The sequence below is a fragment of the Mesorhizobium sp. WSM4871 genome (assembly GCF_055811295.1).
Map to the genome: position 1 here is coordinate 237,151 of NZ_JBVVPU010000003.1, position 56,152 is coordinate 293,302.

The 56,152-nt window shown below is 63.1% G+C and carries 54 protein-coding genes; 26 read left to right on the forward strand and 28 right to left on the reverse strand.

From position 1 onward, the window contains the following. A partial coding sequence (locus AC0L2H_RS07795) for a hypothetical protein (protein WP_473589921.1) occupies positions 1–198 on the reverse strand: 198 nt, incomplete at its 3' end. On the opposite strand from AC0L2H_RS07795, the gene cobU reads away from it, so the two are divergent. Both cobU and cobO read left to right on the forward strand, forming a co-directional pair. Beyond that, positions 112–555, forward strand: coding sequence for a bifunctional adenosylcobinamide kinase/adenosylcobinamide-phosphate guanylyltransferase (gene cobU / locus AC0L2H_RS07800; RefSeq protein ID WP_473589680.1), 444 nt, complete (start codon positions 112–114; stop codon positions 553–555). The genes AC0L2H_RS07795 and cobU overlap by 87 nt on opposite strands. 1 nt (position 556) lies before the next feature. Then, positions 557–1,186: a cob(I)yrinic acid a,c-diamide adenosyltransferase gene (gene cobO, locus AC0L2H_RS07805; protein ID WP_473589681.1), complete on the forward strand. Its 630-nt coding sequence runs from the start codon at positions 557–559 to the stop codon at positions 1,184–1,186. Positions 1,187–1,208: 22 nt separating this feature from the next. Here the strand turns inward: cobO and cbiB are convergent, their stop codons facing one another. After that, a complete protein-coding gene (cbiB, locus tag AC0L2H_RS07810; RefSeq protein ID WP_473589682.1) occupies positions 1,209–2,180 on the reverse strand; it encodes an adenosylcobinamide-phosphate synthase CbiB in 972 nt (323 codons plus the stop codon). Between cbiB and cobD the strand changes: the two genes are divergently transcribed. Further along, on the forward strand, positions 2,179–3,234 hold the full coding sequence (gene cobD, locus AC0L2H_RS07815) for a threonine-phosphate decarboxylase CobD (protein ID WP_473589683.1): 1,056 nt from the start codon (positions 2,179–2,181) through the stop codon (positions 3,232–3,234). The genes cbiB and cobD overlap by 2 nt on opposite strands. Beyond that, the gene (locus AC0L2H_RS07820; protein ID WP_473589684.1) at positions 3,231–3,740 is read left to right on the forward strand and encodes a tyrosine phosphatase family protein; all 510 of its coding nucleotides are present in this window, start codon (positions 3,231–3,233) and stop codon (positions 3,738–3,740) included. The genes cobD and AC0L2H_RS07820 overlap by 4 nt, the downstream gene beginning before the upstream one ends. 18 nt (positions 3,741–3,758) lie before the next feature. Here AC0L2H_RS07820 and AC0L2H_RS07825 read toward each other — a convergent pair whose 3' ends face one another. Together AC0L2H_RS07825 and AC0L2H_RS07830 are read right to left on the reverse strand one after the other, a co-directional pair. Next, positions 3,759–4,562, reverse strand: a complete 804-nt coding sequence (locus AC0L2H_RS07825; protein WP_473589685.1) for a creatininase family protein — start codon at positions 4,560–4,562, stop codon at positions 3,759–3,761. A gap of 91 nt (positions 4,563–4,653) precedes the next feature. After that, positions 4,654–5,037, reverse strand: coding sequence for a RidA family protein (locus tag AC0L2H_RS07830; RefSeq protein WP_473589686.1), 384 nt, complete (start codon positions 5,035–5,037; stop codon positions 4,654–4,656). A 357-nt stretch (positions 5,038–5,394) separates the two neighbouring features. Between AC0L2H_RS07830 and AC0L2H_RS07835 the strand changes: the two genes are divergently transcribed. From AC0L2H_RS07835 to AC0L2H_RS07865, 7 genes are all read left to right on the forward strand, one after another. Further along, positions 5,395–6,399: an ABC transporter substrate-binding protein gene (locus tag AC0L2H_RS07835; RefSeq protein WP_473589687.1), complete on the forward strand. Its 1,005-nt coding sequence runs from the start codon at positions 5,395–5,397 to the stop codon at positions 6,397–6,399. A gap of 2 nt (positions 6,400–6,401) precedes the next feature. Further along, positions 6,402–7,232 (forward strand): ABC transporter ATP-binding protein, encoded by an 831-nt coding sequence (locus AC0L2H_RS07840; protein WP_473589688.1) that lies wholly within the window; start codon positions 6,402–6,404, stop codon positions 7,230–7,232. Then, a complete protein-coding gene (locus AC0L2H_RS07845) occupies positions 7,219–8,070 on the forward strand; it encodes an ABC transporter permease (protein ID WP_473589689.1) in 852 nt (283 codons plus the stop codon). The genes AC0L2H_RS07840 and AC0L2H_RS07845 overlap by 14 nt, the downstream gene beginning before the upstream one ends. Positions 8,071–8,520: 450 nt before the next feature. Continuing rightward, the gene (locus tag AC0L2H_RS07850; RefSeq protein WP_473589690.1) at positions 8,521–9,819 is read left to right on the forward strand and encodes a cytosine deaminase; all 1,299 of its coding nucleotides are present in this window, start codon (positions 8,521–8,523) and stop codon (positions 9,817–9,819) included. Then, on the forward strand, positions 9,819–11,216 hold the full coding sequence (locus AC0L2H_RS07855; protein ID WP_473589691.1) for an FAD-binding oxidoreductase: 1,398 nt from the start codon (positions 9,819–9,821) through the stop codon (positions 11,214–11,216). Before AC0L2H_RS07850 ends, AC0L2H_RS07855 begins: the two co-directional genes overlap by 1 nt. Positions 11,217–11,224: 8 nt before the next feature. Further along, complete coding sequence (locus AC0L2H_RS07860) at positions 11,225–11,806, forward strand: NAD(P)H-dependent oxidoreductase (RefSeq protein WP_473589692.1); 582 nt, start codon at positions 11,225–11,227, stop codon at positions 11,804–11,806. Further along, complete coding sequence (locus tag AC0L2H_RS07865; RefSeq protein ID WP_473589693.1) at positions 11,806–12,393, forward strand: NAD(P)H-dependent oxidoreductase; 588 nt, start codon at positions 11,806–11,808, stop codon at positions 12,391–12,393. Before AC0L2H_RS07860 ends, AC0L2H_RS07865 begins: the two co-directional genes overlap by 1 nt. Positions 12,394–12,442: 49 nt before the next feature. Here the strand turns inward: AC0L2H_RS07865 and AC0L2H_RS07870 are convergent, their stop codons facing one another. From AC0L2H_RS07870 to AC0L2H_RS07890, 5 genes are read right to left on the reverse strand one after another with little or no spacing between them, the layout of a single operon-like run. After that, complete coding sequence (locus AC0L2H_RS07870; RefSeq protein ID WP_473589694.1) at positions 12,443–14,893, reverse strand: GcvT family protein; 2,451 nt, start codon at positions 14,891–14,893, stop codon at positions 12,443–12,445. Further along, positions 14,890–16,071 carry a pyridoxal phosphate-dependent aminotransferase gene (locus tag AC0L2H_RS07875; RefSeq protein WP_473589695.1) on the reverse strand — a complete coding sequence of 394 codons (1,182 nt, stop codon included), beginning with the start codon at positions 16,069–16,071 and terminating at the stop codon, positions 14,890–14,892. Before AC0L2H_RS07875 ends, AC0L2H_RS07870 begins: the two co-directional genes overlap by 4 nt. Next, positions 16,071–16,970 carry a homocysteine S-methyltransferase family protein gene (locus AC0L2H_RS07880; RefSeq protein ID WP_473589696.1) on the reverse strand — a complete coding sequence of 300 codons (900 nt, stop codon included), beginning with the start codon at positions 16,968–16,970 and terminating at the stop codon, positions 16,071–16,073. Before AC0L2H_RS07880 ends, AC0L2H_RS07875 begins: the two co-directional genes overlap by 1 nt. Beyond that, positions 16,967–19,420, reverse strand: a complete 2,454-nt coding sequence (locus AC0L2H_RS07885; protein ID WP_473589697.1) for a GcvT family protein — start codon at positions 19,418–19,420, stop codon at positions 16,967–16,969. The genes AC0L2H_RS07880 and AC0L2H_RS07885 overlap by 4 nt, the downstream gene beginning before the upstream one ends. 15 nt (positions 19,421–19,435) lie before the next feature. Beyond that, on the reverse strand, positions 19,436–20,023 hold the full coding sequence (locus AC0L2H_RS07890) for a helix-turn-helix domain-containing protein (RefSeq protein ID WP_473589698.1): 588 nt from the start codon (positions 20,021–20,023) through the stop codon (positions 19,436–19,438). A gap of 277 nt (positions 20,024–20,300) precedes the next feature. Here AC0L2H_RS07890 and AC0L2H_RS07895 point away from each other — a divergent pair, with 277 nt between their 5' ends. Continuing rightward, complete coding sequence (locus tag AC0L2H_RS07895) at positions 20,301–20,999, forward strand: nitroreductase (protein WP_473589699.1); 699 nt, start codon at positions 20,301–20,303, stop codon at positions 20,997–20,999. A gap of 24 nt (positions 21,000–21,023) precedes the next feature. Here the strand turns inward: AC0L2H_RS07895 and AC0L2H_RS07900 are convergent, their stop codons facing one another. The 5 genes from AC0L2H_RS07900 to AC0L2H_RS07920 all read right to left on the reverse strand — a co-directional run bounded on the left by AC0L2H_RS07900 (position 21,024) and on the right by AC0L2H_RS07920 (position 27,737). Then, positions 21,024–22,466, reverse strand: coding sequence for an MFS transporter (locus tag AC0L2H_RS07900; protein ID WP_473589700.1), 1,443 nt, complete (start codon positions 22,464–22,466; stop codon positions 21,024–21,026). Between the two features lie 135 nt (positions 22,467–22,601). Continuing rightward, a complete protein-coding gene (locus AC0L2H_RS07905; protein ID WP_473589701.1) occupies positions 22,602–23,189 on the reverse strand; it encodes a sarcosine oxidase subunit gamma in 588 nt (195 codons plus the stop codon). Beyond that, positions 23,182–26,175, reverse strand: coding sequence for a sarcosine oxidase subunit alpha (locus tag AC0L2H_RS07910; protein ID WP_473589702.1), 2,994 nt, complete (start codon positions 26,173–26,175; stop codon positions 23,182–23,184). Before AC0L2H_RS07910 ends, AC0L2H_RS07905 begins: the two co-directional genes overlap by 8 nt. After that, positions 26,172–26,468 (reverse strand): sarcosine oxidase subunit delta, encoded by a 297-nt coding sequence (locus tag AC0L2H_RS07915; RefSeq protein WP_473589703.1) that lies wholly within the window; start codon positions 26,466–26,468, stop codon positions 26,172–26,174. Before AC0L2H_RS07915 ends, AC0L2H_RS07910 begins: the two co-directional genes overlap by 4 nt. Before the next feature lie 9 nt (positions 26,469–26,477). Further along, the gene (locus AC0L2H_RS07920; protein ID WP_473589704.1) at positions 26,478–27,737 is read right to left on the reverse strand and encodes a sarcosine oxidase subunit beta; all 1,260 of its coding nucleotides are present in this window, start codon (positions 27,735–27,737) and stop codon (positions 26,478–26,480) included. Positions 27,738–27,934: 197 nt separating this feature from the next. On the opposite strand from AC0L2H_RS07920, the gene AC0L2H_RS07925 reads away from it, so the two are divergent. The 12 genes from AC0L2H_RS07925 to AC0L2H_RS07980 all read left to right on the forward strand — a co-directional run bounded on the left by AC0L2H_RS07925 (position 27,935) and on the right by AC0L2H_RS07980 (position 43,539). Next, positions 27,935–30,427 carry a mechanosensitive ion channel family protein gene (locus AC0L2H_RS07925; RefSeq protein ID WP_473589705.1) on the forward strand — a complete coding sequence of 831 codons (2,493 nt, stop codon included), beginning with the start codon at positions 27,935–27,937 and terminating at the stop codon, positions 30,425–30,427. A gap of 163 nt (positions 30,428–30,590) precedes the next feature. Continuing rightward, positions 30,591–30,854: a hypothetical protein gene (locus tag AC0L2H_RS07930; RefSeq protein ID WP_006335571.1), complete on the forward strand. Its 264-nt coding sequence runs from the start codon at positions 30,591–30,593 to the stop codon at positions 30,852–30,854. A 202-nt stretch (positions 30,855–31,056) separates the two neighbouring features. After that, positions 31,057–32,490, forward strand: a complete 1,434-nt coding sequence (locus AC0L2H_RS07935; protein WP_473589706.1) for a UbiA family prenyltransferase — start codon at positions 31,057–31,059, stop codon at positions 32,488–32,490. Positions 32,491–32,492: 2 nt separating this feature from the next. After that, a complete protein-coding gene (locus AC0L2H_RS07940; protein ID WP_473589707.1) occupies positions 32,493–33,842 on the forward strand; it encodes an FAD-binding oxidoreductase in 1,350 nt (449 codons plus the stop codon). Positions 33,843–33,967: 125 nt separating this feature from the next. Beyond that, a complete protein-coding gene (locus AC0L2H_RS07945) occupies positions 33,968–34,402 on the forward strand; it encodes an EamA family transporter (protein ID WP_473589708.1) in 435 nt (144 codons plus the stop codon). After that, positions 34,399–35,406: an NAD-dependent epimerase/dehydratase family protein gene (locus AC0L2H_RS07950; protein ID WP_473589709.1), complete on the forward strand. Its 1,008-nt coding sequence runs from the start codon at positions 34,399–34,401 to the stop codon at positions 35,404–35,406. The genes AC0L2H_RS07945 and AC0L2H_RS07950 overlap by 4 nt, the downstream gene beginning before the upstream one ends. A 30-nt stretch (positions 35,407–35,436) precedes the next feature. Then, positions 35,437–36,909 (forward strand): aspartate aminotransferase family protein, encoded by a 1,473-nt coding sequence (locus tag AC0L2H_RS07955; RefSeq protein ID WP_473589710.1) that lies wholly within the window; start codon positions 35,437–35,439, stop codon positions 36,907–36,909. A 23-nt stretch (positions 36,910–36,932) separates the two neighbouring features. Continuing rightward, positions 36,933–38,168, forward strand: coding sequence for a hypothetical protein (locus AC0L2H_RS07960; protein WP_473589711.1), 1,236 nt, complete (start codon positions 36,933–36,935; stop codon positions 38,166–38,168). Beyond that, positions 38,165–38,923, forward strand: coding sequence for an FkbM family methyltransferase (locus AC0L2H_RS07965; protein WP_473589712.1), 759 nt, complete (start codon positions 38,165–38,167; stop codon positions 38,921–38,923). Before AC0L2H_RS07960 ends, AC0L2H_RS07965 begins: the two co-directional genes overlap by 4 nt. A gap of 160 nt (positions 38,924–39,083) precedes the next feature. Next, positions 39,084–41,645 carry a GcvT family protein gene (locus tag AC0L2H_RS07970; protein ID WP_473589713.1) on the forward strand — a complete coding sequence of 854 codons (2,562 nt, stop codon included), beginning with the start codon at positions 39,084–39,086 and terminating at the stop codon, positions 41,643–41,645. A 140-nt stretch (positions 41,646–41,785) separates the two neighbouring features. Next, positions 41,786–42,610: a site-2 protease family protein gene (locus tag AC0L2H_RS07975; protein WP_473589714.1), complete on the forward strand. Its 825-nt coding sequence runs from the start codon at positions 41,786–41,788 to the stop codon at positions 42,608–42,610. Positions 42,611–42,690: 80 nt separating this feature from the next. Further along, positions 42,691–43,539, forward strand: coding sequence for a DUF1194 domain-containing protein (locus tag AC0L2H_RS07980; RefSeq protein WP_473589715.1), 849 nt, complete (start codon positions 42,691–42,693; stop codon positions 43,537–43,539). 3 nt (positions 43,540–43,542) lie between these two features. On the opposite strand, the gene AC0L2H_RS07985 is transcribed toward AC0L2H_RS07980, so the two are convergent. The 3 genes from AC0L2H_RS07985 to AC0L2H_RS07995 form a co-directional block, all read right to left on the reverse strand. Beyond that, positions 43,543–44,481 (reverse strand): GlxA family transcriptional regulator, encoded by a 939-nt coding sequence (locus AC0L2H_RS07985; protein WP_425351098.1) that lies wholly within the window; start codon positions 44,479–44,481, stop codon positions 43,543–43,545. A 340-nt stretch (positions 44,482–44,821) separates the two neighbouring features. After that, positions 44,822–44,956, reverse strand: a complete 135-nt coding sequence (locus tag AC0L2H_RS07990) for a hypothetical protein (RefSeq protein ID WP_013531161.1) — start codon at positions 44,954–44,956, stop codon at positions 44,822–44,824. Positions 44,957–45,294: 338 nt separating this feature from the next. Then, positions 45,295–45,480: a hypothetical protein gene (locus AC0L2H_RS07995; RefSeq protein WP_473589716.1), complete on the reverse strand. Its 186-nt coding sequence runs from the start codon at positions 45,478–45,480 to the stop codon at positions 45,295–45,297. 226 nt (positions 45,481–45,706) lie between these two features. On the opposite strand from AC0L2H_RS07995, the gene AC0L2H_RS08000 reads away from it, so the two are divergent. Next, a complete protein-coding gene (locus AC0L2H_RS08000; protein WP_473589717.1) occupies positions 45,707–46,606 on the forward strand; it encodes a LysR substrate-binding domain-containing protein in 900 nt (299 codons plus the stop codon). A 25-nt stretch (positions 46,607–46,631) separates the two neighbouring features. Then, positions 46,632–46,955: a hypothetical protein gene (locus AC0L2H_RS08005; RefSeq protein WP_473589718.1), complete on the forward strand. Its 324-nt coding sequence runs from the start codon at positions 46,632–46,634 to the stop codon at positions 46,953–46,955. Here AC0L2H_RS08005 and AC0L2H_RS08010 read toward each other — a convergent pair. The 11 genes from AC0L2H_RS08010 to AC0L2H_RS08060 all read right to left on the reverse strand — a co-directional run bounded on the left by AC0L2H_RS08010 (position 46,874) and on the right by AC0L2H_RS08060 (position 56,071). Then, entirely contained in the window at positions 46,874–47,854 is a 981-nt protein-coding gene (locus AC0L2H_RS08010) for an alpha/beta hydrolase (protein ID WP_473589719.1), read from the reverse strand. The genes AC0L2H_RS08005 and AC0L2H_RS08010 overlap by 82 nt on opposite strands. 253 nt (positions 47,855–48,107) lie before the next feature. Further along, on the reverse strand, positions 48,108–48,293 hold the full coding sequence (locus AC0L2H_RS08015; protein ID WP_473589720.1) for a hypothetical protein: 186 nt from the start codon (positions 48,291–48,293) through the stop codon (positions 48,108–48,110). Between the two features lie 184 nt (positions 48,294–48,477). After that, positions 48,478–50,607, reverse strand: a complete 2,130-nt coding sequence (locus tag AC0L2H_RS08020; RefSeq protein ID WP_473589721.1) for an ASKHA domain-containing protein — start codon at positions 50,605–50,607, stop codon at positions 48,478–48,480. Continuing rightward, positions 50,558–51,529 (reverse strand): methyltetrahydrofolate cobalamin methyltransferase, encoded by a 972-nt coding sequence (locus AC0L2H_RS08025; RefSeq protein WP_107650287.1) that lies wholly within the window; start codon positions 51,527–51,529, stop codon positions 50,558–50,560. Before AC0L2H_RS08025 ends, AC0L2H_RS08020 begins: the two co-directional genes overlap by 50 nt. A gap of 79 nt (positions 51,530–51,608) precedes the next feature. Beyond that, positions 51,609–52,700, reverse strand: coding sequence for a methylenetetrahydrofolate reductase (locus tag AC0L2H_RS08030; protein ID WP_473589722.1), 1,092 nt, complete (start codon positions 52,698–52,700; stop codon positions 51,609–51,611). Next, a complete protein-coding gene (locus AC0L2H_RS08035; protein ID WP_473589723.1) occupies positions 52,697–53,293 on the reverse strand; it encodes a methylenetetrahydrofolate reductase C-terminal domain-containing protein in 597 nt (198 codons plus the stop codon). The genes AC0L2H_RS08030 and AC0L2H_RS08035 overlap by 4 nt, the downstream gene beginning before the upstream one ends. Beyond that, a complete protein-coding gene (locus tag AC0L2H_RS08040) occupies positions 53,286–53,588 on the reverse strand; it encodes a virulence factor (RefSeq protein WP_473589724.1) in 303 nt (100 codons plus the stop codon). The genes AC0L2H_RS08035 and AC0L2H_RS08040 overlap by 8 nt, the downstream gene beginning before the upstream one ends. Before the next feature lie 226 nt (positions 53,589–53,814). Next, positions 53,815–54,327, reverse strand: coding sequence for a GNAT family N-acetyltransferase (locus AC0L2H_RS08045; protein WP_473589725.1), 513 nt, complete (start codon positions 54,325–54,327; stop codon positions 53,815–53,817). Further along, positions 54,315–54,572, reverse strand: coding sequence for a type II toxin-antitoxin system TacA family antitoxin (locus AC0L2H_RS08050; protein WP_473589726.1), 258 nt, complete (start codon positions 54,570–54,572; stop codon positions 54,315–54,317). Before AC0L2H_RS08050 ends, AC0L2H_RS08045 begins: the two co-directional genes overlap by 13 nt. Positions 54,573–54,640: 68 nt before the next feature. After that, positions 54,641–55,423 carry a formyl transferase gene (locus AC0L2H_RS08055; RefSeq protein ID WP_473589727.1) on the reverse strand — a complete coding sequence of 261 codons (783 nt, stop codon included), beginning with the start codon at positions 55,421–55,423 and terminating at the stop codon, positions 54,641–54,643. 75 nt (positions 55,424–55,498) lie between these two features. Further along, positions 55,499–56,071, reverse strand: coding sequence for a DUF4893 domain-containing protein (locus tag AC0L2H_RS08060; protein ID WP_473589728.1), 573 nt, complete (start codon positions 56,069–56,071; stop codon positions 55,499–55,501). Positions 56,072–56,152: the final 81 nt, after the last annotated feature.

A 56,152-nucleotide genomic window follows, 5' to 3' on the forward strand; every position in this document is an offset into this window, starting at 1 on the left:
CCCGCCCTCACCGCCCCCCACCACCCCCCCCCCCCCCCCCTCCCCACCCCCCCCCCCCCCCGCCCCCCGCCCCCCCCCCCCCCCCCCCCCCCCCCCCCCCACGCCGAAACCTTGGTGACAGCCTGCCCGGCGCCGTGGGCCTATATCGCCACGGCGCAAGCCTTTGACGACGAGATGCGCGAACGCATCGCGCTGCACCGCTCGCGGCGTGGTGAAGGCTGGACGACCGTGGATGCGCCGCTCGATCTTGCCGGCGCGCTGGCCGCATTGCCTGACGGCCGGCCGGTGCTGATCGACTGCCTGACGCTGTGGCTGACCAATCATATGCTGGCCGAGCACGATTTTGAGGCCGAAAGCCGGCGGCTGGTCGATGTGCTTTCGCGGCCGCGCGGGCCGTGGTTCGTGGTTTCCAACGAAGTCGGCCAGGGCATCGTGCCCGACAATGCGCTGGCAAGGCGCTTTCGCGACGCCGCCGGCCGGCTCAACCAGCAGGTCGCCGCAGTCGCCGATACGGTGCTTTTGATGGTGGCGGGCCTGCCGCTCAAGGTGAAGTAAGATGACCGATATCGACAGCAAGACCATCAAGGATCGGGACGAGGAACGCCACCGCGCCAAGATGGCCAAGCGCAAGGCGATGCAGGATGCCGAGGTGGCGGCAAAGACGATCGAGAAGGGCCTGCTGATCGTCAACACCGGACCGGGCAAGGGCAAGACCACCGCCGCCTTCGGGCTGGCGCTGCGCATGCTCGGCTATGGCAAGCGCGTCGGCGTCGTCCAGTTCATCAAGGGCAAATGGCACACCGGCGAGAAGGACGCCTTCGCCGCCTTCGGCGACAAGGTCGTATGGCACACGATGGGCGAGGGTTTTACCTGGGAGACGCAGGATCTGAAGCGCGACATCGCCGCAGCCGAAGCCGCCTGGGCCAAGGCGCTCGAACTGATGGCCGATCCGTCAATCAATCTTGTGGTGCTCGACGAATTGAACATCGCGCTACGCTACGACTATCTCGACCTGGAAAAGGTGGTGGCGGCGCTGAAAGAGCGGCGCGAAGGCCTGCATGTCGTCATCACCGGCCGCAACGCCAAACCGGCGCTGGTCGAGGCGGCCGATCTGGTCACCGAGATGGGCGTGACCAAGCACCATTTTTCCGCCGGCGTGAAGGCGCAGCAAGGGATAGAGTTCTGAGCGCGCCTGACCCTTGTCGTGGTCACGAAACGAGGACGATCGCCGCGACGATGCCAAACAGCGCGATCAACAGAAAATCGGCCGTCCGATAGAGTTTCAGCGCCTGCCTGATGTCGATGCTCTCCGCATCGCGCCGGCCGCCGTCGCCCATGAAGGCATCCTCGACCACGAGGCCGCCATAGCTGCGCGGCCCGGCAAGGGCGAGGCCCAGCGCTCCGGCCATCGCCGCTTCGGGCCAGCCGGCGTTGGGCGAGCGATGTTTCTTCGCGTCGCGCCGCACGGCGCGCCAGGCATTTTTCGCATCGGCGCCGCTGACGAAAAGAGCCGCCAGCACGATCAGCAACGCGGTCAGCCGCGACGCCGGCAGGTTGATCAGATCGTCGAAACGGGCCGCCGCCGAACCGAAGGCTTCATGGCGTGGCGTGCGGTGGCCGATCATCGAATCGGCGGTGTTGGCGGCCTTGTAGGCGACGCCGCCGGGCAGTCCGCCGACACCGATCCAGAAGGCGGGCGCGACAATGCCGTCGGAAAAATTCTCGGCCAGGCTTTCGATCGCGGCGCGGCAGACGCCGGCTCTGTCGAGCGTTTCGGGATCGCGGCCGACGATGTGCGAGACCGCGACACGACCGACGGCCAGCCCGCCATTGTCGAGTGCGTCGGCCACGCCCTCGACATGCTCGGCCAGGCTCTTCTGCGACAAGAGCGAGGTCGCGAGAATTGCCACGATGAGCAGACCGGAAGGAAGGATCTGCCACAGCAGGATTTCCAGCACCAAAGCGATGATCGCCGGCACCAGCACGATGACCAACAGCGCATGAATACCGCGCCGGCGACGCAGCGCGTCGGAATCAGTATCGCGGTTGAGCCGGCGATCCAGAAAGGATATCAGCCTGCCGAACCAGGTGACGGGATGGCCGATGCGACGGAACAGCCAATCCGGATAACCGAGCGCGAATTCAATAACCAGTGACAGGAAGGCGATCAGGAACGACATGAAGCTTCTTGATGGAGCGGTGGCAGCAGTGGATCACGGCGGAAGCCTTGGTCGGGCGAGGGCGCTCTTTCCCCAGGCGCCGCAGCCTTTTGTCGACCTCTCGACCGGTATCAATCCGCACTCCTATCCGCTTTTCGAGCTGCCCGCCACCGCCCTGTCACGGTTGCCGGAGGCCGCGCGCCTGCGCGAACTCGCCGATGTCGCGGCGAGCGCCTATGGCGCACCATCGGCGGCGCATGTGGCGGCGGCGCCCGGGACGCAGATTCTGTTGCCGCGCGTCGCTTCGCTGGTAAGACCCGGCAAGGCGCTGGTGCTTGGCCCGACCTATGCCGAACACAGTCGAGCGGCGGCGATCGCCGGCCATGCGGCGACAGAGGTCAATGATTTCGAGGCGCTGGCCGCGGCCGACCTTGCCATTGTCGTCAATCCCAACAATCCGGACGGGCGTGTCGTCGAGCGCGAAGACCTGCTTCGGCTTGCCGGGAAATTACGCGCCAAGGGCGGGTTGCTGGTCGTCGATGAGGCGTTCATGGATGTCGGCCCGCTTGGCGAAAGCCTTGCCGGCGATGTCGGGCAAGGCGGTGTCGTCGTGCTGCGCTCTTTCGGCAAGTTCTTTGGTCTCGCAGGCCTGCGGCTTGGCTTTGCGTTGACCGATACGCTGACGGTCGAGCGGCTGGAAGCGCAATTCGGGCCGTGGGCGGTCGCCGGCCCGGCGCTCGAATATGGCATCCGCGCGCTGGCCGACACGGATTGGCAGGTGGAGATGCGGCGGCGGCTGGCCGAGGATGCCGCACGGCTCGATGCGCTGTTTGACCGCTTCGGCGTTCCTGTCGCTGGCGGCACCATGCTGTTCCGCTATGTCAGCCTGCCGGATGCAGCCGGCCTGTTTTCGGCGCTCGGCGAACGCGGCGTCTTGCTTCGGCATTTTCCTAACCGGCCGCTTGTGTTGCGCGCCGGATTACCGGGCTCCGATGAGGAATGGCGGCGGCTCGAATCGGCTCTTGCGGACTGGACTTCGCGGCGCGACGATGCCGTCAGGGAGATCGAGCAATGATCCATGTCTGTTCGCTGTCTAAGGTCGAGGAAACGGTGGCCATGACCGGCGCCGAGCGGCTGCTTTCGCTGCTGGCCGCCGGTACGTTGATGGCCCGGCCGGCGTCGATTACCCGGGAAAACCATCTCCACCTCGTCATGCATGACATTGCCGTTGCGCAGGACGGCATGACCATGCCGGGCGAAGAACACGTCCGCAACCTGCTCGACTTCGCTCGCCGATGGGATCGTGTAAGGCCCCTGGTGGTTCATTGCTATGCCGGCATCAGCCGTTCGACCGCCTCGGCCTATATTATTGCGGCCGCACTGGCGCCCAAGCGTTGCGAGGCCGAATTGGCCCGCACCTTGCGCGCGCTGTCGCCGACGGCGACGCCCAATCCACGGTTGATAGCGGTTGCCGACGCGCTGCTTGATCGCGACGGCCGGATGGTCGAAGCGATCCAGGCGATCGGGCGCGGCGCCGATGCCTTCGAAGGCACGCCCTTTGCACTGAATATCGACGGCTGAATCCGGCTCGCGGGATCGCTACGCCAGCCAGTCGGCGAGCTTCGCCTTGCGCACATCCCTCAAAAGACTGATGAACCCGTCGGCCTGATGCTCGGCGGTCAGCCGCCCCTTCTCGGCTGTCGCAATGCTGGCGTCGCCGACCACGCCATTCGGATTGAGGTCGGTGGCAATCCAGGCAAAGGCATGCGTTCCGGTGTGGCGCAGCAGCGAGAATTCCTTCTCGGCGCGGCCGACATTGCTGGCGAAATTGTCGGCCTTGGCCATGTCGACGAGATCCGGCCGGAAATGCAGCATCAGCGAGGTCTCGACATCACCGCCATGGATGCCGTGACGGTCCTCAAGCTCGGTGAACATGCCGGCCGGCCGGCCAAAGCGCTGCCAACTGGTCTTCACCGCCAGCATCTTTGCGCGCACGCGCAGCTCGCGCGTGATGATGCCCATGATCTCCTCATTGCCGCCATGCGAGTTGACGACGATCAGCTTCCTGACACCGGCGCGGGAGACCGACAGGCCAAGCTCGGTCCAGGCATCGACCAGGGTCGTTGCCGGCAGGGTTAGCGTGCCCGGCGCATGCAGATGCTCGTTCGATTTGCCCACCGCCTGGACCGGCAGGATGCGGATGTCGAGATCGCCGGGCAGGCGAGCGATCACGGTTTCCAGCATGCCGTTCATGATCGAGGTATCGGTCGAAACCGGCAGATGCGGGCCGTGCTGCTCGATCGCCGCCACCGGAAGAATGGCGATCGTCGCCTCCGGATCGATCGTGGCGTATTCGGTGGTCCGGTAGTCGCCCCACCACACGCGTTTTTTTGTTCCGTCCATTTTTGACTCTCTAGGAAGCTGGCAGCGCCAACGTGGTTTCGTTTAACTGGAGATCAACGGCCTGTCGATTCCAGCCGCCGGCCGGCGCTTCTCACCCCGCGGCGATGACCTCGATCTCGACCTTGAATTCAGGCCGGGCGAAACCGGAGACGATCATAAGCGTCGAGGCCGGCGCCGGGCTCGAAAACAGCCGGTCGCGAACGTCCATGTAGGGTCGGAGGAAGACGCGGTCGGTGACATAGGCATTGATGCGCACGATGTCTTGAAGTCCAAGCCCGGCCTCGCCGAGGATCGCCGCTATGTTCTGGAAACAGAGTTCGGCCTGGGCGCCGGCATCCTCCGGGATTTGGTCGTCCATTGTGATGGCGACCTGGCCCGAGCACAGCACCAGCCGCTTCCCCGCGGGCACCTCGACGCCATGGCTGTAGCGGGCGAAAGGCGGCTTGATCGACTTCGGCGTAAGAAATCTGAACATGGCAATCTCCTGTTTGCGCCAGCCTATCGCATCGGCCCGAAAATCGGTTCGGTTTTCGGAAAGCACGATGCGAAGATTCAAAAAGTCTTAGAGCGTACTTTGCGCGTCCAAGTGGACGCACGTCGCTCTAAAGCCGGACCAGTGAGGTCTTCAAGATGTGGTGCATGCCATCGGTGCAATTGTGGACAGGCGTTCAAAAAATAGGCACGATGCATCCCGTACAGCATGATCAGTCCGGCCTTCGCGCACGACTGTTGCGCAGGCGGGCGGTCCCGGTGATGGCATGTGTCTTGCTTCTTGAATCGATGGTGTCGAGCTCGGCGTGTGACGCGCTCGAGGCAACAAAGGGTGGTGTGGATGGACGGAAAACTTAAGATTTCGGCTGGCGCGATCGTGCTGCTTGTCGCAAGCACGCTGAGCGCGGCAGCGAACGAGAAAGTCACTTTCGGCACCAACTGGCTCGCCCAGGCCGAGCACGGCGGCTACTATCAGGCCGTGGCGGACGGCACGTATGCGGCGTGCGGGCTCGATGTGACGATCATGCAAGGTGGCCCGCAGGTCAGCGGTCGGCCGCTGTTGCTCGCCGGCAAGATCGACTTCTACATGGGCGGCAACATGCTGCAGGCCTTCGACGCCGTTCAGCAGGAGATTCCGCTGCGCGTGGTGGCCGCCTCCTTCCAGAAAGAGCCGCAGGTGATCATGGCCCATCCAGGTCAAGGGCTCGATAAATGGGAGGATTTGAAGAACGCGGACCAGTACATCATCGGCGACGAAGGCGCACAGAGCTTCTTCCAATGGATGGTCACGGAATTCGGCTTTGATCCGGCCAAGCGTGTGCCCTACACCTTCAACCCCGCACCTTTCATCGCCAACAAGAAGTCGATCCAGCAAGGCTACGTGACCTCGGAGCCCCATGCGGTCGCCAAGGAAGGCGGTTTCCAGCCCAATTTGTTCCTGCTCGCCGACTACGGCTTCGACACTTATGCGACGACGATCGAGACCATGCAGGCTACGATCGACAAGCGTCCGGAGGTGGTCCAATGCTTCGTCGATGGCTCGGCCAAGGGCTGGTACAGCTATCTCTACGGCGACAACGCTGCCGCCAATGCGGCGATCAAGAAGGATAATCCAGACATCAGCGACGAGCAGATCGCGTTTTCGATTGAGCAGATGAAGAAGTTCGGCATCGTCGATTCCGGCGACACGGAAAAACTCGGCATCGGCGCGATGACCGAGGAGCGCATCCAGAGCTTCTACGACAAGATGGTCAAGGCCAAGGTCGTGCCGGCCGATATCGACATCAAGAAGTCCTACACGCTGGCCTTCATCAACAAGGGCGTCGGGCTGGATTTGAAGAAATAGTCGTGAAGCTGGAGAAAGTGGCGCAAGCGCCTATGGCGGCATCGGGCGATGGCCCGATGCTCCTGGCGCTTCGCGATGTCGGCAAGGTCTTCTCCAACGGCGTGACAGCGCTCAGCGATGTCAACCTGACGATCCGGGAGGGCGATTTCCTCAGCCTGCTCGGGCCGTCAGGCTGCGGCAAGTCGACGGCGCTCAGGCTGATTGCTGGCCTGTCGACGCCGACCTCGGGCGTGCTCGACTGGCGCGGCAGCGGCTCCTTCGACCGCTCTGACATCGGCTTCGTCTTCCAGGAGCCGACGCTGCTGCCCTGGGCCGATGTCTTCGACAATGTCTGGCTGCCGCTCAGGCTGAAAGGCCTGTCGCGGGCCAAGGCGGCGCCTTCTGTCATGGAGATGCTGGCGCGGGTCCACCTGACCGGTTTCGAAAACGCCGTGCCGCGCGAGCTTTCCGGCGGCATGAAGATGCGCGTCTCGATCGCCCGCGCCATGGTCACCAGACCGCGCGTGCTTTTGATGGATGAGCCGTTTGGAGCGCTGGACGAGATCACCCGCTTCAAGCTCAACAACGATCTTCTGGAGCTGTGGCAAGGCGAACGTTTCACCGTCGTCTTCGTCACCCACAGCGTCTTCGAAAGCGTGTTCCTGTCCAACCGCGTCGTCGTCATGGCGGCGCGGCCGGGTAGGGTGTTCAGGGAATTCGCGGTCGATGCGCCCTATCCACGCGACGAGGCGTTCCGCACCTCGCCGGACTATGCCGCGCTCTGCCGCCAGGCGTCCGACGTGCTGGTTGGCGCCATCAACTCAACCGCCGGATCGCATCATGAGCGCCATTGAAGAACACATGCTGACGCTCGATCCCGAGGAGGCGCGCCGTCTGCGCCAGGAGCGGCTCGAACGGATCGGCAGATGGCTGCTGCCGCTGGCGATCATGATCCTGGCGATCTGGCTGTGGGACCGTGTCTGCGTCTGGAACGATATTCCGAAATACATATTGCCGCGCCCCGGCGTGGTGCTGCAAACGCTCCATGACGATGCCGGGCTGTTGTTCTCCTCGCTGCTGGTGACGCTCAAGATCACCTTTCTCAGCTTGGCTTTGGCCGTCGTCGGCGGGGTCGGACTGGCGGTGCTGTTCGCGCAATCGAAATGGGTGGAGATGTCGTTCTTCCCCTTCGCCATCGTGCTGCAGGTGACGCCGATCGTGGCGATCTTTCCGCTGATCAACATCTATGTCGACAACCAGACGACGAAGCTGCTGCTCTGCGCCTGGATCGTCGCCTTCTTTCCGATCCTGTCCAACACCACGCTTGGACTCAATTCCGTCGACCGCAATCTGCGCGATCTGTTCAAGCTCAATGGCGCAACGCGCTGGCAGCAATTGCGTTATCTCAGGTTACCGGCGGCGATGCCCTATTTCCTCGGCGGTCTGAAGATCGCCGGCGGCCTGTCACTGATCGGCGCGGTCGTGGCGGAATTCGTCGCCGGAGCCACCGGGCAGTCATCGGGTCTCGCCTCGCGCATTATCGAGGCGGGCTATCGGCTCAATGCGCCGCGGCTGTTTGCGGCGCTGATCCTGATCTCGCTGACCGGCATTTTGATCTTCCTGGTGCTGTCGCTAATTTCGCATCTCATCCTGCGGCGCTGGCACGAGAGCGCGCTGAAGCAGGAGCGATAGGATGCGTGACGCGGTTGAGAACGGTGAGGGGCTGCTTGGGCCAGAGATACGGCGAACCGCTGTGCGGAGACATCGTGAACAGTTTTGCGCCGCCGCTAAGCTCGAAGGGAACGGCATGGATCCTAGGGTCTGCGCGTCCGCTTCGCTCCCGCTCCGCCCTAGGATGACGAAGGGAAAGGATGCCGCCACCAATCGCAAACGTTGGAGATACCGGGGTTCCCGCCAATCCCCAGCATTGGCGATTTGCATATGCCTCCCCGTCTTTCGTCATCCACGGGCGGAGCGGGAGCGAAGCGGACGCGCAGACCCGAGGATCCATGCCGTTACGGTCACCGAAGAATACGGCGGTGCAAAACTGTTCGCGATGTCTCCGTCCGCCTGTTCGCGGTGTCTCCGATCCAAACGGCCCCTTGAGGGAACGGTGTTGCATAGGTCAGAGGGGGGAAAGTCTTGATACCAGCCTCTGGTTCTTACCGTCTCAGCAACGTCCGCCTTCACCGGTCGCTGACACCCGGTCTTGCCGCTGCTTTCGACTCTGACGGCTTCGCGCTCGCCGACGTGTCCGTCGCCGACGGCAAGATCGTGAGCATCAGCGCGCATGGAAAGTTGCCAAAGGCCGAGGCGACCGACCTCAATGGCCGCATCGTCATGCCGTGTTTCGTCGACTGCCATACGCATATCGACAAGGGCCATATCTGGCCGCGAAAACCCAATCCCGACGGCACTTTCATGGGCGCATTGAATGCCACCGGCGCCGATCGTGCCGCGCGCTGGAGCGCCGAGGACGTCGCCCGGCGCATGGATTTTTCCCTGCGCTGTGCCTACGCGCATGGCACCAGGGCGTTGCGCACCCATCTCGACAGCGTGGCGCCGCAGGAGGAGATCTCCTGGCCGGTGTTCGAGACGATGCGGGAGACGTGGCGCGGCCGTATCGAATTGCAGGCCGCTTGCCTGCTCGGCATCGAAGGCGTGCGCGACAGGAAATGGTTCGAACGACTGGCAAGACGCGTGGCCGCGGCCAAGGGCGTGCTTGGCGTCGTCACCTATATGGTGCCGGACCTCGAGGAACTTCTCGACCAGGTGTTCGCCGAGGCGATCAAGCACGGGCTCGACCTTGATTTCCATGCCGACGAGACCGACGATGTCGCCGCGATTTCGCTGAAGAAGATCGCCGAGGCGGCCCTGTGGAACGGTTTCGAGGGCAACATCCTCGTCGGCCATTGCTGTTCGCTGGCGCGCCAGCCAGACCTCGACGTGCACGACACGCTGGACAAGGTGGCGAAGGCGGGTCTCGCCGTGGTGTCGTTGCCGATGTGCAATCTCTATTTGCAGGACCGGCGCGGCGACCAAACCACGCCGCGCTGGCGCGGCGTGACGCTGCTGCACGAGATGAAGGCGCGCGGCATTCCTGTTGCCGTCGCCTCCGACAATACGCGTGACCCGTTCTATGCCTATGGCGATCTCGACATGCTGGAGGTCTACCGCATGGCGACGCGCATCCTGCATTTCGATCATCCGGTCGGCGACTGGCCGATGGCCGTAACAAAGACGCCGGCCGATGTGATGCGGCTCGACGGTGTTGGTACGCTCGCCGCCGGCGGTGCGGCCGATTTTGTCGTCTTCAGGGGGCGGAGCTGGACGGAATTGCTGTCGCGACCGGAATCGGATCGCATCGTGGTGCGCGACGGTCGCGCCATCGAGCGCCAATTGCCCGACTATGCCGAACTCGACGAACTGATGGTGAAATAATGGACATCGCGGCGCTCAAGCACGACCTCGACGGGCTGAAGATCGACGACCATCCAGCGATCGTCCAGCAGAAGAGCCGCGACTTCTACTGGTACAGTCCGGTGCTGAAGCAGCAGCTCGACCATGTCACCGGCGACCTGATCGTGACGCCGAAATCGGAAGAAGAGGTGATCCGCGTGCTGGCGGCCTGCCACCGGCACGGCGTTCCGGTAACACCGCGCGGCAGCGGCACCGGCAATTACGGGCAGGCGATGCCGCTATCCGGCGGCGTGGTGCTCAATCTGGCCGAGATGAACGCGGTCAAGGCGATAGCGCCCGGCCGCGTCGTCACCGGGCCGGGCGCGGTTCTGGCCGAGATCGACAGAGCGACGCGGGCGCATTCGGGCCAGGAGCTCAGGATGTCGCCATCGACCTACAACACGGCATCGATCGGCGGCTTCGTCGCCGGTGGCTCCGGCGGCGTCGGTTCGATCCGCTGGGGCGGGTTGCGCGACCTCGGCAATGTCATCAGGCTGAGGACGGTGACGATGGAGGCCGAGCCGCGCGTCATGGAATTGACCGGCGAGGACGTGCTGAAGGTGATGCATGCCTATGGCACCAACGGCATCATCACCGAGGTCGAGATGCCGCTGACATCAGCTTACGACTGGGTCGATGTCATCGTCGGCTTCGACGATTTCATGGATGCGGCCGGCTTCGGCGACGATCTCGCCGCCCAGGATGGCATATTGGCGAAGCTGATCACGCCGATCGCCGCCCCCATCCCGTACGATTATTTCAAGCGCCATCAGAAATTCTTCCGGCGCGAGCAGAGCATTGTCGTCCTGATGATCGCGCCGCATGCGATGGACGCCTTCCTCGCTTTCACGGCGCGCAGCAAGGGCGAGATCGTCTTCCGCGCCGACAAGGAGGCCGATTTGAAGGGCCTGCCGCCGGCCTATGAACTGACCTGGAACCACACAACATTGCGCGCCATCAGGGTCGATCCGACGATCACCTATCTGCAGGCCCGCTATCCCTCGCCGGATCATCTCGGCCACGTCAAGGCGATGATCGACCGCTTCGGCGACGAAGTGCCGTCCCATCTCGAATTCATCCGCTTCGACGGCGCGATCGGCGTTGCCGGCCTGCCGCTGGTCCGTTTCACCACGGCGGAGCGGCTCGACGAGATCATCCGCATCCATGAGGACAATGGCTGCTGGATATTCAACCCGCATCGCTACACTCTGGAAGAGGGCGGCATGAAGCAGACCGACGAGGTGCAGCTTGCCTTCAAGCGCGAGACCGACCCGCAAGGGCTGCTCAACCCCGGCAAGATGATCGCTTGGGAGAACCCGGATTACGACTACCGTTCGGGCAAGTCGTTCTTGTTCAAGGGCTTGCAGAAGGCGGGCTGAGAGCGCGCATGAACATCCTCGTCCTCTACGCTCATCCGGTCGAAACCAGCTTCAATGCCGGCCTGCACCAGGTGATCGTCGAGCGGCTGACGGCGGCCGGGCACGCCGTCGACGACTGCGATCTTTATGCCGAGGGTTTCGATCCCCGGCTGACGCGGGCAGAACGGCTGGGCTATCACGACCAGCGCGGGCCGGGCGATGCGGTAGCCAGCTATATCGAGCGCTTGCAAAGGGCCGAAGCGCTGGTGCTGTCATTCCCGGTCTGGAATTACGGCTATCCGGCGATCCTGAAAGGCTTTTTCGACCGCGTCTTCCTGCCCGGCGTGTCGTTCAAACTGGTCGACGGCAAGGTGCAGCCGACGCTGCACAACATCCGCAAGCTGGCTGCGGTCACCACCTATGGCGGCAGCCGGTTCCGCGCCATGCTGATGGGCGATCCGCCGCGCAAGGTGGTCAGCCGCATGCTGCGCGCCACCATCAAGCCCGGCGCATCCGTCTCCTATCTCGCGCATTATTCGATGAACCTGTCGACCGACGGGACGCGCAAGTCGTTCATGGCGAAGGTCGCGGCCAGGATGGGTGCGTTCTGATGCGGGCCCTGGTGGTCTATTGCCATCCGGTGCCGGAGAGCTTTTGCGCGGCGATCCGGGACTGTGCCATCGAAGTGCTGAAGGCGAGGGGCTGGGAAATACGACTGCTCGACCTCTACGCGGACAAATTCGATCCGGTGATGGGCTGCGACGAGCGGCGCTCCTACAATGACGGTGCGCCGCGGGACCCGGCACTCAAGCCGTATATCGATGATCTGAACTGGGCTGAAGCGATCCTCTTCATCTATCCGACATGGTGGTACGGGTTGCCGGCGATGCTCAAGGGCTGGCTCGACCGGGTATGGGCAACCGACGTCGCTTTCGCCCTGCCGGCTGGCAAGGGGCGGATCAAGTCGCTGATGACGCATGTGACGAAGGTCGGCGTGATCACGACCTGCGGCGCACCGACCTGGTGGAGCGTCGTCGTCGGCCAGCCCGGCCGCAAGACCATCCTGCGCGGTATGCGGGCGCTGTGCGCCACACGCTGCAGGACGTTCTTCCTGGCGCACTATCTCATGGATGCCTCGACACCGAAGACGAGGGCGGCGTTTCTGGAGAAGGTGCGGGCGAAGCTGGAGCGGTTTTGAGCCAGCGGAAATTGCCTTCTTCCACAAGGTGATAAGGAAAGGCGCTACGCTACATCCGCACCCGTTCCGCCTTCGGATCATACATCGGCTTCAGCGACGCTTCGGCGGCGAAGCGCTCGCCGGCGATCTCGATCTCGTAGGATGAGGCCAATACATCCGCTTCGCTTTCGCCTTCGCACGGTACATAACCGAGCCCAATCGCGCCGCCGAGATGATGGCCGTAATTGCCTGAGGTTATCGGGCCGACGATCTTGCCGTCGCGCAGGATCGCCTCATTGTGGAAGAGCAGGGGCTGCGGGTCCCTCAGCCGGAACTGGACCAGCCGGCGTGACAGGCCGGCATCCTTTTTCCTCAATACCGCATCGCGGCCGATGAAGTCGCCCTTGGCTGTTTTGACCGCAAAACCGAGCCCGGCTTCCAGCACATTGTCCTCGTCCGTGATGTCGTGGCCGAAATGCCGGAAGGCCTTTTCGATGCGGCAGGAATCCAGCGTGTGCAGGCCGCAAAGTTTCAGGCCGACTTCCGCGCCGGCCTCGGCGATCGCCTCGAAGACATGGGCTGCCTGGTCGGTCGAGACATAGAGCTCCCAGCCGAGTTCGCCGACATAGGTGACGCGGTGGGCGCGGGCCAAGCCCATGCCGATCTCGATCTCCTGAAACGTGCCGAACGGATTGGTTTCGTTGGAGAAATCGTTTGGGCTCACCTTTTGAATCAGCTTCCGTGCCTTCGGACCCATCAGGCAGAGCACGGCTTCGGCCGCCGTCACATCCGATATGACGACGAATTCGTCGGCAAGATGCTTGCGCAGCCAGGCCAGATCGCGCTGCAGCGTGGCGCCCGGTACGACGAGGAAATAGGCCGTTTCCGAAAGCCGCGAGACGGTGAGGTCGCTCTCGATGCCGCCGCGCCGGTTGAGCATCTGGGTGTAGACGATCTTGCCCGGCGCCACGTCCACGTCGTTGGCGCACAGCCCTTGCAGGAAAGCACAGGCATCGCGCCCCTCGACGCGGATCTTGCCGAAGGAAGTCATGTCGAACAGGCCGACGCCGTTGCGGATCGCCAGATGCTCCTCGCGCTGGTTGTCGAACCAGTTCTGCCGCTTCCAGGAATAGCGGTATTCGCGCTCCTGGCCTTCGCGGGCGAACCAGTTGGCGCGCTCCCAGCCGGCGACCTCGCCGAACACCGCGCCGCGCGCCTTCAGATGTTCGTGCAGCGGCGAGCGGCGGACACCACGTGACGTCGCAAACTGCCGGTAGGGAAAATGGTCGGCATAGAGCAGGCCGAGCGTTTCGGAGACGCGCTCCTTGAGATAGCGGCGGTTCTTCTGGAACGGCTGGGCGCGGCGTATGTCGACCTCCCAGAGGTCGAAGGGCGCTTCGCCATCGTTGATCCATTGCGCCAGAGCCATGCCGGCGCCGCCCGAAGAGACGATGCCGATCGAGTTGTAGCCGGTCGCCATCCAATAGCCGGACAGTTCCGGCGCCTGGCCGAGATAGTAGCGATCATCAGGCGTGAAGCTTTCGGGGCCGTTGAAGAAGGTATGGATGCCGGCGGTCGCCAGCATCGGCATGCGGTTGACGCCCATTTCGAGGATCGGCTCGAAATGGTCCATGTCCTCGGGCAATTGGTCGAAGCAGAAGTCCTCGCGGATGCCCTCCATGCCCCAGGGCTTTGCCACCGGCTCGAAGGCGCCGAGCATCATCTTGCCGGCGTCTTCCTTGTAGTAGGCGCATTCGTCCGGCACGCGCAGCACCGGCAGGCGGGTCAGGCCAGGAATCGGCTCGGTAACGAGGTAAAAATGCTCGCAGGCGTGCAGCGGGATGGTGACGCCGTTCCGGGCCCCGAGCTCACGCGCCCACATGCCGGCGCAATTGACAACGATGTCGGCCTCGATCGTGCCGTGCTCGTCGCCTTGCGCCCAGGAAACGCCAGTGACGCGGCCGGCTTTGGTGTGGACCCTGGTGACCTTCACGTTCTCGACGATGGTCGCGCCACGCTGGCGCGCACCTTTGGCCAGCGCCATGGCGATGTTGGCCGGGTCGCACTGGCCGTCGAGCGGCAAATGGACCGCGCCGACCACATCGGAAACGTTGAGATGTGGATACATCTCTTTGACTTCATTGGGCGAAATCGCGCGCACGTCGACGTCGAACGCGCGGGCGAGAGACGCCTGCCGGTAGATTTCGTGCTTGCGCTCCTCAGTCAGCGCCACAGTGATCGAGCCGACCTGGCGCATGCCGGTGCCGACCTCGGTCTCGGCTTCCAGCTTGACGTAGAGGTCAGCCGAATATTTCGCCAGCCGCGTCATGTTCTGCGAGCCGCGCAACTGGCCGATCAGGCCGGCGGCGTGCCATGTCGTGCCCGATGTCAATTGCTTGCGCTCGAGAAGAACGATGTCGGTCCAGCCAAGCTTGGCCAGATGATAGGCGACTGAGCAACCTGAGACGCCGCCGCCGATGATGACTGCCCTCGCTTTGGTAGGGATCGTCTTGGCGGTCATGCGGCCTCGCGGCGATAGCTGGAAGCGAAGCGGCGCAGGCGAGTGGCTGCTTCCTGCAACACGGGCTCGGGCTGGCAAAGGCTGACGCGGATATGGCCGGCGGCCGCCTCGCCGAAGCTGGAGCCCGGCATGACACCGACCTTCTCCTTGTCGAGCAAGGCCCAGGCGAATTTCTCGTCGTCCGGCTCGATGGCGGATATGTCGAGCATGGCATACATGCCGCCTTCGGAGCCGCGCACGGTGACGTCGTTCATGCCGCGCATGGCGTCGAGGAAGAGGGTGCGGCGCGCCGCGTAGCGTTCGGCGATCTCCTTGACGCCGTAACCGTTTTCCAACGCCTCGGCGCAAGCGATGCTGATGAAGGCCGGCAGGCCATAGGTCGTCACCAGATTGAGATTGGCCAGCAGCGAGATCATCGCTTCGGGGCCGGTGAGCCAGCCCATGCGCCAGCCGGTCATGCCGTGGCTCTTGGACATCGAATTGATGACCAGCGTGCGCTCGGCCATGCCGGGCAAGCTGCGGGGCGAGATATGTTCGCCACCACCCAGCGTCCAGTAGACCTCGTCCGACAGCAGCCAGAGGTCATGCTCGCGGCAGATCTGCGCCAGCTCTTCGAGATGCTGACGCGAATAGACGGCGCCGGTCGGATTGTTGGGCGTGTTGATCAGGATGGCGCGCGTGTTCGGCCGAAGTGCCGCGCGGATCATGTCCGCGCGGGGTTGGAAGCCACCCTCAGCCGGCGTCTCGACGACGGTGAACTCCGCACCCGCCGCACTGAATGTGTTTGGATAGGTGGCGTAATAGGGCGCGACCACGATAGCGTGGTCGCCCTGGTCGAGGACGGCCTGCACGGCGGCGTAGAGTGCTGCCTGTCCGCCCTGCGTGGCGATGACCTGGTCAGGGCTGGTCGCGACGCCGGTGCAGGCGGCCGAGGCCGCCGCCATGGCCTTGCGCAGGCGCGGCAGGCCGGGAAGCGGCGTGTAGTGGTGATTGCTGCCGCGAACCGCCGACACGCAGGCCTCGATGGTCTGGCCCGGCGTATCGAAATCATGGTCGCCGACCGACAGCACGATGATGTCTTCGCCGGCCTCCTTGCGGGTCCAGGCGGCGAAATGGACCTCCCAACCGTCCTTGCCTGAAGGCACGATGCCGGAAATACGCGATGATGGTCTGGGCATTATGCAACTCCCGAGATTTCGTAGCCGGCTCGTTCGAGCCGGTCGCGCAACGCGGCGATGTGGACCGGGCCGACTTCACAGCAACCACCGACGATGCCGGCTCCAGCTTCGACCCAGCCGATGGCCTGGTCGGCGTAGGCATCAGGGCCAAGATCGTGGCGGGCGTGCAGCACGTCCACGGTGGTGCCGTGCTTTAACGCCTCGATCGAGGTGAAGCCATTGGCATAGGCGCCAACCGGGCCGCCGAGAGCGATCAGTTCGGGCAGTGCCGCGCTGATAGCCTCAGGTCGGCAGCAATTGATCAGCCTGGCTGCGATCGGCAGGCCTTCGAGCACGCTCGCCGCTGCCGCTATAGCCTCGCCGCTGCGCAGGCGTGGTGCGCCGTGATCGGCGAGCGTCCACGACACCCATACCGGCTTGCCGCTTTCCGAGGCCGCGGTGACCGCGGCGCGTGCTTCCTCGGCCGAGGCCATGGTCTCGCACAGGAACAGATCAACGCCATCAGCCTGTTCCGCGACGACGCGGCGATAGGTGTCGAGCGTCTCCTGGAAGGAAATTGTCAGCGCCGGTGCATAGCTTCCGAACAGGGGCGACAGGCAGCCGGCGATGGCCACGTCACCGGCATCGTCGCGAGCCTGTTTCGCCAGTTCGATACCTCGCTTCTGCAATGGCTCGAACAGCTCTTCCGCGCCCTCACGGGCCAGGCGTTCGGGTGTCGCGGAATAGGTGTTGATGGTAATGACGCGGGCGCCCGCCCGAATGAATTCCGCATGCAGGTCGCGCACCAGATCGGGCTCGTCGATCAACACCCTGGCCGACCATAACGGCGTCGGCTCGGATTTGCTGCGGCGGACCAGTTCCTGGCCCATGCCGCCGTCGGTGAGGATGACGGACTTCATGCGCGCAACCTTTCGTTCTTCGGATCCCACAGCGGTTCGTCCTTCTGTACCACCGCCTTGAAGCGGTCGCCGAAGATCTCGACCTCGACCGCGGTGCCGGGCTCGGCGAGGTCGGCGCGCAGCATGCCGAGCGCGATCGACCTGTCGATGCGATGGCCCCAGCCGCCGGATGTCGTCTCGCCGACGATCTTGCCGTCATGCCAGAGCGTCGACATGTAGGGCGCGTCGCAGTCGCCGGGGTTTTCGACGACCAGCGTGACGAAGCGCTTCTTCACGCCTTGCTGTTTTTCGTTGAGTAACGCCGTCTTGCCTGGGAAGTCGGGCTTTTCCCATTTGACGAAACGTTCCAGCCCGCCTTGCAGGATCGAGTAATCGGTCGACAGGTCGCCCTTCCAGGCGCGGTAGCCCTTTTCGAGCCGCAACGAATCGAGCGCATACATGCCGAACGGTTTTAGCCCATGGTTCTGGCCGGCGGCCCAGACGGCGTCGAAGACAGTAGGGGTGTCAGCGACCTTGGTGTGGATTTCCCAGCCAAGCTCGCCGGCGAAGGACACCCGTACCAGCTTGGCCCAGCGGCCGGCGATGCTGGTTTCCTGATGCGTCAGCCAGGGCAGGGCGAGGTCGGCGGCACAAATATCCGCGAGGATCTTGCGCGAGTTGGGACCGGCGAGGATCTGTGTCGAATATTCCTCGGTGCGGTCGATCAGCTTGAACGGCGCATCCCCAGGCATGCGCGATTTCAGCCACTCAAAATCGTGCCACTGCGCCACCGCCGCTGTGATCAGCGTCATCAGATCCTCGCCATGACGAACGACGGACATTTCGGTGACGATGCGGCCCTTGTCGTCGGAAAAGTAGACGAGGCCGATGCGGCCGGGCTTCGGCACCAGTCCGGTGACCTGCCGGCTCAGCCATTCGGCGGCCCCAGGACCTTCGAGGTTGAACCGCGAAAAACCTGGCAGGTCGAGGATGCCGGCGGCGTCGCGCACGGCCAGGCACTCTTCACGCACGCGTTTCTGCCAGGGACCATCACGGCGGAAGGTCAAAGTGGCTTCTTCCGAAATGTCGTCGCCTGGCTGCGCGTACCATGTGGCGCGCTCCCAGCCATTATAGGCGTCGAAGCAAGCGCCCCGCGCCTTGATGCGATCATGGATCGGCGATAGCTTGCGGTCGCGCCCGGCCGGCCAGGCGTGACGCGGGAACTGGATGGCGTACTCGTTGCCATAGATCTCCATGCCCTTGGCGACGCAATAGTCGGGTGCGGCGGCGAATGAAGTGAAGCGGCGCGGGTCGCAGGACCACATGTCCCATTCGGTCTGGCCCTCGGTGACCCATTCGGCCAGCACCTTGCCGGCGCCACCGCCTTGCGCGATGCCGAAGGTGAACACGCAGGCCTCGAAGGCGTTGGGGACACCAGGCATCGGCCCGATCAAGGGGTTGCCGTCCGGCGCATAGGGGATCGGCCCGTTGATGACCTTGGACAGGCCGGCGGTGCCGAGAATCGGCACGCGGGCAACGGCGTCGGCCAGATAATGTTCGAGACGGTCGAGATCGTCGGGGAACAGCTGGAAGGAAAAATCCTCCGGCATCGGATCGTTATGGGTTGCCCAATGGGCGCGGCAATTGCGCTCATAGGGGCCGAGGTTCATGCCGGTCTTTTCCTGGCGCAGATAGTAGGAGGTGTCGACGTCGCGCAGCAGCGGCAGCTTCTTGCCTTGTTCTTTCGACCAGGCAGCCAGTTCGGGGATTTCCTCGAACAATATGTACTGATGGCTCATCACCATCATCGGCACCTCGCGGCCGAACATCCTGCCGACTTCGGCGGCGCGGTAGCCGGCGGCGTTGACGACGATCTCGCAGCGGATCTCGCCTTGCGCGGTTACAACCACCCATTCGTCGTTCTCGCGGCGTACGCCGGTGACCGGGCAGAAGCGGATGATCCTGGCGCCCATGTCGCGCGCGCCCTTGGCCAGCGCCTGGGTCAATTGCGCCGGGTCGATATCGCCGTCGCTCGGATCGTAGAGCGCGCCCTTCAACTCATGGGTTTCGATGAAGGGGTAGCGGCGCTTGATCTCGTCGAGCCCGACCACGTCGATGTTCATGCCCTGGTAGCGGCCCATGCCCTTGGCGCGCTGGAATTCCTGCATGCGCTCGTTGGTGTGAGCCAACCTAAGCGAGCCGGTGACGTGGTAGTTCATGGGATAGTCGACCGCGTCGGCCAACCCGCGATAGAGCTCGGTCGAATAGCGCTGCATGTTCATCAGCGACCATGACGAGGAGAAGGTCGGCACATTGCCGGCGGCATGCCATGTCGAGCCGGATGTCAGCTCGTTCTTTTCCAGAAGCACGCAGTCGGTCCAGCCCGCCTTGGCGAGGTGATAGAGCGAGGAGGCGCCGACGACACCGCCTCCGATGATCACCACGCGCGCCGTGGTCGGCAAACCGGCCATGTCAAAACCCCTTGTCTAGTAAACAGGCGGCGAAATCACCCAGATGACCACCGCCGGTTGGACACCCGGATTGCGCCAGCGGAACGGCTTGCCGTCGAAGCGAAAGGAGTCTCCCTCGCCAAGCTCGTGCCAGACGCCGGCAATCTCGATCTCGAAAATACCCGACGCGACATAGCCGGCTTCCTCCGTCGGCCGCCGTGCTTCGGTCTTCAGTTCCGCGCCCGGCGCAAAGACCGAACGCAGCATCTCGAAGCTACCGCCGAGATCGGGCGACAGAAGCTCCTCCACCAGGCCGGATTCGGTTGTGCCAAGCGAGCGCCGGCTGCCGGCACGCACAACCACGCCGCGCTCGCTTTCGACAGGCACATCGTGGCTGAAGAACAGGCTGAGCGGCACGCCGAACAATTCGGCAAAGGCCCTAAGATCGCCGAGCGAGGGCATCGACAGGCCGCGTTCGACCTGGCTGACCCAGCCGACCGAACGGCCGAGCCTCAGACCAATCTCGGCCAGCGTCAATCCGCGCGCCTTGCGCAGCGCCCTGATATCGCCGGCCAAAAGCCGCTCGGTGTTTTCCTGTTCCGGTCGGATAGCGGTTGATGGCAAAGCCAGGTTCTCAATGAAAAATCGCTATTGGTGAAAAATGCGCGGCAAATTTCATGAGAGGTCAAGCCCGTGAAAAAATCAAGAGGATTTTCATGAAGCCACAAGAATTGCTTGCGCCTTTTTGACGGTTCATGCAAAGGCTCGGCCGCGAACGGCGAGTGGGGGCGTCCGGTCGGGACTTGAGGCGACGCGCGTTAAGTCTTTGTTTTGTGCATGCCGTTGTCCAAGCCGCTACCCGGTTTTGGGCGACCATGCGCCTGGGACTAAGGGACGGCCCATGCTGGAAGACAACACCCGTATTGCGATGGCAATCGTCGACGAGGCGATTACATCGCGCCGGTCGGTGCGGGCCTTCCTGCCCGACATGGTCGACGACGAGACGATCCGCGCCATTCTGGCCGTTGCGGCGCGTGCGCCTTCGGGCACCAACATGCAGCCATGGCGCGTCTATGTCACCAAGGGTGAGGTCAAGCAGCGGATCACCGACGCCATCCTCAATTCCGGCATCCGCGCCGAAAAGGCCGACTGGGACGAGTACCGCTACTATCCCGACCAGTTCTTCGAACCCTATCTCACGCGGCGGCGGGCGAACGGCTTCGGCCTCTACGGCGCGCTCGGCATCGGCCGGCGCGAGGTCGACAAGATGCGCGCGCAGCACGACCGCAACTTCGTCTTCTTCGACGCGCCGGTGGGCATGATCTTCACCATCGACCGGCGGCTGAACAAGGGGTCGTGGATCGACTACGGCATGTTCCTGCAGAACATCATGGTGGCGGCGCGGGGCAGGGGCCTGCACACCTGCCCGCAGGCAGCCTTCGCGCCCTATCACCGGCAGATCAGGCCGGTGCTCAACATTCCCGACGAGGAGATCGTCGTCTGCGGCATGGCGCTCGGCCATGAGGACACGACCAAGCCCGAAAACGAGTTCCGCACCGACCGCGCGCCGCTCGAGGAGTGGGTGACGTTCGCCAAGTGAGGCAACCTTCGGGTTCGGTTGCTTTTACTCCGTACTGACCGGCGCGCCATGGCCACTGACGTGAGCTCCGTCCTGCGGCGTCAGCTTGAGGTAGGCGAACAACGCGCACAGCGTGATCAGGCCCTCGATGATGAACAGAATGCGAAAATCGTTGATGCTCGCATGGCCGCCGCCGGCCAGAAGCGACAGCAACGCTGCCGCCAGGCCGACGCTGATCGCCACCGCAAGCTGCCACAATATGTAATAGAGCGCACTGAAGCGGGACAGCTGTTCGGGCGCGATGTCCGAATAGGAGAGGTTGCCGGTCGAGGCCCATTGCACCGAACGGAACATGCCGAAGACGAAGATGTAGGCGAGCACGATCCAGGTCGGAGCGCTCTCCTGCATCAAGGCAAAGCCGGCGACCAGGCAAGCGGCAACCGGCGTGTTGAAGATCAGCACGCGCCGGAAGCCGAAACGGTTCAAGACGCGCGGCATGAAGAAGCGCATCAGCAGCGAGCCGATCGCGGCGACGAAGGTCAGCGACCCCGCCTGCACCGCGCTCATGCCGAAACCGAGCTGGAACATCAGCGGCAGCAGGAAGACGACGGAACTGAGGCCGATCGTGTCGAGGCCGCCACCGGTCAGGAAGCTGATGCGGAACGTGCGGATGCGCAGCAGATTGAGGTCGAGCAGCGGGTTGCGGGCACGCAGGCAATAGAAGGCCGCCACCGCAAGGATGGCGATGGCGAGCCCGAGTTCGCCGGCGACGATGCCGCCGGTGGCATCCCTGGCGGCAAGCGAGTCCATGCCGAAGACGAGCAGCGCCATGCCAATGCCGACAAGCAGGAAGCCCGGAAAATCGAATGAGGTGCGAACCGGCTTGGTTGTGGTTGGGAACAGCGAGGCCGCGAGCAGCGCGGCTGTCAACGCGAACGGGACGTTGATGAAGAAGATCCAGCGCCAGGAAACGTAGGTGGTGAGCGCGCCGCCGACCAGCGGTCCGACCAGTGGCCCCGACTGGCCTGCCAGCGAAATATACATATTGATCTTCAGCGTGCGGTCGCGCGGAAAGCTCGAGAGGATGACGATCTGGCCGAGCGTTCCCATCAATGCGCCGCCGAAGCCTTGCAAGGCGCGCGAGGCGACCAGCGTCCAGAGGTCGCTGGACAGGCCGCAGAGCGCCGAGGCGGTGGCGAAGACGAGCAAGGCGAAGCAATAGACGTTGCGCAGGCCGAAGCGGTCGGCGGCCCAGCCGCCAACCGGCATCGAAATGATCAGGCTGGCGACATAGACGGTGATCAGAAGGCCAAGCTGGCTGGGCGGGCGGGCCAGGCTTTCGCCGATGCCGGGCAGGGCGGTCACCACGACATTCTGGTCGAGGCTGGTCATGAAGACGCCGCAGGCCACCGTCGCCGGCAAAAGCATCGACGCCTCGCCCGCCGGGGCAAAGCGGGCTGTGGCTGTCGCCGAAGTCTCCGCGGTCATGGAAGGATATTGTCGAACCGGTTGCCTGAGCGGGCGCTTGCCCCGACAAGAGCCCGTGATTTCTATCTATCCTCCCGGCTGGCCCAGGGCTCAAGCAGCAGTTATGCCGGTCCATAGTGCCAAGCGGTCAGCCTGTTACTGCACCTCGTAGCCGACTTCCTCGCTGGCATGGCAGAGCGCCTTCCAGAACGAGCGCGCGAAGGAGCGGAACACATAGACGTCGAACTGGTCGGCGCCGGTGCGCTGGATCTGTGCGAATACATCGTGATGCACCGTCGAACGGCCGGCGCCGACCGGGAAGGCTGGCAGCGCGAAGTCGATGGCGAAGAACTTGGCCAGCACCCATTCGGCTTTCGGTCCGGCGATGCGGATCGCGGTGCGGCCATGCGACAGGTCGGTCACCGTGCCGATCGCCGGAGTAACGACGCCGGCAAAGGCCGAGGCCATGCCTTCTGCCTCGTCGACGACGGTGAATTTCCCCGGCGCAAAGCCAAATACCGACCTCGCACCATCGGCGCTGCCGCCGCCGGCGCCGTCGGGCAGGGCAAGGCCGGTGATCGTGCGAATGACCGATATCAGCTTCTTCTCCTCGCCCGGCCAGGCAGCGAGTTGCACGATCGATCCCGGCTGCGTTTCGGACAGGATAATGTCCACGCCATGCTCGAAATTGCCATGCGAGCCGACCTGCAGCACCGGCTCAAGCGGTGATTGACGCTCAACCATGCATGCGGCTCCCGTCCCGATCGTAGAATTGGTTGGAGACGATCTCGATCGGCCCGAACCGGTTGCGCAGCGGATCGGAGACAAAGGCTCGCGAGCCGTGCCTTGCCTTGCCGCCCTTGATCAGCGCCAGCGCGATGTGTTTGCCGAGCGCCGGCGAATAGCAGCAGGCCGTGATGTGGCCGATGGAATCGTGCGGATTGGCTTCGTCCAGCACTTCCACGACATGCGCGCCGCCGTTGAGCGGCCGGTTGTCGAGCGCAATCAGGCCGACGAGTTCGAGGCGGTCGGGCGCGATCAGGCCCTCGCGATCCATCATCGCCGAGCCGATGAAGGGCTTCTTCCTGGACAGCATCCAGTCGAGATGCAGGTCTCGCGCCGTGGTGCGGCCGTCGATCTCGGCGCCAGTGACATGGCCCTTTTCGATACGCATCGTGCCCAGCGCCTCGAGCCCGTAGGTGACCAGCCCGAACGGCTTGCCGGCCTCGACCAGCGCTTCCCAGACATGGGTGCCATAGCCGGCGCCGCAATAGACCTCGAAAGCCATCTCGCCGGAGAAGGAGAGCCGGCAGATCATGACAGGCACGCCCGCTATCTTGCCACGCACGATGCCCATGAAGGGCAAAGTGGCGTTGTCGACGGCGGTACCGGTGACGCAAGCGGCAAGAATTGCCCGGGCCTTTGGGCCGCCGATGGCGGCACCCGCCCATTCGTCGGTCACCGAGGTGACATGGACTTTCAACTCCGGCCAGATCACGTCAAGGAAGTACTCCAGATGCTGCATCACCTTGCCGGCATTGGCGGTGGTGGTGGTCATCAGGAAGTCCTGCTCGCCGAGCCGCCAGGTGGTGCCATCGTCGAAAGCAAGGCCGTCCTCGCGCAGCATCAGTCCGTAACGCGCCTTGCCGACGGCCAGCGTCGAGAACATGTTGGTGTAGACGCGATCGAGGAACTCAGCCGCGTCGGGACCTTGCACGGCGATCTTGCCCAGCGTCGAGACATCGACGATGCCGGCGCTTTCGCGCGTCGCCTTGGCTTCGCGCACATAGGCCTGCTCGATCGTCTCGCCTGAAAGCCCGTAGATCATCGGGCGATACCAGAGGCCGGCCGCATACATGGTGGCGCCATTGGCGATGTGCCAGTCATGCATCGGCGTCAGCCGCTCGGGCTTGATGTCGCCGAAGCGTTCCGCAGCCAGCGAGCCGATCGACACCGCGGAATAGGGCGGGCGAAAGCGTGTCGTGCCGACCTCCGGGATAGGCTTGCCGAGCGCCTCGGCCATGATGGCTAGGCCGGGGATGTTGGAGTTCTTGCCCTGGTCTGTCGCCATGCCGAGCGTGGTGTAGCGCTTGAGATGCTCGACCGAGATGAAGCCTTCGCGATGCGCCAGCCGCACATCCTCCGCCGTCACATCGTGCTGGAAATCGACAAAGCTCTTTCCGGCCGCCTTGATCTCGAAGACCGGCGCCGGACGAGGGTCGCCAGGCAAGGATTCGATACTCGGGTACGCCATCGGCGTGCCCGTCGCGCCGACCGCCGAAAGGCCTGCGTTGCGACCGTCCAATATTGCTTCGAGGGTCTTGAAATGGCCGTTGAAGGCACCGGCGCCGATCCATTTCTGTGTCGGCTTTGGCGGCAGGAAAGCTTGCAGCGCTTCGTTCCATTCCGCCCTGGCGCCGGCCTGGCTGGCGAGATGGATGGTCGGCGACCAGCCGCCCGACATCAGCAGGCAATCGGCATGGATGCTGCGCGCATCGCCGCTCAACGCGCCGCTCACCATGTCGAAGCGCTGCACTTTGAGGCCGGACAGCGCCTTGCCGCCTTCGGTGGCGACCACGGCGTGGCCGGAAAGGATCTCGGCCTCGGCTTCGCCGGCGAGCTTGCGCATCTCGTTCGAAAGCTCCGGGCGCACGTCGACAATGGCGACGATCGCAGCTCCTGCCTTCTTCAGCGCAAGGGCTGCGTTATAGGCACTGTCATTGTTAGTGAATAGCGCGATCCTGTCGCCCGGCAGCACGCCATATTCATTGGCATAGCGCTCTGCCGCATGGGCCAGCATCACGCCCGGCCGATCGTTACCCGGAAACACCAGCGGCCGCTCGAAGGAGCCGGTGGCCAGCACCACCGTTTTGGCGCGAATGGCCCAGTAGCGATGGCGCGGCTCACCCTTGCCGGGATTTTCCTTGTGGTCGGTAACCCGTTCGAGCGCAGCCAGCGTGTTGCCGTCGTAATAGCCCCACACGGTGGTGCGCGGCAGCAGGCGGACATTGTCATGGCCTTCGAGCTGGCCGGCGGTTCGCGCCGCCCAATCGGCGGCCGGCATATCGTCGATCACCTCGCCCGACCAGTTGGCCGAACCACCGAAATGCGGCTCAAGCTCGGCGAGGATGACGCGTGCGCCCTGATCGGTCGCGGCCTTGGCGGCTATCAGCCCGGCCGGGCCGGAGCCGACCACCAGAACGTCGCAGAATGCATTCATGCGCTCGTAGCGCGCCGTGTCGGGAGCCGTCCCGGCGCGGCCGAGGCCAGCGGCGCGGCGGATGAAATGCTCGCAGAACATCCAGAAGCGCGTGCCCTTTAGCGGGCCGAACACCGGTCCCATGAAGGTCTTGTAGTAAAACCCGGCCGACAGCAGCTTGCCGCCAAGCTGGTTGACGGCGCCGACGTCCCAGGACAGCGAAGGGAAGCGGTTCTGGCTGACGGCCGTCAGCCCGTCATAGATCTCGATCATGGTCGCGGCGATGTTGGGCTCGCGAACCTCGCCGCGCAGCACCGTCACCAGGGCGTTCGGCTCCTCGACGCCAGCCGTCAGCACGCCGCGCGGACGATGGTATTTGAACGAGCGTCCGAACAGGCTGACGCCATTGGCCAGCAGCGCCGAAGCGAGCGTGTCGCCGGCATGGCCGGTATAGGATGCGCCATCGAAGGTGAAGCGTATGGTGCGCAGCCGGTCGATCCGGCCGCCGGCATCGCTGCGGCGCGGGCTCATGATTTACTCCCCGCCTTGTGCCGCGCTGCGGATTTGTGGTCGCCGCGCGCAAAGGTAGTGCTGGAGATCTCGTGCGTCAGCGTGTTGCGCACGACCCTCAGATGAGCGCGGCAACCGCCGGAGTGCTGCCAGATCTCGTTGTGGTCGCCAGCCGGGTTCAGCCGGTCGTAGACATAGGCGTTCCATGCATCGAGATTCTGCGAGGCGGGCTGAGGGCGCTCGCGGTTGCCGTCGCCCTGATAGCTGAATTCGATGACGTCGCGCGGGCCGCAATAGGGACAGGTGATCAGCATTTCTTCTACCTAATGCATCCGAGGCGTCGCGCCCTGGCCTTTGTCGTCGATTGCCAGGCCGCGATAGAAACGGTCGAGCGTGAAGGGCGCGTTGAAGTCGTGCGGCTCGTCCTTGGCGATGGTCCAGGCAAAGCACCAGCCGGACGCCGGCGTTGCCTTGAAGCCGCCGTAGCACCAGCCGCAATTAAGATACATGCCCGGCAGCGGGCCGGTGGTGATGATCGGCGAGCCGTCCATCGACATGTCGCAGACGCCGCCCCAGGAGCGCAGCATGCGCACGCGAGCGAGGCCGGGGAACAGCGCCAGCATCTCGCTCATCACCTCGTCGACGATCGGCAGGCTGCCGCGCTGGGCGTAGCTGTTGTAGCCGTCGAGGTCGCCGCCATAGACCAGGCCGCCCTTGTCCGACTGCGAGATGTAGAAGTGTCCCATGCCGAAGGTCAGGATCGTATCGATGATCGGCTTCAGCGATTCAGAGACGAAGGCCTGCAGCACATGGCTCTCGATCGGCATATGATCGATGCCGGCAAGCTGCATGACGCGGCCGGTGCTTCCGGCAACCGCAAGCGCCACCTTCTTGGCGCGGATCTCGCCGCGCGTGGTCGTGACGCCTGTGATGCGGTCGCCATCGCGCAGGAAGCCGGTGACCTCGCAATTCTCGACGATGTCGACGCCGCGACGGTCGGCGCCGCGCGCGTAGCCCCAGGCGACCGCATCGTGGCGGGCCGTGCCGGCGCGCCGCTGCATCAGGCCGCCGACAACAGGGAAACGCGCCGAACCGGAGACGTCGAGCGCCGGGACCAGTCGCTTGATCTCGGCCGTCGTCATCAGCTCGGCGTCGACGCCGAGATGGCGCATGGCATTGCCGCGCCGGGCAAGATCATCGAACTGGCCGGGCGTATGGGCCAGATTCAGGCAGCCGCGCTGCGAGAACATGACGTTGTAGTTGAGGTCGTGCGAGAGGTTCTCCCACAGCTTCATCGAATGTTCGTAAAAGCGCGTATTGGCGGGCAGCAGATAGTTGGAGCGGACAGCCGTGGTGTTGCGGCCGACATTGCCTGATCCCAGCCAGCCTTTCTCCAGCACGGCGACATTGGTGATGCCGTGCTCCTTGGCGAGATAATAGGCTGTCGACAGGCCATGGCCGCCACCGCCGATGACGATCACGTCATAAGATGCTTTCGGGTCCGGCTTACGCCAGGCCGGCTTCCAGTCCTTGTTGCCGGTCAATGCGTTTTTGAGAAGCGAAAACGCCGAATATTCCGCCATTCTTTTTGTCATCCTTCGTGGGCGATGCGGCAGACTATAGAGCAGGCCATCGGCGCAAAGCCAATATTGCGCCATCGCTTTTCGACTGGCCGACTCCGAAAACGCGGCGGGCGCGATGGCTTGCCCCGTGATATGAGCGTCTCTATCAAGGATGCGTTTTCAGCGCTGCATTGCCGTTCGCGAGTCGCCAACAGATCATGGTCTTCAGATTGCTCCGCCTGGTTCTGATCCTTGCGCTGGTCGTCGTGTCGGCGGCGCCGTCGTTCGATGCGATGGCGCAGGCGATCGGCCAGGGCTCCGCCGCGCTGATCGCGGAGCAGCAGAAGGCCCTCCAGGATCTGTCGGCGAAGACCGACGACCTCGAGAAGAAGATGCAGCAGGACGGCGAGGATGATGCCGGTCTCGTCGATATCCGCCTGCAACTGGAGGAGATGTCGCGGGCCGCACTGACCAGCGCGCTGGCGTTCCGTTCGCGTCTCTCCGACATCAATGCCCGTATCGAGGTGCTGGGCGCGCCGCCGGCCGAGGGTCAGCCGCCGGAGCCCGAGATCGTCGCCAGCGAGCGCGGGGCCCTGGCGGCCGAAAAGGCCGAGATAAACGCCGTCATCGCCAGCGCACAAAATTTGTCGATCCGCATCAGCGGATTGATCGACAAGATCGGCGCCATGCGCAGCGCGCTCTTCCGCAATGTGCTGACCAAGCACTATGAACTGTCCGACGCGCTAAGCCCGCAGGTGTTCTCCGACGCCCAGAATGAATATACCGGCCTCTACAGGGCGGTATCGTCCTGGCTGACATTCGCCATCAAGTTCAAGTTCCAGGCCGTCCTTGCAGCGGCCTTGATGGCGCTTGCACTCGCCGCGGTACTCTTTGTCGGCGGTCGGCGGCTGTTTGGACGTATCTTCGAGGCCGATCCCTCCGTTGAGGACCCGTCCTATCTCAGCCGGCTGTCGGTGGCGTTCTGGTCGACATTGCTGCCGACGCTGGCGGTCGGCGTCTTCCTCGCTTCGACGGTTTTCTTTTTCAACTATTACAACGTGTTGCGCGGTGACATCGGGGTGTTCCTGAATGCCTTGGCCGCCGTCATCGCGGTGGTGTTCTGCGTCAACCGGCTGACCAATGCGGCGCTTGAGCCGCGGCTGCCGAACTGGCGTCTCATACCGGTCGAAACGGGTCCGGCGCGCTGGCTGGTGCGGCTGACCACCGCCATGGCGGTGGTCATCGGCATCAACAGTTTCCTGTCGGTCGTCAACGACACGATGGGCTCGCCGCTGTCGCTGACCATCGCCAGGAGCTTTGTCGCCACCATCATCGTCGGCGTCATCCTGATCCTGATGGCGTTGCTGAGACCGTTCAAGGCGCCCGATGGAGGCTGGCGTCCCTGGCCGGCGTGGCTGCGCTACACTGCCATTGCGCTCGGTATTTTCACTATAGCTGCGGCGCTGTTCGGCTATATCGGCCTTAGCTTTTTCGTCTCTCGGCAGGTCGTGGTCACCGGCACGATCCTGGTCACCGCCTATATAGGCTTCCTTTCGGCCCGGGAAATCGGCGAGGAAGGCGGTTTCGCCGGCACTTCGATCGGGCGCTGGTTGTCCGTCAATTCCAGCTACGAGGACGCAGCCCTCGACCAGCTCGGCCTGGTCGTCAGCATCGCCATCAATGTCATGATCGTGCTGGTGTTCCTGCCGCTGATCCTCTTGATGTGGGGCTTTCAACCCGGCGACATCCAGGCCTGGGCCTACAAGCTGGCCACCGGCGTCACCATCGGCTCGGTGACCATCTCTTTCCTCGGCATCCTGACCGGCATCGTCGTCTTCATCATCGGCTATTTCCTGACGCGCTGGTTCCAGGGCTGGCTCGACGGCTCGGTCATGGCGCGCGGCAAGGTCGACACCGGCGTGCGCAACTCGATCCGGTTGGCGGTCGGCTATGCCGGCGTGGCGCTGGCGGCACTCGTCGGCGTCTCGGCGGCGGGTATCGATCTGTCCAATCTCGCGCTCGTCGCCGGCGCCCTTTCGCTTGGCATCGGCTTCGGTCTGCAGAACGTCGTCTCCAACTTCGTCTCGGGCCTGATCCTGCTGGCGGAGCGGCCGTTCAAGGTCGGCGACTGGATCGTCGCCGGCGATATCAGCGGCACGGTCAAGAAGATCAGCGTGCGCGCCACCGAGATCGAGACGTTCCAGCGCCAGTCGGTGATCCTGCCCAATTCAAACCTGATCAACAATGCAGTCGGCAACTGGACGCATCGCAACAAGCTTGGCCGCGTCGACATCAAGGTGGGTGTCGCCTATGGCAGCGACGTCAAGCAGGTCCATGCCGTCCTGCTGGAGATCGCGCGCAGCCATCCGCTGGTGCTGAAGAATCCCGAACCTTTCGTGCTGTTTACCAATTTCGGGCCGGCAGCGCTTGAGTTCGAGATCCGAGTGTTCCTGGCCGACGTGATGAATGGCAATATCGTGCAGAACGACATCCGCTTCGCCGTCCTCGACGCGTTCGCCAGCGAGCATATCGAAATCCCGTCGACGCCGCGCGCCGTCGTCGAGACTAAGAAGCATGAGGCATGGCCGATCGACGACGACAAGATCGAGGCCGAATTCGCCGAACGGGAGCAGGCGCTGATCGAAGCCGAGGCCGAGGCGAAGCGCCTTGCAAAATCCAGACGCAAGGCCCGCAAGCCGGATCCCGATTAGGAAATTGGCCCCAGGAAGCCAGGTTCCAAGGCAACGAAACCAATTGCGGCATGAATGCGGCATTCAGTTGCTGTTCAGCTTCCATGTCATATAAGCTCACATGCAAAGGGCGAGAATGCCTTGCGAAATGCAACAGAGGCGGTGGAAACACCGATATTGCAAAATGTGGAAGTCTGTCGTTGCCGCCATCGCTTTTCTTGCCGTGGGCGGTTCGGCTTTTGCAGCCAGCGCGGTCAACAAGGACGCCGAGACCCGCACGCTGATCGTAACCGAAGGCGGCGGCAAGACCGAGCTGGCGCTGGCCGCCGGCGAAACCGTGGAATTTTGCCCGAATGGCTGTTTCGTCACCTTGCCGAATGGCGACCTCGAAGCCCTGACTGGCTCCGAAACGGTCGAGATTTCGGGCGGCGTCGCCCGTATCAAGTAAACTCGGGCGGCATCTCTTGCAAAGGCCGGGCAATTGCCCGGCCTTTTATTGTTTCCAGTAGCAATTGTTTAACAATGACGCTGGAAATACCACCCAGCCTGCATGCTGCAACCGGGCGTTTTAACGTTCGCTACGCCGTTCCCCGCTATACCGGATGCGAAGACGCTGAAAAGCGGCGACGGGGCAGGCAGGGCAACGAGAAATGGACGCGCGGTCTGACAGGAACGCAATCCCGCTTGCGGTCGATCTCGACGGTACGCTGATCGCGACGGACCTGTTGTGGGAAGGGCTGTTCATCCTTCTCAAGAAGAACCCCCTCTATATTTTTCTGGTGCCGTTCTGGCTCGCCGGCGGCCCGGCGCGGTTGAAGCAGGCCATCGCCCAACGCATCGACATCGATCCCGCATCGCTGCCCTATCGCGAAGTTCTGCTGCGGCGCCTTCGCACCGAACATGGCGAGGGCCGCAAGATTGTGCTGGCAACCGGCACGCCACGCAAGTTCGCCGAGGCGATCGCCGCGCATCTGGGGATTTTCGATCGCGTGCTGGCGACCGATGGTCCGCACAACATGACCTCCGGCAGAAAACGCGCCTCGCTTGTTGCCGCCTACGGCGATGGCGGGTTCGACTATGTCGGCAACAGCCGGCACGACCTCCAGGTGTTCGACGCCGCACGCACGGCGATCGTCGTCGCGCCCGACCGCCACGCCGCGCGCTGGCAGGCCATGCACAGCGCCGAAATGATGCCGGCGCCGAAGCCGACATTCAAAACCGTCGTCAAGATGCTGCGCGTTCATCAGTGGTTGAAGAACTCGTTGATCGCCGTGCCGATGGTGCTGTCGCACGAATACTTCAACGCCGGCATGATCTGGGAATGCCTGCTGGCCTTCATCTCGTTCAGCGCTGTGGCGTCGGCCATCTACATCCTCAACGATTTCTTCGATCTCGCGCTCGATCGCAAACACCCGACCAAGCGCAACCGGCCATTCGCCAGCGGCGCGTTGTCGATCCCGTTCGGCCTCGGGTCGATGGCCCTGCTGCTGGCAATCGGCATCGGGGCGGCATGCCTGCTGCGATGGGAATTCCTCGGGGTGCTTTTTGGCTACATGGTCATCACCACGGCCTATTCGCTGTCGTTCAAGCGCATGCTCCTGGTCGACGTGCTGACGCTGGCCGGCCTCTACACGATGCGTGTCCTGGCGGGCGCGGCGGCGACCGGCGTCGATGTCTCGTTCTGGCTACTCGCCTTCTCGATCTTCTTCTTCCTTTCGCTGGCGCTGGTGAAGCGTTATGTCGAGCTGCGCACCACCGCCATTCCGGCTGGTGAGCGCATCGCCGGCCGCGGCTACCGTACCGAGGACCAGGAGATCGTCGCCCAGGCGGGAATGGCCTCGGCCTTTTCCTCGGCGCTGGTGCTGGCGCTCTATATGGACAGCGCCGCGGTGCGCGAACTCTACCCGAACCCCTGGCTGGTCTGGCCGCTGGCGCCGATCGTGCTCTATCTGACCATACGCGTCTGGATACTCGCTCGCCGCGACGAAATGCATGACGATCCGGTCGTCTTCATCATCCGCGACTGGCGTAGCCAGATCGTCGTTTGCATCGGCGCCGTGCTGCTGGTCGCCGGAAGCCTGTAGACATGGTCGTGGAGACATTTCAGAGCTTTGGCCTCGCCACGCCGCCGGCGCCCAGTGTGATTTCGGCGGGTGACGGCATCGGGCTGCTGAAGCAGCGCAAAGCCAAAAAAGGCGCCTTGCTCGCCTATGGCAACGGGCGTTCCTATGGCGATTCGTGCCAGAATGAAGCGGGCACGCTCGTCGACATGCGGCCGTTGGCCCGCATCCGCGCCTTCAATGCCGAAACCGGCGTGATCGAAGCCGAGTCCGGCGCACTTCTGTCCGATATCATCGCCCATGCGGCGCCCTATGGCTTCTTCCCGGCGGTCGTTCCAGGCACCCAGTTCGTCACGCTCGGCGGCGCCATTGCCAATGATGTGCATGGCAAGAATCATCACCGGCGCGGCACCTTCGGCTGCCATGTCGAATCCTTGACCCTGCTCAGATCCGACGGGCAAACCTATCATTGCTCGGCCACCGACAATGCACGGCTGTTTGCAGCGACGATCGGCGGCATGGGGCTGACGGGCCTGATCCTGTCCGCATCGATCCGGCTGATGCGGGTGTCGTCGCTCGATATCGTCGAGACGGCGACGCCTTTCCGCAATCTTGGTGAATTCTTCGAGCTTGCCGAAGCAGCCGATATGGCCAACGAATATGCCGTCGCCTGGATCGACCAGCTGGCCGGCGGTCACCGCAGCGGCCGCGGGCTGCTGTTCACCGGCAATCATGCCGAGCATGGTTCGCATGCGGCCTGGCCGGCCGGCGGCAGGTTTTCGGTGCCCTTCCAGCCGCCGTTCAACGTGCTCAACCGGCCGTTCCTGACCGTTTTCAACGCTGCCTACCGATGGAAGAAAGGCCGGTCGACGGCGCGCGATGTCGGTTATCAAGGTTTCTTCTTTCCGCTTGACGGCGTCGGCAATTGGAACCGCCTTTACGGACCGAACGGGCTTTTCCAACACCAGAGCGTGGTGCCGGAAAATGTCGCGCGCCGGGTCGTGCCGGATCTGCTTGCGGCGGCCAAGCGGGCCGGGCAGGGCTCGTTCCTCACGGTCCTGAAGCGCTTCGGCACGGTCCGCTCACCAGCATTGCTGTCGTTCCCGCGGCCGGGTTTCACGCTGACGCTGGATTTTCCCAACCGTGGCGAGTCGACGCTGGCGCTGTTGAAGGAGCTGGACCGCATCACCGTCGAAGCCGGCGGCGCGGTCAATCCTTACAAGGACGCCCGCATGGGCGCCGACATCTTCGCCGCCTCGTTTCCGAAATGGCAGTGCCTCGAAGCGATCCGCGACCCTGCCTTCATGTCGAGTTTCTGGGCCCGAACGGCGCAACAGCTCGAAAAGCAAGGGGATGCTGCCGAAGCCGCGGAATAGATAAAGTTTGAGTAATTCGTGGTAAACAAATCGATAATAGCAAGTTTTTGCTGAAAACACTCTTGTTGCTTCACAAAATATTTGCAGGTTTGTAGTAGGACGGCCGAAGGGTTGGTGGGAAGAACATGAAATATATCGTCTTCATTCTGTTCACAGTCATGACCAATGCCGCCGCGCAGCTCATGCTGAAGCAAGGCATGATGTCGCTCGGTCCGGTTTCCTTCGAAGGCGTCAATCCGCTGCTCAAGCTGCTGCAGATCGTGTTCAGCCCGTGGGTGTTCCTCGGCCTTTGCACCTTCGTCATCTCGATGGTCTCGCACCTCTATGTGCTGTCCAAGGTCGAGCTCAGTTTCGCCTATCCGTTCCTCAGCCTTGCCTATGTCGCGGTTGCGATCTTCGCCTATTTCATCTTCCGCGAAGATCTCAATGCCTGGCGCATCGCCGGCATCGCCTTCATTTGCGTCGGCACGGTCCTGATCGCGCAGAGTGGTCGAGAGCATGAGGACCAGACTGCTTCCATTGCCTCCGACAAGATTCACGCAAACGAGATCGTTCGATGAGACATGTGATTTTCGGCGGCGACGGTTTCGTCGGCCGCCATCTGGCCCCAAAGCTTCTTGGCGATGGAGAGGAAGTGGTCGTTGCCGATATCGCCAAAAGCGATCTGCCGCACTACCGCTCGGTCCGCTATGTCAGATGCGATGTCACCGATCCGGCCTCGGTCGCTTCGGTCGGGCTGAAGGCCGACGACATGGTCTACAATCTGTCGGCCAAGATGCTGTCGCCGATCCAGGTGCGGGCCAAGCGGCACGAGTTCTTCTTCCCGGTGAATTTCCATGGCGCCGAGCACATCATCCAGGCGATGGACAGAGCCGGCGCGCGGAAGCTCGTCCACTACACGACCGACATGATCTATGGCCACACCGTCACGCAGCCAATGACCGAGGAGCATCCGGTCGCGCCGCTCGGCGAATATGGCTGGTCGAAGCAGAAGACGGAGGAACTGGCCGCCGAATGGCGCAAGCGCGGCATGTCGATCTCGCTGTTTCGCCCGCGCCTCATCATCGGCCCCGGCCGCCTCGGCATCCTGGAAAAACTGTTCAAGCTGATCGACTGGAATTTTCCGGTGCCGATGATCGGGTCAGGCAGGAATCCCTATCAGTTCATCTCGGTGTTCGACTGCGCCGAGGCCGCGCGCGCCGCCTGGAAGGCCGGCGTACCCAATGAGGCCTATAATCTGGGCTCGCTCAACCCGCCGCCGGTCAAGAAATTGCTCGGCGACCTGATCAAGCATGCCGGCTCGAAGTCGATCCTGATCCCGACGCCCGGCTGGGCGGTCAAGCGCACGCTCGACCTGCTCGACTTGCTCAACCTGCCGATCATGGATCCGGAACAATATCTGATTGCCGACGAGGAATGCGTGCTCGACGTGTCCAAGGCCGAGCGTCAGCTCGGCTGGGTGCCGCAATATCGCGACGAGGACATGCTGATCGCCGCCTACAGCGAATACCGCGCCAAGAAGGACGGCCATGCCGTCGCCGCGAAACATGTGCCCGCCGAATAACGGCGCCTGCCGAACAAGGGATATTTTGAGATGACTGTGATGGCCAAGCCGGAACACACAAAAGCGCGCACCGTGGTCAGCGCACCGGCGCTGTCGCCGGACACTATCGCCAAGCCGGACCTGATCAGCGTCGAACAGGCCAAGGCCATGGATGTGGCGCGGATGACCGACCTGTTCAAGGCGCATCTCAATCCCGGCCAATTGCACTTTATGAAGCTGCTCGGCTTCCACAAGATCAAGATCGAGCGCGCCGAAGGCATGTTCTATATCGACCAGAACGGCCGCAAGATCCTGGATTTCTTCGGCGGCTTCGGCTCGCTGGCCTTTGGCCATAACCATCCGCGCATTCTCGAGGCACGCCGCAAGTTCCAGGAAGAAAAACGCCAGGAGATCGCTATCGCCTTCATGTCGCAATATGCGGCGGCCCTGGCGCACAATATCGCCAAATGCTCGCCCGGCGATCTCGACATGGTGTTTCTGGGCTCGTCCGGCTCGGAGGCCATGGAAGCGGCGGTGAAGCTCGCCGAGCGCGCCGCCGGCCCAAAGCGGCCAAAGGTCGTCTACGCCGAGAATTCCTTCCACGGCAAGACCAAGGGCGTGCTGGCGATCACTGACGGCCAGCTCTACCGCGCCGACTTCAAGGTCGCCGACAATGTGGTGCGCATTCCGTTCGCCGATATCGAGGCGGTCGAGCGCGCCTTCCGCACGGATCCCGAGATCGGCGTCATCGTGCTCGAAACCATCCAGGGCGGTGGCGGCATCATCCAGGCAAAGGCGCAATACTGGCAGAAGTTACGTGCGCTGTGCGACCAGTATGGCGTGCTGTGGGTGGCCGACGAAGTGCAGTGCGGTTACGGCCGCTCCGGCCGCTTCTATGCTTTCGAGCATTACGGCGTCATTCCTGATGTGACGGCGCTGGCCAAGTCGCTCGGTGGCGGCAAGGCGGCTGTCGGCGCGATGATTGCCCGGCGCGAGATCTACATGAAGGCCTATGGCACGCCGAAGACGGCGATGATCCATGCCATGGCCACCTTCGGCGGCATGGGCGAGGCCTGCGTTACCTCGATCGAGGCGCTCAACGTACTCTACGACGAGGGGCTGATCGACAACGCCGCCGTCACGGGCGACTACCTGCTGCAACGCCTGCAGGCGCTCAGGGAGAAATACCCGAAGATCATCAAGGATGCGCGCGGCAAGGGTCTTATGGTCGGGCTGGAGTTCCACGACTTTTCGCAGACCTTGCCGATGGTGCTGCGTCCCGTCGTCAGCATGCTCGACGACAAGCTGAAGGGCTCGCTGTCCGGCTTCGTGGGAGCGCTGCTGCTGCGCGACTATGACGTGCTCGTCGCCTTCACCGAATACAACCGCAACGTCATTCGTCTCGAACCGCCGCTGATCTGCCAGCGCGAACATGTCGACCGCTTCATCGAGGCGCTCGACAGCCTGTTGTCGCGCGGCATTGTGTCGATCGTGAAGGACTTCGTCAAAAGCCAAGTCCGCTGAGTCAGAGTTTGCCGAGCCAAACGATGCTGACCAGGTCTCCCTCTCCGACTTACCTGCTCGACCGGCTCACAGGGGCCGGCCTGGCGTGGGGCGAGGGGACCTATGCGCGGCTGGCGGCACCCATCGGGGCGGCGGCCTTCGCGCTCTACATCCTTTTGACGGCGGTGACGGCATGGTTCATGCCCGACGCCAATTGGGACATGCTGCCCTATCTCGCGATCGCCGAGGAGAGCAGCTACCCCGATGCGCAGGCGCTGCATGATTATGCCTATGGTACCGTCAAGGCCGATGTGTCGGCGGGCGACTACAAGACGCTGACCGACGATGGCGGCGGCTTCCGCAGTCATTTGGCCGGGAATGCCGCCGACTTTCACTCACTGCTCGGCATGTACCGGATCAAGTTCCTCTACGCCGAGATTCTGTCCACCATGAGTTCCGTGATGTCGCCGGTCGAGGCGATGCGTCTGCTGCAGGTGTTCTCGGTGCTGCTGTTCGGCGCGATCGCGCTGCTCTGGTTGCGTTCCGAGGGCGCGTTGGCGCTGGCGCCGGTTCTCGGCGCGGTGCTGATGATGGCCGAGTTCGGCGACGCGGCGCGGGCATCGACGCCCGATCTCCTGTGCTCAGCACTGTTCCTCGGCGGGCTCCTTGCCTACACGCGCGGCCGCGAAGTGGCCACTGCGATCCTGCTCTTCCTCGCTTTCATGGCGCGGCCCGACAATATTGTTTTCCTTGCGGTTTTTGCCGTTCTGCTTTTGGTCTCCCGGCAGAAGGCGTGGGGCGCGCTGGCCGGCTTTGCCGCATCGCTCGTCGCCTACTTCGCCATCTCGCACTGGGCGCAGCATCCCGGCTGGTGGCCGCATCTGTGGTTCTCCTCGATCGAGCAGCACTACAATATGGACGGCTTCGAACCGCCATTCTCGGTTGCCGCCTATCTCAAGGCTTTTGCTGCTTCCGTGGTTCGGGCCATCAGCCTGAACAGTTGGGTCGGCGTCTCGGTGCTGGCGCTGGCGGCTTGGTATGCGTCGAGCCGGGCCGGCTTCAAGCTCGGCCGTCGTGCCGGCATCCTGTTTGCGGCGCTCGTGCTCGGCGTGCTGGCGAAGTTCACCGTCTTCCCGATCCATGACACCCGCATCTACTTTCCCAACCTGATCCCGCCCTTCCTGCTGCTCGCCGGCCCATTCATGGCGTTGTGGGCATCAGCGAGCAGCAAAGGGCGCGGCGCCGCGCCATCGCGCGTCATCGCTGGAGACAAGCCATGAGTTCCCTTTCCAGCCTGGCGCGCATCGCCCTGTCGCTCGGTCTTCCCACCGGCGTCCTCGACCGCGGGCCGTCGCTGCGCGGCACGAAGTTCCTGGCGAAGGCCGCGCTTAAAGCGCGCCTCGGTGGAGAAAAAAGGCCGTTCCAGATGGTCAATGTCGGCGCCTGCGATGGCGCGCTGTTCGATGACGTGACGCCCTGGCTGCACCGCATCCCGCGCGCTCGCGCCATGCTGGTCGAGCCGATCCCGTACAACCAGAAGCGGCTGCGTGCCAATTACCCGGACACTGAGCGCTTCACCATCGAACCAGTCGCGGTGACCAGAACCAAGGGGACGATCACCGTCCACACCTTCGATGCCGCGGCACTCGAGGCCGGCACGCTGCCGCTCGAGTTCATCGGCTGCTCGTCGGTGACCGACACCAATTTGATGTCGGGCAAGAATGCCTGGGGCGAGGCCGATGCCAACTTCAACAAGTTCGCGCCGCATCTCAGGGATATCGAAGTGCCGTCGGAGACTTTGCAGACACTGCTCGACCGCAACGGCATCACCCATATCGATGCCTTCCTCGTCGATTGCGAAGGCGCCGACTGGATCGTCTTCGAGCAGCTCGATCTCCAGCGCTACCGCCCAGGCATGATCAAGGTCGAGGTCGGTGCGCTGCCGGCGACTGAGATCGGCCAGGTCGTGGTCAAGCTGAAGACCGCCGGCTACCAGGTCGGCTTCCAGGCCGAGGACATCTGGGCCTTCGCTTGAGGGATAGCTCCGCGCCCCTCGAAGGCATCTGACTTTATCGGGTCGCGCCGCACCTGCAGCGTGTCGCAAACAGGCGGTAGCGGGACGGCTGTCGCCTGCATATTGTGCGCCGATCAAACGGGCGCCGGGTGCCCGCTTTACCACTTTGGAGTCGCGGGCAATGGCAGGGTTTCCGGAAAAGGCGAAGGTCGTCATTATCGGGCTGGGCGGCATTGTCGGCGCGTCGGTCGCCCATCATCTGATCGAGCGCGGCTGGGACGATATCGTCGGCATCGACAAGTCAGGCATCCCGACCGACATCGGCTCGACGGCGCACGCTTCCGACTTCTGCTACACGACCAGCCATGACTTCCTGTCCTGCTGGACGACGCTCTACTCGATCGATTTTTACGAGAAGATGGGCCACTATGCGCGCATCGGCGGCCTTGAAGTGGCCCGCGTCGGCGACGACGCCCGCATGGAAGAGATCAAGCGCAAGATCGCCTCGGCGAAGGCTTTTGGCACGCGCGCGCGTCTGATCGAGCCGGCCGAGATCAAGCAGAAGTTTCCGCTTATCGAAGAAGAGATGGTGCAAGGCGGCCTGTGGGATCCCGATGCCGGTCTCGTCATCCCGCGCTCGCAGACTGTCGCCGGCAAGCTGGTCGATCATGCGGAGGCCTCGGGCAAGCTCAAATCATTCGCCAACACGCCGGCCAGGTCGCTCATCGTCGAGGACGGCCGCATCAAGGGCGTGGTGACCGACCGTGGCACCATCAAAGCCGATTATGTCGTGGTCTGCACGGGCATATGGGGCCGGTTGACCGCCGAGATGGTCGGCGAGGATCTGCCGGTGATGCCGATCGACCACCCGCTGACCTTCTTCGGGCCGTACACCGAATTCGCCGGCACCGGCAAGGAGATCGGTTGGCCGCTGCTGCGCGACCAGGGCAATTCGGCCTATATGCGCGACACCGGCGATCCCAAGACCGCCGAGGGCGGGCAGATCGAATGGGGCTATTACGAGGAGACCAATCCACGCCTTTGCCATCCGCGCGACCTCCTGGAGAAGGACCAGGCGCGGCTTTCGCCTTCGCAGCGAGACCTCGACATGGAACAGATCCTGACGCCGCTCGAGCGCGCCATGGAACTGACGCCGATCCTGGGCGAACTCGGCTACAATGAGAGCCATTCCTTCAACGGCCTGCTGCAGGTGACCGCGGACGGCGGCCCGTCGATGGGCGAGAGCCAGAAGGTGCGCGGCCTCTGGTATGCCGTCGCCATCTGGGTGAAGGACGGTCCCGGCATGGGCAAGCTGATCGCCGACTGGATGACGGACGGCCGCACAGCGATCGACCATCACGCCATCGACTATGCACGCTTCTATCCGCACCAGACGAAGGAGCAGTTCATCTGGGACCGCTGCACCGAGACGGCGATGAAGGTCTACAATCCGGCCGTACATCCGCGCGAGCCCTTCTCCAAGGGCCGCAACATCAGGCGCTCGCCGTTCTGGGAGCGCGAGAAGGAGCTCGGCGGCTATTTCATGGAGCTGGGCGGCTGGGAGCGCGCGCATGGCTACGCCGCCAACGAGCACCTTTTGGAGAAATACGGCAACCGCGTGCCGGTGCGCGAAAACGAGTGGGACAACCGCCACTTCTGGCGTGTCTCCAATGCCGAGCATCTCGCCATGAGCGAGGATTGCGGCATCGTCAACCTGTCGCACTTCTCCATGTATGACGTCGAAGGCCCGGACCATGTCGCGTTGCTGGAATGGCTGTGCGCGGCCAAGATCGGCGGCGACAACAATATCGGCAAGGGCATTTATACGCACTTCCTCGACGAGGAGGGCATGGTGCGCGCCGACTTTACCGTCATCCGCATGGCCGATCGCTGCCGGGTGATCGACGGCGCCGACGCCGGGCCGCGCGACTTCCAGTACATGCGCCGCACCGCGCAGGATAAAGGTTTTGACGTCACCATTACCGATGTGACCGAGAGATACGTGACCATCGGTATCTGGGGTCCGAACGCGCGGGCGACCTTGCAGAAGGTGGTTGAGAATCCGGATGGGCTGTCGCTCGAAAACTTCCCTTTCGCGGCGATCAAGCCGGTCAGGATCGGCGGCAAGGATGTTACCGCTTTCCGCATCTCCTATGTCGGCGAGCAGGGTTGGGAATTGCATATGCGTTATGAGGACGGGCTTGCCGTGTGGGATGCGCTGCGTTCGACCGGCGTCATGCCCTTCGGCGTCGAGACCTATGCCAACACACGGCGCATGGAAAAGAGCCTGCGGCTGCAGAATGCCGACCTGCTGACCGAGTACAATCTGCTGGAAGCCGATCTCGCCCGTCCGAAGGTCAAGGAGAACGATTTCTGCGGCAAGGCCAGGCATGTGGAGTACCGTGCCCGCGAGCATCAGCCGGCGATGCTGTGCACGCTGGTCATGACGAGCAATGTCGATGCGAAAGGTGTTGCCCGCTATCCCGTCGGCACGATGCCGGTGATTGACCCGAAAACTGGCGAAACGCTGGTCGACGAACTCGGCCGCCGGTCGTTCACGACCTCGATGGCCTATGGCCCGACCATCGGCAAGAATATCGGTCTTGCCTATCTGCCCTGGGCCTATGCCCAAGAAGGCCGCAAACTCAATGTCGAATATTTCGGCGAAACCTATCCGGTCGAAGTCGCTGCCGTCGGCTACAAGCCGCTCTACGACCCGGAGAACCTCAAGCCGCGCAGTTGATCGCCGTCAATTCCCGACAGCGGGAATGACGTCGGTAGAACATGAACTGCGTGACAGCAAAGCCAAGCCTGCCATGCGGGGCTTTTCTCTTTCTAAGCGAGCGATTCTCGCCTACCGTTGAGTTGGGCGGAGTAAAGCATTTGCGGCGGTTTGGCTGGGACAAGAAGAACGACGCGCTGGTGTTTAGCGTGAATGGGAACATCCCCGTTCGTATCAGCTGGACCTTTGCAATTCCGATTGTCCTGCCCTTTCTGCAAGAGTGGTCGACCCGTCCGACAGCCGCGCTGATCCACACGTCGGTCTTTGCCGCGCTGTTCTTCGCATCGGTGTTTCTGCACGAACTGGCGCATGTATGGGCCGCTCGCCGGCAGGGTATCGGCACCGACAGGATAGAGCTTTATCTGTTTGGCGGGGTTGCCTACTTCAAGCGCGGCGCGGCGCCATCGCACGGTTGGGCGCAGATTGCATTTGCGGGTCCATTGGCCAACGTCCTCTTGGCGGTGCTTTTCATTGCCTCCTATTATCTGATCGCCGGGCCTTTGGTGCCGGCCGAGGCAGATAGCCTGTTCAACTCGCCGCCTCCAAGGCCAATCACGCTTCTGGAGTGGACGCTTTGGGTCGGCGCCTTGTTGAATGGAGCGCTGGCTGTTCTCAACATTCTACCGGCATACCCTCTGGATGGCGGGGTGATCGCGCGGCATTTTCTTGCACGGCGCTTAGGTGAGGGTGGGGCAGCGCGGATCGTCGGGTTCTGTGGAGTGGTCCTCTCGATATTGCGTTTCGCGGTGATCCTGCCGGCCGCTGTCGCGGGTATCCTGTTGTGGCTCCCGCCATCATTCAAACCGAACTGGAAGGCGCTGCGTGCAACTGGCAAGAAAAAGTTCAGTCCGCGCCCAGAAGTGGGGACGGTCGCTGCCGATGATGTGGAATGGCGCGGCAAGGGCGGGTGGCCCGTCAACAGATGACACCAGGCAGCGCCGCATGGGCAAACGGGCTGCCCCTGCTTTTTTCTTTGCCACACAGTGATTCTCGCTTACCCTTCGGCATGTCTGCTTTTCCTTTCGCAAGACACCTGCTTTTAGGGAGCACCATGCTGGCGCTGATGCTCTGGCTGACGCCGGCGACCTTCGCCGCCGAGCCCGTCGACATCGAGCTGGTGCTGGCCGTCGATGTTTCGCTGTCCATGTCGCCGGACGAACTCGAGATTCAGCGCCACGGCTACGCGGCGGCGCTGACGCATGACGACGTGCTGCAGGCCATCGCCGATGGCGCCCATGGCAAGATCGCCGTCACCTATGTCGAATGGGCCGGAACGACCTCGCAGCATGTCATCGTGCCATGGACGGTGATCGCCAATCGCGCCGACGCCGAGCGGGTGGTCGAACAGCTTTCCGCCCGGCCGCCCAACAGCGCCCGACGCACCTCGATCTCCGGGGCGCTGGAATTCTCCAGCGACCTCTTCGCCGAGAGCGGCTTTCAGGGCGTCAAGCGGGTCATCGATGTTTCGGGCGACGGCCCCAACAATCAGGGCGGTCCCGTCAACATCGCCCGCGACGAGCTGGTCAAGCAAGGCATCACCATCAATGGCTTGCCGCTGATGACCAGAAGCGGCTTCACCAGCGTCTATGACGTCAATGATCTCGACCGCTACTACACCGATTGCGTCATCGGCGGGCCGGGCGCGTTCATGATCCCGGTGAATGAGTGGACGCAATTTCCCGAGGCGATCCGCCGCAAGCTGGTGCTGGAGCTTGCCGGGCGCAATTCGCCGCAATGGGCGGCGAATGAGGCGGCGCATCCGCCGGTGGTGCTGGCGCAGGACAGACCAGTCACCGATTGCCAGGTCGGCGAGAAAATGTGGCGCGACCGCAGTTTCATGTTCGACAGCCGTTAGCGGTCAAGCCGCCAGCAATTGCTTGCGGTCGACGCGCTCCTGCTGTGGCGAGCGCGCATAGAGCTCGCGGTAGCATTTGGAAAAATGCGAGGCAGAGACGAAGCCGCAGGCGACCGCCACCTCGACCACCGGCAACGACGATTGGATGAGCAAGTGCCTGGCCCGGTCGAGCCGGATCTCCAGATAGTAGCGGGCAGGGGACCTGCCCATCTCGGTGCGGAACAGCCGCTCGATCTGGCGGCGCGACAGGTCGACATGGTCGGCGATCTCGATCAGCGACAGCGGCTCGGAAAGGTTCGCCTCCATCAGTTCGATGATGGTCAGCACCTTGGAGTTCTGCACGCCGAGGCGGGCGCGCAACGGCAGACGCTGGCGGTCGGTCGGGCTGCGCACGCGGTCGGTCAGCACCTGCTCGCACACACGGTTGACCAGACTCTCGTCGAAATCGTCGCCGATCAGCTTCAGCATCATGTCGAGCGCGGCGGTGCCGCCGGCGCAGGTGTAGACGTTTTGGTCGATCTCGAAGAGGTCGGCAAAGACATTGGCTTTCGGGAAGGCCTCGGAGAAGCCGGGCAGGTTTTCCCAATGGATCGCGCAGCGCTTGTTGGACAACAGGCCGGCGGCGGCCAGTATATGGGCCCCCGTGCAAAGGCCGCCGACGGCGACGCCGCGATTGTATTCCTCGCGCAGCCAGGCGAAGGCCGACTTGTTCTGGTAGCGCTCGACATTGATGCCGCTGCAGACGATCGCCATGTTCGGTCGCTCCGGCCCGGACATCTTCTTGCGCTCTTCCTCGAGCGAGGTGTTGACGGCGCATTCGACGCCGTTCGAGGCGCGCACCGGCTTGCCGTCGATGCTGGCGAGGCGCCAGCGATAGGCTTCGTAGCCGAGCATACGGTTGGCCGAGCGCAACGGATCAAGCGCCGTTGCAAAGGCGATCATGGTGAAATCGGGGACCAGGAAGAACACAAACGATCGCCTGACCGGATGCTTTACGACGTTCACAGGGGAACCCTCACGCTGCAATGGCGCGAACAGGATGTCGCGATCAGTACAGCGTCATCAGGAAAAACCTTTCCTGTCAATTGGCTAGGAGGCAACGGGAAGACTTTATTTGCGACACGGGTCGCAAATGGGCAATCGCTATGCGGCGAACGATCCGCATGCAACCGGATTGAGCAGATGCGCCGAGATGTAAAATGAAAACGCCGCCTCGGCAGGACCGAAGCGGCGTGAAATCATCTGCAGAGCAGCGGCATGCGCTGCTCGCAAGCTTGCCGGATCAGGCGACGAAGCCGAGACGCGCCGCATTCATGGCGCCGGTTTGGCCGGGCATAGTGTTGGCAAGGCGCTGGCGCTCGAGCGCGGTCGTCAGGTTCATTTCACGACGAGCGAAAAGGCGGGCAAAAAGCTTCATTGTCATCTCCATTCGGTTGCTCAGACGGGTCGCCTTCGCTTGATGGAGTGGGGCAGCTCGTTTGCTGCCGCTGATATAGGCTTACGTGAGGGGAAACTAAATGACAAAAGCGAAGCACTTGATATGAAAAGCGACACGGAATGCGTCAATTTTGGGCATTCTGCCGAAGATTTACGATCATATACAAGGCGTTAGTTCGAAAGATGGGCAGCTATGCGGCTTGCTCATATGCGCCATGCGATGGCGACATGGCTCTAAAATCATTTGAATGCAAATAAAATAGAAAGGCCTGCCGGGCGGGGTTGCGCGGCAGGCCTTCAGCACTTGGTACACACGATCTACTTTGCTCCAGCCCAGGATCCGACGCCATGGCGCGTGCTGGTCTTGGTGTCGGCGGCTTCTGGCCAGCCGATATCCTTCTGCAGTTCGATCGGCAGCGCGTGGATGGCGCGTTCGGTCTGGTAGCGGGCGCGGGCCTCGCTGAATTCGGTCGCGAGGCGACCGATGGAAGACAGGATAGACATTTCGTTCTCCTTTGCGTGTCTGGTTTTCAGGTCGCTGGGCATGGGAAGCGCTACACAAGGTTTGTTTCAGCTTCATTTCGTGTCGAATGCAGGTTCGTGTCATGGTCGTTTCAAGACCGCTTTTGATCCGTCCTGCTTCGATGGAGTTGACTATCCTCCCAAAGTGATGTTCAATCAAACGAAATGGAATGATCGTTTGCATCAGAAAAATTGAAGGTCGGTTCCCATGAACGCCCCACTCAATCATCCGCTGCCACTGCTCGATCTCGACGTCCTGCGCACTTTCGTGGCGATCGCCGAGACCGGCAGCTTCACCACCGCGGCCAATGCCGTCTTCCGCACGCCGTCGGCCGTCTCCATGCAAATCAAGAAGCTGGAGGACATTCTCGGCCGCTCGGTGTTCGCCCGCGACGCGCGTTCGGTGACGCTGACGACGGATGGCGAGATGCTGCTCGGCTATGCCCGCCGGCTCTTGTCGATCAATCGCGAGGTGGTGTCGAAATTCATCATTCCCGACATTGTCGGGGTGGTTCGGCTCGGTTCGCCGGACGACTATGGCGAGCGCGTTCTGCCGCATGTGCTGAAGCGGTTCGCGCAGTCGCATCCGTCGATCGCCGTCGACGTGACCATCGACCAAAGCAGCAATCTGCGCCGGCGCATGGACGACCGGGCGCTCGACATCACGCTGCTCACCAATTCCTACAAGACCAGCGCGCTCGGCGCCGAAGTGCTGCTGACCGAGCCGATCGTCTGGGCCGGCGCCAAGGGTGGCTGCGCGCATCTGCGCGAGCCGCTGCCGGTCTCCTTGTGGGAAGAGGGTTGTGCCTGGCGGGCTGGGGCGCTGGAGGCACTCGGCCGCGAGGGCCGCAACTACCGCATCGCCTATATGAGCGCGCATACGGCCGGCCAGCGCGCGGCTATCATGTCCGACCTTGCGGTGGCGCCGTTGCCGAAATCCTTCCTCGGCAACGATATGGTCGAGCTTTGCCCTAAGGACGGCATGCCCGATATCGGCACCTACAACCTCGCCATGGTCGTGGCGCCGGACGCCAGCGCACCGGTGAAGGCGGTCGCCGACCATATCCGCGCGACCTTCGAACTGTTCAGGGAAACCGGCAAGTTCTGACGGCCCTACGGTGAGCCGCGTTTCAGTGCTCAACGATCTTGTTGCATTCGGGAAGCCGATCGATCGTCTGGCTGCAATGGTGGGCGACGTCGGTTGGTCCGAGACGCCAGTGGTCATCCTGACGGCTGATCATATTTCGAGCGTGCTGCGACGATTCCAGGCAGGAGAACTTACTGCTGCAGACGTGGAGACGTGGGCGGACCTGATCGAATGCAGGGAAGACATCGACTACCAGTCAGAACGGCATGAAGAAATACTGGAAGCGATCTATGTGCTGGCCAATCCGGTCTTAAATGGATCGCTTGACGGGGCCTTGGCCGACCAGGTGATCGCCTCGCTCTCGGTCTGATCAGAGGTTCTTTCCTCGCCCAAGAATGCCACGATGCTGTTCCGCGCGCGCCTTGCCTCCGGCATGTCGACCAGCGGCCAAACGTGGAACATACCCTTCTCGTAGACGACCTCCACGTCGACGCCGGCAACCCGCGCCTTTTGCGCGAAGATCAGATTGTCGGGTGTCAGCATATCGCGCGAACCGGTCAGAAGCAGCGTTTTCGGCAGAACCGAAAGGTCGCCGTAGAGCGGGCTGATGCGCCAGTCGCCGGGATCTATGCCGGCGCTGTAGAGCCGGACCGCCTCGAGCCCGCCGGGGATGCCCAGCCACGGATCGTAACGTTCGGCCTCGATCACTTCGGGATTGGCGAGCGATACGTCGAGGCCGGGCGAGATCAGCACATGGCGCGAGGGCAGGGGCACTGCGTCTTGCGCGGCCATCATGGTCAGCACCACGGCCATGTTGCCGCCGGCGGAATCACCCATGAAGACGATGTCGTCGGCTTCCGTCTCGTCGAGCATCCGCCGGTAGACCTCGCCGACCATGCCGAACATGGCATGGAAATCATGTTCGGGGGCGATGGGATAGATCGGCACGGTGATGCCGAAGCCCAGCCGGTTGGCCATCTCGGCGATCAGCCCCCAATGATAGGACGTGATTTGAAAGACATAGGCGCCGCCATGCAGGTAAAGGATACGCTTGCGCTCGCCGGCTTTGGGCGCGATCTCATAGACGGGAAAACCGCCGACGCTGCGCGTCGTGATGTCGAAGCGTTGATGCAGCGAGGCAGGCGGCCGGTGGTCCTCGGTCTTGCGGGCATAGGCGATCCAGCGCTGCAGGTTTTCCGGGCTGGAAAAAGCCTGCTTGCGGCTGTGCCTGAGCACGAAGGACACGACATGGCTTTTCAAACTGGGCATGCGGACACACGGACTTCGGCTGAGCCGACTAAGAGAACCCCATAGTCCGAAGATCGTATCTTCATCCAGGATGTCAAGATTTGCGCGGTGTCAATACGATGTGATCTGGTGACCGGGGCCAGTATTCAATCGTCCGCGCACCGCGACGTTCAGCGTCGGGGCAGCAGCGCGGCATGCAGCCTGGTGTCGGCCGCCGGAGCCGCAGGACGGCTCCGACGCTTGCCGAGCAGTTTGCATTTGTCGGCGAAGGTCATCAGCGCGCCGAACCCAACAGCAGGGCCGACAGCTTGGTCTGCGGGTCGTCGCGCTGCGATACGGGCCAGCCGATATCCTTCTGGATTTCGGACGGCAGGCTGTTGAGCGCGCGGATCGACTTGCTTCTGTTGTGTGCATGCTTGATGGCGGCGCCATAGCGACCGAGACTTCCGAACATCGACATCTTCTTCTCCCTTGAAGCGGTGGTTGGAAGACATTTCCTGCCTACCGTTCGATGCCCGTTAAATGCTCCCAGCATGTATCTGAGGGATTTCGCGAAAACGGCATTTCGGTTTCCAGATCGACCGATCTGGAAACATTTGCATGCAAATGAAATCGTAACGAATGCCGCTTTCGCCGGCGGGATGCTACTCCCGGCCGCGCCGAGCCGCGTGGCCTTCGCGCGAACGCCGCCGCGGGGCGGCGTCGCCGGCAACACCGTCCTCGCTGACGGTTTTGCGGGGCGGCAATTTCACTACCGCCGACAGTTTCGGGAACGGGTCGACCTTGTTCGGCAGCGCCATGGCGTAGACGAAATGCTCCTGGAATTTCGGCTCCAGCGCCGTCTCGATCTTCTCGATCTGGCTGACGGTTTGCTCGATCTCGCGGCGGTAGCCGCGGTTCAGGAGCGCCATGCGAGCACCGGCGCCGGCGGCGTTGCCGACGGCCGAGACCTTGTCGAGGTCGCAGTCCGGGATCAGGCCCAGCACCATGGCGTATTTCGGGTCGATGAAGGAACCGAAGGCGCCGGCGAAGTGGATGCGGTCGACATGCTCGGTGTGCTGCTTTTCCATCAGCAGCTTGGTGCCGGCGTAGAGTGCCGCCTTGGCCAACTGGATGGCGCGGATGTCGGTCTGGGTGATGGTGATCTTCGGCTCGCCTTCCTTCAGCACGTAGGAGAAGGTGCGGCCATTGGCGACGACGCGCGGCGAGCGGGCGCCGAGCGATCCGTCGATGACGCCGTCCTCGGAGATGATGCCGGCGAGATACATTTCGGCGACCACCTCGATGATGCCGGAGCCACAGATGCCGGTGACGCCGGTCGCCTGCACGCTGTCGAGGAAGCCCGGCTCGTCGGACCACAGTTCCGAGCCGATGACGCGGTATTTCGGCTCCAGCGTGTCGGGATCGATGCGCACGCGCTCGATGGCGCCGGGCGCTGCACGCTGGCCGCCGGAGATTTCGGCGCCCTCGAAGGCCGGGCCGGTGGGCGAGGAGGCCGCCACCACCCGCTGGCGATTGCCGAGTACGATCTCGGCATTGGTGCCGACATCGACGATCAGCATCATCTCGTCCTGGCGGTGCGGGCCTTCCGACAGCGTCACCGCCGCCGCATCGGCGCCGACATGGCCGGCGATGCAGGGCAGCATGTAGAGGCGCGCGCCCTGGTTGAGCTTCAGGCCGATATCCGACGCCTTGATGTGCACGGCGCCCGAGACGGCGAGCGCGAAGGGCGCGCCGCCAAGCTCGGTCGGATCGATGCCTAGGAACAGATGGTGCATGATCGGATTGCCGACGAAGACGGAATCCAGGATGTCGTTGCGCTGGACGTTGCCTTCCGCGCAGACCTTGTCGACGAGACCCGAGATCGCCTCGCGCACCGCGACCGTCATGCCTTCACGGCCGTCGGGATTCATCATCACATAGGAGACGCGGCTCATCAGATCCTCGCCGAAACGGATCTGCGGATTGGATGTACCCGACGAAGCGGCGACGCGGCCGGACAGCAGCGACACCAGATGCATGGCAATCGTGGTCGAGCCGATGTCGCAGGCAAGACCGTAGGCCTCGTTCTTGAGGCCCGGCCACAAGGAGATGACCCGCGCGGTCTCGCTTTCGGCATCCTTGTGGATGGCGGCCGTCGCGGTCCAGTTGCCCCTGCGCAAGATGCCTTGCACCTGCGGCAGGAGATGGAAATCGAAGTCGAGGCTCTTCAGCCCCCAATCCTTCATCAGCGCGATCTTCAGGCGATCGAGATCACCCAACGGCTTGTGCATGTCGGGCTCTTCGATCTCGACATAGCACATGTGTATTGCCGAATCGCGGGCGATGACCCTGGTGTCGGCATCCTTGCGGATGGTCTGCGCATTGATGACAGTGTCCTGCGGCACGTCGATGACGAGGTCGCCGAGGATCTGCGCCGAGCAGGAGAGGCGCCGCCGCTCGGGCAGGCCGCGCACGCGTTCGTAGCGCTCTTCCTTGGCGCCCTTGGGCGAGATGTGGTCATTGGAAGAGACGATCTTGTGCTTGGCGAAATTGCCCTCCTGCACCTCGATCTGGCAGCGCCCGCATGTGGCGCGTCCGCCGCAGACGCTCTCGACATAGACGCCGAGCTGGCGCGCGGCATCGAGCACCGGCGTGCCGACCGGAAACCGGCCGCGCTTGCCCGACGGCATGAACAGCACGAGGGGATCGGTGATGTTGGCAGGAGAGTTCACGATTGCGCGCTTATCCCCTGGCCATGCGGGCTTCGCGGCCGCCGCGCCGGCGGCCGCCATTGCCGCCTTCGCCTGGCGCGTTGACAGCCGTGGGTGCCGCGACCGCCTGGCCGCCTTCGGCCGGCTTGTAGTCCTTGTAGGTCCTGATCCAGTTGGTGCAGTTTTCGTCGGTGCCATTCAGCACATTGGCGCCGCGCACCGCTTCCATTTCCTGCGGCCGCACCGGATTCATGATCGCCGAGGTCATGCCGGCGCCGATCACCATCGGGATGAAGGCGGCGTTGATGCCGTGGCGATGCGGCAGGCCGAACGAAATGTTGGACAGGCCGCAGGTGGTGTTGACCTTGAGTTCCTCGCGCAGCCGGCGCAGCAGTGCGAACACCTGGCGGCCAGCGTCGCCCAGCGCGCCGATCGGCATCACCAGCGGGTCGACGACGACGTCATGCGCCGGAATGCCGAAATCGGCGCAGCGCTGGACGATCTTCTTGGCGACGGCGAAGCGCACGTCCGGATCCATCGAAATGCCGGTCTCGTCGTTGGAGATGGCAACGACCGGAACGTTGTATTTCTTGATCAGCGGCAGGATGGCCTCGAGCTTCTCTTCCTCGCCGGTGACGGAGTTGACCAGCGGGCGGCCCTTGGCGACCTTGAGCGCCGCCTCGATGGCGGCGGTCACCGAACTGTCGATCGACAGCGGCAGGTCGACCAGGCCCTGCACGATCTCCAGCGTCTGCACCAGCAGCGCCGGTTCGGTCGCGTTGGGGTCGACGGCGGTGACGCCGGCATTGACGTCGAGCATGGTCGCGCCGCAGGCGGCCTGCTCCAGCGCGTCCTTGATGACGGTCTCGAAATTGCCCGCCACCATTTCGGCGGCCAGCTTCTTGCGGCCGGTCGGGTTGATGCGCTCGCCGATCACGCAGAAGGGCTGGTCGAAGCCGATGATGATTTCTCGTGTCGCCGAGGCGACGATCGTCCGGGTCATGAAATCTCTCCGTCGTGATATAAAGAGTTCTTTATATCGTTTCTGATTTCGATCAAGCGAATGGTCACGGTTGGCATCATCAATGCGCCGTCTTGACCATGTCGACCTGCGTTTCGGTAATGTCGTCGTGCAAGATGCGGTCGAGCCGGTCGGCGACCATCTGGTCGTCGCGACGGATTTCGCGCTTCCACGGCTGGCGGCCCTTCAGCACGCCCGATTCATCGACGATCTCGGCGACATACTCCTCCTGGCGGTAAGCCATCACATGGACGCCGGAAACGCCTGATATTTCCTTCACCTCGTTGATGATGTCGATGCAGAGCTGCTTGCCTTCCTTCTTCTGGTCCTGGGCGCCCTCCAGCCGCTTGATGATCGCGTCGGGGATATGGATGCCCGGCACGTTGGAGCGGATCCATTTGGCGGTCTTGGCCGAAGCCAGCGGCCCGACGCCGCACAGGATGAAGCATTTTTCCGTGAAGCCGAGATCGCTGACCTTCTGCATATACGTGCGGAACATCGGCACGTCGAAGCAGTACTGGCTCTGCACGAATTGTGCGCCGGCGGCGATCTTCTTGCCCAGCCGATGCGGGCGGAAATCGATCGGCGGCGCGAAAGGGTTGATCGCCGCACCGAGGAAGAGCTGCGGCGGCGTCGTCAGCTTGCGGCCGGACAGGAACTTGCCGTTGTCGCGCATGATGCGACAGGTCTCCAGCAGCGACATGCAGTCGAGGTCGAACACAGGCTTGGCGCCTGGCTGGTCGCCGGCCTGCACGCCGTCGCCGGTCAAGCACAGCATGTTGGCGACGCCCATCGCCGCCCCGCCCAGCACGTCGCCTTGGATGGCGATGCGGTTCCTGTCGCGGCAGGCGATCTGCATGATCGGCGCATAACCCATGCGGGTCAGCAGCGCACAGATGCCAACCGACGACATGTGGCAGTTGGCGCCCGACGCATCGACGGCGTTGATGGCGTCGACCCAGCCATCGAAGATTTTCGCACGGTTGTAGACGTCTTCGGGATCAGCGCTGTCGGGCGGGTTGAGCTCGGTGGTCACCGCGAATTCGCCGCGCCGAAGCACGCGTTCCAGCCGTCCACGCGACGTATGGCCGGGCAGGGGTTCGAGCGGCAGATGGATGCCGGCCGGATTCTCGTCGCGCTGGCGGCCGATCATGCCGATGCCCCGGTCTTGGCGTTGGCGGCGGCTTCGCGCGCGGCGGCGGCCTGCGCGGTCACCCGCAGCCAGGCCGAGGTTTCGCGTAGCGACTGGTCGACCGGCTTTTGTACGTCGAGGATCTTGTCGCCATGCACCATGTTCCGGGAGCCTTCCCAGGCTTTCACCCAGACGCAAGGCATATCGGGCTCGACCTCGCAATTGCCATTGGCGCGCACGCCGCCACAAGGGCCGTTGCGCAACTGCTTGGGGCAGTTCATCGGGCATGACATGCCGGTGGAGGAGAGTACGCACTGGCCGCACATGCGGCAGTCGAACATGAAGCCCTTGACGCGTTTTTCGACGAATTTGATCGGTCCTTCGACCCTGTTGTAGCCGATGCCCTTCCACAAGGGATGCAGCAGCAGGAACATGTCGGCGAACCTGGAATAGAACCATTCGAGCAATCGCGAGTGCCGCACCGACCACAATCTAACCGCGAAGGAGCGCTGGACGCGCCGCTGCGGCGACACGTCGGCCGGCTTGTAGTCGGATTTCGGCGCTGCCTTCTTGACCAGTGTGGCCTGGGTAACCGCCGGGGTGGTTTCAGACATTTTCTGTCCCGCCCGCCTTGACCAGAGCGACCAGCCGCTCGCGGTCGTATTTCGCATCGAGCTCCTGAAAGGCTTTTTCGACCTCGGCTTCGAGATCGTCGCCGACCGGCACGGGGTCGGCCTTGCGCCATTCCGCCAGATAGTCGTCGGTGCCGCCGGCGCCGGTGCGCATGGCGCACATGTCGATCGCCTCGGTGAAGCGCAGCGGCAGTTCGCGCTTGGCGTTCTGCCGGCCTTTCTTGACGATGACCTGGGCGGGGATATCGCGCCAGTAGACGACAATCAGATCGGCCATGAATTCTCGCTCCTGCAGGGCGCTTTGCGTCTTATTGGAAAGGACGCCCTACCACTTCGACGCCGCTGCACAGTGCTTTCCGACGATCGCTTCCGATTTTCGGGCCGATGCAACAGTTTCGAGCATTGCCGCAAGCGCCATCAGGCTGCTTGTTATGGGACGACGCGCGCGCATTCAAAAGCGACGCAATCACTTACCGCAGAAGGAAAGCCAATCCAGGCCTCCCTCATTCGTCGCCAAAGCCATTGTGTCTCAAATCGGCGATCCGGACGATCATGCTTCGTTTCGGATCGAATGGGAGGTCCTGGAAATCAAAGCTCCGGTAGAAGGCTCTCACGGTCTCGTCGAGCGGGTGTGTGAGAACGCCGAAGCAGCCGATTTCGCTGGAGAAGCGGACCGCTGTCCTGAGTGCGAACAGAAGCAGGGAACGCCCACAGCCGCGCCCTTGATATCTTTGGTCGACGGCAAGTTGGCCAAGCAGTACAATGGGAATGGGATCTGGCCGGTTTCGTTGCGCGGGTTTTGGCATGTATGCGCGTTCGATCTGACCCGCGCTCAAGGCAACATAGGCGGCGATGCCGTTCGCCGCATCGCAGACGACGGTCGTGCGCGATACCCCATCTTGCTGATTGCGCCAGGCATGGCGGCGAAGCCAGTTGTTGAGCGACTCGCGACCGCAATCGAAAGCGTCCCTGTCGTCCTCGGCTGCAAGCGGCCGGGGCGGCTTCAATCCTGCCATACTGGCCGTGACGCCGCGAGCCTACGCAGCCCGGGAAGAGTCTTCGGCGACGACTTTGCCCACTCCTCGAACTTTTCCCAATCAACCGCGGGTATCGTCACGACGCGCCCGTCCAGCACCTCCATTTCGGCGGCTTCGACCGCCTTGCGCCGGATGAAGTCGCTGAGGTTGGTGTGGGCCTGCCTGGCGGCGGCTTCGAGAATGTCACGTTCGTCCGCGGTGACGCGAACGCTGAGGGGGGCCATGCTGGACATCGGATAAGATCTCGCCTTTCTGTATGACAATAGCATACAAAGTGGCCGATCGCCAGCGTCTACCACACGCCGCGGCGCAATCCGGTCCATAGATAGAACCAGATCGTCGGATGATACCACTGCTTCGAGGGCAGGCGCGGATCCGTTGTGGCGAGCTTTCCGGCCAGCGCATCGCCGACCGCCTCGACGCAGATGTCGCGCGAGAACGCCGCCTGCCGCAGCGCGTAGCTTGAAATGGTATCGCCCGGACCAGGTTTGCCGCGCGCCTGCCGCAGAACGCCGCCAGTGTCGACGCCGGCGTCGACCAGATGCACGGTGGTGCCGAAGTTTTCCGCATCGCCGGAAGCCAGCGCCCAGTAGCCGCCATTCATGCCGCGATATTTGGGCGCTATGCCGGCGTGATAGTTGAGGACCGGGCAAGGCATCCTGGCCAGCGTCTGCCGCGACAGCAGGCGGCAGCCGGCGAGCAGCACGACGCCGGGCTGGATCTCCGCGATGGCCTGCAGGCATTCCGGCGCATTGGCCGAAGGCACGTGGATGATTTTTTGCCCCGGTTTGGGTTCGGTTTGCAATTTCTGTTCGGCGACGATGCGCGCCGCATGGCCGGTGAAAAACCCCTTGCCGAGCCGCGTCAGCACCATCGTGCCAAGCTGTCCGGCGGCCTGCAACCAGCCTTGCCGGCGGGCACGACCGAGCAGCAATTGCTTTTTGGATTCAGGTGTTTCGAGGACAACGCTGACAGGACCAAGCCGGTCGGCGATGGCGTTGACGATGGCCCAGATATGCGGACCGCCCTCGGTGACGACGACGATCGGCGGCAGGTCTGATTTTAGGGGATCCATGGTCGCGACGTGCCGTCCGGATAGACATGGTCTTGGCGCGCCGGACGCTAAGTCGTCCGGGTTAATCCTTGGTGATCAGCGCTTGAATTCGAGGATGTCGAGCTTCGATTCGTAATAGGGCGCCGGGAACTCGATGCGCCATTCATTGGCGCTGTTGCGGAAGGCATAGCCGACCTGGTCGCTTTGCGGGCCGCTGCCATAGGGTTTTGCGGGGTCGTTGTTGACATAGAAGGAGCCGAGATAGATCGAGCGCTTTTCGCCGTCGTCGAAGAAACGGCCCTTGGTGCGCTGCGAGCCGCTGATTTTTTCCAGCATCCAGCCCGATCCGTCGTCGCTCACCTTGCACTTGAACCAGCCATAGATGACCAGCGCGCCGAGCCCGCCGGCCTTGATGGTGCGGCATTGCCAGTTGCCGGTGAGATCCTTGTCGGAAAAGGCGACCAGCGGCTTCGCCAGAAGCGCGTCGAGCTGTTTGACCTCGGCGGGACTGCCTGCCTTTGCCTCTTCGAGAGCTGTCTTGCGCGTCTCGCCATATTTGTCGAGCCGCGCCTTGTCCGCGGCGGTGATAAGCTTCTGCACCTCGCCATCGGCGAGCGCGGGCAGGGCGAAGCAGACAATTCCTGCGGCAATCAAGAGACGAGCGATCATCGGTGCGTTTCCCCTGTGGCTGGAACAGCCTGTTTTCCTGTCTGGTGCATAACTTACCGGTTCGCGGCGGCCTGTCATCCG

Coding starts and splice junctions, on each gene's coding strand:
- cobO (WP_473589681.1), top strand. CDS start 557: ATGACCGATATCGACAGCAAGACCATCAAGGATCGGGACGAGGAACGC.
- cobD (WP_473589683.1), top strand. CDS start 2,179: ATGAAGCTTCTTGATGGAGCGGTGGCAGCAGTGGATCACGGCGGAAGC.
- cbiB (WP_473589682.1), bottom strand. CDS start 2,180: ATGTCGTTCCTGATCGCCTTCCTGTCACTGGTTATTGAATTCGCGCTC.
- AC0L2H_RS07820 (WP_473589684.1), top strand. CDS start 3,231: ATGATCCATGTCTGTTCGCTGTCTAAGGTCGAGGAAACGGTGGCCATG.
- AC0L2H_RS07825 (WP_473589685.1), bottom strand. CDS start 4,562: ATGGACGGAACAAAAAAACGCGTGTGGTGGGGCGACTACCGGACCACC.
- AC0L2H_RS07830 (WP_473589686.1), bottom strand. CDS start 5,037: ATGTTCAGATTTCTTACGCCGAAGTCGATCAAGCCGCCTTTCGCCCGC.
- AC0L2H_RS07835 (WP_473589687.1), top strand. CDS start 5,395: ATGGACGGAAAACTTAAGATTTCGGCTGGCGCGATCGTGCTGCTTGTC.
- AC0L2H_RS07845 (WP_473589689.1), top strand. CDS start 7,219: ATGAGCGCCATTGAAGAACACATGCTGACGCTCGATCCCGAGGAGGCG.
- AC0L2H_RS07855 (WP_473589691.1), top strand. CDS start 9,819: ATGGACATCGCGGCGCTCAAGCACGACCTCGACGGGCTGAAGATCGAC.
- AC0L2H_RS07860 (WP_473589692.1), top strand. CDS start 11,225: ATGAACATCCTCGTCCTCTACGCTCATCCGGTCGAAACCAGCTTCAAT.
- AC0L2H_RS07865 (WP_473589693.1), top strand. CDS start 11,806: ATGCGGGCCCTGGTGGTCTATTGCCATCCGGTGCCGGAGAGCTTTTGC.
- AC0L2H_RS07870 (WP_473589694.1), bottom strand. CDS start 14,893: ATGACCGCCAAGACGATCCCTACCAAAGCGAGGGCAGTCATCATCGGC.
- AC0L2H_RS07875 (WP_473589695.1), bottom strand. CDS start 16,071: ATGCCCAGACCATCATCGCGTATTTCCGGCATCGTGCCTTCAGGCAAG.
- AC0L2H_RS07880 (WP_473589696.1), bottom strand. CDS start 16,970: ATGAAGTCCGTCATCCTCACCGACGGCGGCATGGGCCAGGAACTGGTC.
- AC0L2H_RS07885 (WP_473589697.1), bottom strand. CDS start 19,420: ATGGCCGGTTTGCCGACCACGGCGCGCGTGGTGATCATCGGAGGCGGT.
- AC0L2H_RS07895 (WP_473589699.1), top strand. CDS start 20,301: ATGCTGGAAGACAACACCCGTATTGCGATGGCAATCGTCGACGAGGCG.
- AC0L2H_RS07900 (WP_473589700.1), bottom strand. CDS start 22,466: ATGACCGCGGAGACTTCGGCGACAGCCACAGCCCGCTTTGCCCCGGCG.
- AC0L2H_RS07905 (WP_473589701.1), bottom strand. CDS start 23,189: ATGGTTGAGCGTCAATCACCGCTTGAGCCGGTGCTGCAGGTCGGCTCG.
- AC0L2H_RS07910 (WP_473589702.1), bottom strand. CDS start 26,175: ATGAGCCCGCGCCGCAGCGATGCCGGCGGCCGGATCGACCGGCTGCGC.
- AC0L2H_RS07915 (WP_473589703.1), bottom strand. CDS start 26,468: ATGCTGATCACCTGTCCCTATTGCGGCCCGCGCGACGTCATCGAATTC.
- AC0L2H_RS07920 (WP_473589704.1), bottom strand. CDS start 27,737: ATGGCGGAATATTCGGCGTTTTCGCTTCTCAAAAACGCATTGACCGGC.
- AC0L2H_RS07925 (WP_473589705.1), top strand. CDS start 27,935: ATGGTCTTCAGATTGCTCCGCCTGGTTCTGATCCTTGCGCTGGTCGTC.
- AC0L2H_RS07930 (WP_006335571.1), top strand. CDS start 30,591: ATGTGGAAGTCTGTCGTTGCCGCCATCGCTTTTCTTGCCGTGGGCGGT.
- AC0L2H_RS07935 (WP_473589706.1), top strand. CDS start 31,057: ATGGACGCGCGGTCTGACAGGAACGCAATCCCGCTTGCGGTCGATCTC.
- AC0L2H_RS07940 (WP_473589707.1), top strand. CDS start 32,493: ATGGTCGTGGAGACATTTCAGAGCTTTGGCCTCGCCACGCCGCCGGCG.
- AC0L2H_RS07945 (WP_473589708.1), top strand. CDS start 33,968: ATGAAATATATCGTCTTCATTCTGTTCACAGTCATGACCAATGCCGCC.
- AC0L2H_RS07950 (WP_473589709.1), top strand. CDS start 34,399: ATGAGACATGTGATTTTCGGCGGCGACGGTTTCGTCGGCCGCCATCTG.
- AC0L2H_RS07955 (WP_473589710.1), top strand. CDS start 35,437: ATGACTGTGATGGCCAAGCCGGAACACACAAAAGCGCGCACCGTGGTC.
- AC0L2H_RS07960 (WP_473589711.1), top strand. CDS start 36,933: ATGCTGACCAGGTCTCCCTCTCCGACTTACCTGCTCGACCGGCTCACA.
- AC0L2H_RS07965 (WP_473589712.1), top strand. CDS start 38,165: ATGAGTTCCCTTTCCAGCCTGGCGCGCATCGCCCTGTCGCTCGGTCTT.
- AC0L2H_RS07970 (WP_473589713.1), top strand. CDS start 39,084: ATGGCAGGGTTTCCGGAAAAGGCGAAGGTCGTCATTATCGGGCTGGGC.
- AC0L2H_RS07980 (WP_473589715.1), top strand. CDS start 42,691: ATGTCTGCTTTTCCTTTCGCAAGACACCTGCTTTTAGGGAGCACCATG.
- AC0L2H_RS07985 (WP_425351098.1), bottom strand. CDS start 44,481: ATGATCGCCTTTGCAACGGCGCTTGATCCGTTGCGCTCGGCCAACCGT.
- AC0L2H_RS07990 (WP_013531161.1), bottom strand. CDS start 44,956: ATGAAGCTTTTTGCCCGCCTTTTCGCTCGTCGTGAAATGAACCTGACG.
- AC0L2H_RS07995 (WP_473589716.1), bottom strand. CDS start 45,480: ATGTCTATCCTGTCTTCCATCGGTCGCCTCGCGACCGAATTCAGCGAG.
- AC0L2H_RS08000 (WP_473589717.1), top strand. CDS start 45,707: ATGAACGCCCCACTCAATCATCCGCTGCCACTGCTCGATCTCGACGTC.
- AC0L2H_RS08010 (WP_473589719.1), bottom strand. CDS start 47,854: ATGCCCAGTTTGAAAAGCCATGTCGTGTCCTTCGTGCTCAGGCACAGC.
- AC0L2H_RS08015 (WP_473589720.1), bottom strand. CDS start 48,293: ATGTCGATGTTCGGAAGTCTCGGTCGCTATGGCGCCGCCATCAAGCAT.
- AC0L2H_RS08020 (WP_473589721.1), bottom strand. CDS start 50,607: ATGGCGGCCGCCGGCGCGGCGGCCGCGAAGCCCGCATGGCCAGGGGAT.
- AC0L2H_RS08025 (WP_107650287.1), bottom strand. CDS start 51,529: ATGACCCGGACGATCGTCGCCTCGGCGACACGAGAAATCATCATCGGC.
- AC0L2H_RS08030 (WP_473589722.1), bottom strand. CDS start 52,700: ATGATCGGCCGCCAGCGCGACGAGAATCCGGCCGGCATCCATCTGCCG.
- AC0L2H_RS08035 (WP_473589723.1), bottom strand. CDS start 53,293: ATGTCTGAAACCACCCCGGCGGTTACCCAGGCCACACTGGTCAAGAAG.
- AC0L2H_RS08040 (WP_473589724.1), bottom strand. CDS start 53,588: ATGGCCGATCTGATTGTCGTCTACTGGCGCGATATCCCCGCCCAGGTC.
- AC0L2H_RS08045 (WP_473589725.1), bottom strand. CDS start 54,327: ATGGCAGGATTGAAGCCGCCCCGGCCGCTTGCAGCCGAGGACGACAGG.
- AC0L2H_RS08050 (WP_473589726.1), bottom strand. CDS start 54,572: ATGGCCCCCCTCAGCGTTCGCGTCACCGCGGACGAACGTGACATTCTC.
- AC0L2H_RS08055 (WP_473589727.1), bottom strand. CDS start 55,423: ATGGATCCCCTAAAATCAGACCTGCCGCCGATCGTCGTCGTCACCGAG.
- AC0L2H_RS08060 (WP_473589728.1), bottom strand. CDS start 56,071: ATGATCGCTCGTCTCTTGATTGCCGCAGGAATTGTCTGCTTCGCCCTG.